At 32.7% G+C, this 57,671-nt stretch carries 51 protein-coding genes and 6 tRNA genes (1 of these 57 only partly in view); 39 read left to right on the top strand and 18 right to left on the bottom strand.

From position 1 onward, the window contains the following. Positions 1-111 precede the first annotated feature (111 nt). The 27 genes from ACN0WI_RS12805 (at position 112) to ACN0WI_RS12935 (ending at position 27,543) form a co-directional block, all read left to right on the top strand. Positions 112-1,089 (top strand): PLP-dependent cysteine synthase family protein, encoded by a 978-nt coding sequence (locus ACN0WI_RS12805; protein WP_417887341.1) that lies wholly within the window; start codon positions 112-114, stop codon positions 1,087-1,089. Positions 1,090-1,190: 101 nt separating this feature from the next. Continuing rightward, positions 1,191-3,290, top strand: coding sequence for an amino acid carrier protein (locus ACN0WI_RS12810; protein ID WP_417887342.1), 2,100 nt, complete (start codon positions 1,191-1,193; stop codon positions 3,288-3,290). A gap of 362 nt (positions 3,291-3,652) precedes the next feature. Then, positions 3,653-4,369, top strand: a complete 717-nt coding sequence (locus ACN0WI_RS12815) for an SGNH/GDSL hydrolase family protein (RefSeq protein WP_417887343.1) — start codon at positions 3,653-3,655, stop codon at positions 4,367-4,369. 37 nt (positions 4,370-4,406) lie between these two features. Beyond that, entirely contained in the window at positions 4,407-5,690 is a 1,284-nt protein-coding gene (locus tag ACN0WI_RS12820) for a DUF2851 family protein (RefSeq protein WP_417887344.1), read from the top strand. A 13-nt stretch (positions 5,691-5,703) separates the two neighbouring features. Next, positions 5,704-5,934: a PspC domain-containing protein gene (locus ACN0WI_RS12825; RefSeq protein WP_417887345.1), complete on the top strand. Its 231-nt coding sequence runs from the start codon at positions 5,704-5,706 to the stop codon at positions 5,932-5,934. 166 nt (positions 5,935-6,100) lie between these two features. Next, positions 6,101-8,185, top strand: coding sequence for an amino acid carrier protein (locus ACN0WI_RS12830; RefSeq protein WP_417887346.1), 2,085 nt, complete (start codon positions 6,101-6,103; stop codon positions 8,183-8,185). A gap of 10 nt (positions 8,186-8,195) precedes the next feature. Further along, a complete protein-coding gene (locus ACN0WI_RS12835) occupies positions 8,196-9,044 on the top strand; it encodes a ComEA family DNA-binding protein (protein WP_417887347.1) in 849 nt (282 codons plus the stop codon). A 123-nt stretch (positions 9,045-9,167) separates the two neighbouring features. Next, a complete protein-coding gene (locus tag ACN0WI_RS12840; RefSeq protein WP_417887349.1) occupies positions 9,168-10,334 on the top strand; it encodes an acyl-CoA dehydrogenase family protein in 1,167 nt (388 codons plus the stop codon). 107 nt (positions 10,335-10,441) lie between these two features. Beyond that, on the top strand, positions 10,442-10,636 hold the full coding sequence (gene rpsU, locus ACN0WI_RS12845) for a 30S ribosomal protein S21 (protein ID WP_417887350.1): 195 nt from the start codon (positions 10,442-10,444) through the stop codon (positions 10,634-10,636). Positions 10,637-10,755: 119 nt separating this feature from the next. After that, positions 10,756-11,649 (top strand): tyrosine-type recombinase/integrase, encoded by an 894-nt coding sequence (locus ACN0WI_RS12850; RefSeq protein ID WP_417887351.1) that lies wholly within the window; start codon positions 10,756-10,758, stop codon positions 11,647-11,649. A 34-nt stretch (positions 11,650-11,683) separates the two neighbouring features. Then, positions 11,684-11,986: a ribosome hibernation-promoting factor, HPF/YfiA family gene (gene hpf / locus ACN0WI_RS12855; protein ID WP_417887352.1), complete on the top strand. Its 303-nt coding sequence runs from the start codon at positions 11,684-11,686 to the stop codon at positions 11,984-11,986. A gap of 92 nt (positions 11,987-12,078) precedes the next feature. Beyond that, positions 12,079-12,152 (top strand) — tRNA-Thr (locus ACN0WI_RS12860). Between the two features lie 185 nt (positions 12,153-12,337). Further along, a tRNA-Tyr gene (locus ACN0WI_RS12865) sits at positions 12,338-12,419 on the top strand. A gap of 27 nt (positions 12,420-12,446) precedes the next feature. Beyond that, positions 12,447-12,519: transfer RNA gene (locus tag ACN0WI_RS12870), tRNA-Gly, on the top strand. Between the two features lie 83 nt (positions 12,520-12,602). After that, positions 12,603-12,674 (top strand) — tRNA-Thr (locus ACN0WI_RS12875). A gap of 56 nt (positions 12,675-12,730) precedes the next feature. Continuing rightward, complete coding sequence (gene tuf, locus ACN0WI_RS12880) at positions 12,731-13,918, top strand: elongation factor Tu (protein ID WP_417887353.1); 1,188 nt, start codon at positions 12,731-12,733, stop codon at positions 13,916-13,918. Positions 13,919-13,972: 54 nt separating this feature from the next. After that, positions 13,973-14,045: transfer RNA gene (locus tag ACN0WI_RS12885), tRNA-Trp, on the top strand. 16 nt (positions 14,046-14,061) lie between these two features. Next, the gene (gene secE / locus ACN0WI_RS12890) at positions 14,062-14,259 is read left to right on the top strand and encodes a preprotein translocase subunit SecE (RefSeq protein WP_417887354.1); all 198 of its coding nucleotides are present in this window, start codon (positions 14,062-14,064) and stop codon (positions 14,257-14,259) included. A 7-nt stretch (positions 14,260-14,266) separates the two neighbouring features. Further along, positions 14,267-14,818, top strand: coding sequence for a transcription termination/antitermination protein NusG (gene nusG, locus ACN0WI_RS12895; protein ID WP_417887355.1), 552 nt, complete (start codon positions 14,267-14,269; stop codon positions 14,816-14,818). A 71-nt stretch (positions 14,819-14,889) separates the two neighbouring features. Next, complete coding sequence (gene rplK / locus ACN0WI_RS12900) at positions 14,890-15,327, top strand: 50S ribosomal protein L11 (RefSeq protein ID WP_417887356.1); 438 nt, start codon at positions 14,890-14,892, stop codon at positions 15,325-15,327. Between the two features lie 20 nt (positions 15,328-15,347). Further along, entirely contained in the window at positions 15,348-16,046 is a 699-nt protein-coding gene (rplA, locus tag ACN0WI_RS12905; protein ID WP_417887358.1) for a 50S ribosomal protein L1, read from the top strand. Between the two features lie 9 nt (positions 16,047-16,055). Further along, complete coding sequence (gene rplJ, locus ACN0WI_RS12910) at positions 16,056-16,577, top strand: 50S ribosomal protein L10 (RefSeq protein WP_417887359.1); 522 nt, start codon at positions 16,056-16,058, stop codon at positions 16,575-16,577. Between the two features lie 51 nt (positions 16,578-16,628). After that, positions 16,629-17,006, top strand: coding sequence for a 50S ribosomal protein L7/L12 (gene rplL, locus ACN0WI_RS12915; protein WP_417887360.1), 378 nt, complete (start codon positions 16,629-16,631; stop codon positions 17,004-17,006). A 128-nt stretch (positions 17,007-17,134) separates the two neighbouring features. Next, positions 17,135-20,947: a DNA-directed RNA polymerase subunit beta gene (gene rpoB, locus ACN0WI_RS12920; RefSeq protein WP_417887362.1), complete on the top strand. Its 3,813-nt coding sequence runs from the start codon at positions 17,135-17,137 to the stop codon at positions 20,945-20,947. Between the two features lie 79 nt (positions 20,948-21,026). Continuing rightward, the gene (gene rpoC, locus ACN0WI_RS12925) at positions 21,027-25,328 is read left to right on the top strand and encodes a DNA-directed RNA polymerase subunit beta' (RefSeq protein WP_417887363.1); all 4,302 of its coding nucleotides are present in this window, start codon (positions 21,027-21,029) and stop codon (positions 25,326-25,328) included. A gap of 97 nt (positions 25,329-25,425) precedes the next feature. Then, complete coding sequence (locus tag ACN0WI_RS12930) at positions 25,426-25,740, top strand: DUF3467 domain-containing protein (protein WP_417887364.1); 315 nt, start codon at positions 25,426-25,428, stop codon at positions 25,738-25,740. A 231-nt stretch (positions 25,741-25,971) separates the two neighbouring features. Continuing rightward, on the top strand, positions 25,972-27,543 hold the full coding sequence (locus ACN0WI_RS12935; RefSeq protein ID WP_417887365.1) for an HD domain-containing protein: 1,572 nt from the start codon (positions 25,972-25,974) through the stop codon (positions 27,541-27,543). 14 nt (positions 27,544-27,557) lie between these two features. Here the strand turns inward: ACN0WI_RS12935 and ACN0WI_RS12940 are convergent, their stop codons facing one another. Together ACN0WI_RS12940 and ACN0WI_RS12945 are read right to left on the bottom strand one after the other, a co-directional pair. After that, a complete protein-coding gene (locus tag ACN0WI_RS12940) occupies positions 27,558-28,925 on the bottom strand; it encodes an alanine/glycine:cation symporter family protein (RefSeq protein WP_417887366.1) in 1,368 nt (455 codons plus the stop codon). Positions 28,926-29,125: 200 nt separating this feature from the next. Beyond that, positions 29,126-30,715, bottom strand: coding sequence for a peptide chain release factor 3 (locus ACN0WI_RS12945; protein ID WP_417887367.1), 1,590 nt, complete (start codon positions 30,713-30,715; stop codon positions 29,126-29,128). Positions 30,716-30,875: 160 nt separating this feature from the next. Between ACN0WI_RS12945 and idi the strand changes: the two genes are divergently transcribed. From idi to ACN0WI_RS12970, 5 genes are all read left to right on the top strand, one after another. Further along, positions 30,876-31,394: an isopentenyl-diphosphate Delta-isomerase gene (gene idi, locus ACN0WI_RS12950; RefSeq protein ID WP_417887443.1), complete on the top strand. Its 519-nt coding sequence runs from the start codon at positions 30,876-30,878 to the stop codon at positions 31,392-31,394. Further along, positions 31,391-31,801: a 6-pyruvoyl trahydropterin synthase family protein gene (locus ACN0WI_RS12955; protein WP_417887368.1), complete on the top strand. Its 411-nt coding sequence runs from the start codon at positions 31,391-31,393 to the stop codon at positions 31,799-31,801. Before idi ends, ACN0WI_RS12955 begins: the two co-directional genes overlap by 4 nt. 90 nt (positions 31,802-31,891) lie before the next feature. Then, positions 31,892-32,158, top strand: coding sequence for a hypothetical protein (locus ACN0WI_RS12960; protein WP_417887370.1), 267 nt, complete (start codon positions 31,892-31,894; stop codon positions 32,156-32,158). Positions 32,159-32,169: 11 nt separating this feature from the next. After that, positions 32,170-32,243, top strand: a tRNA-Thr gene (locus ACN0WI_RS12965). A 71-nt stretch (positions 32,244-32,314) separates the two neighbouring features. Then, a complete protein-coding gene (locus tag ACN0WI_RS12970) occupies positions 32,315-33,256 on the top strand; it encodes a hypothetical protein (protein ID WP_417887371.1) in 942 nt (313 codons plus the stop codon). A gap of 109 nt (positions 33,257-33,365) precedes the next feature. Here the strand turns inward: ACN0WI_RS12970 and mqo are convergent, their stop codons facing one another. The 6 genes from mqo to ACN0WI_RS13000 form a co-directional block, all read right to left on the bottom strand. Continuing rightward, entirely contained in the window at positions 33,366-34,874 is a 1,509-nt protein-coding gene (mqo, locus tag ACN0WI_RS12975) for a malate dehydrogenase (quinone) (RefSeq protein WP_417887372.1), read from the bottom strand. A 161-nt stretch (positions 34,875-35,035) separates the two neighbouring features. Beyond that, complete coding sequence (locus tag ACN0WI_RS12980; protein WP_417887373.1) at positions 35,036-35,770, bottom strand: DUF4369 domain-containing protein; 735 nt, start codon at positions 35,768-35,770, stop codon at positions 35,036-35,038. A gap of 53 nt (positions 35,771-35,823) precedes the next feature. Then, positions 35,824-37,089, bottom strand: a complete 1,266-nt coding sequence (locus ACN0WI_RS12985; protein WP_417887374.1) for a DUF819 domain-containing protein — start codon at positions 37,087-37,089, stop codon at positions 35,824-35,826. A gap of 186 nt (positions 37,090-37,275) precedes the next feature. Then, entirely contained in the window at positions 37,276-38,091 is an 816-nt protein-coding gene (locus ACN0WI_RS12990; RefSeq protein WP_417887375.1) for an HAD family hydrolase, read from the bottom strand. Next, entirely contained in the window at positions 38,091-38,261 is a 171-nt protein-coding gene (locus ACN0WI_RS12995; protein ID WP_417887377.1) for an Arc family DNA binding domain-containing protein, read from the bottom strand. Before ACN0WI_RS12995 ends, ACN0WI_RS12990 begins: the two co-directional genes overlap by 1 nt. A gap of 401 nt (positions 38,262-38,662) precedes the next feature. Next, positions 38,663-39,523 carry an SPFH domain-containing protein gene (locus ACN0WI_RS13000; protein ID WP_417887378.1) on the bottom strand — a complete coding sequence of 287 codons (861 nt, stop codon included), beginning with the start codon at positions 39,521-39,523 and terminating at the stop codon, positions 38,663-38,665. Positions 39,524-39,649: 126 nt separating this feature from the next. Here ACN0WI_RS13000 and ACN0WI_RS13005 point away from each other — a divergent pair, with 126 nt between their 5' ends. Beyond that, positions 39,650-40,432 carry a S1/P1 nuclease gene (locus ACN0WI_RS13005; RefSeq protein WP_417887379.1) on the top strand — a complete coding sequence of 261 codons (783 nt, stop codon included), beginning with the start codon at positions 39,650-39,652 and terminating at the stop codon, positions 40,430-40,432. Here the strand turns inward: ACN0WI_RS13005 and ACN0WI_RS13010 are convergent. Next, positions 40,429-41,007: an alpha-ketoglutarate-dependent dioxygenase AlkB family protein gene (locus tag ACN0WI_RS13010; protein WP_417887380.1), complete on the bottom strand. Its 579-nt coding sequence runs from the start codon at positions 41,005-41,007 to the stop codon at positions 40,429-40,431. The two genes, ACN0WI_RS13005 and ACN0WI_RS13010, sit on opposite strands and share 4 nt — an antisense overlap. Position 41,008: 1 nt before the next feature. Next, the gene (locus ACN0WI_RS13015; RefSeq protein WP_417887382.1) at positions 41,009-41,368 is read right to left on the bottom strand and encodes a hypothetical protein; all 360 of its coding nucleotides are present in this window, start codon (positions 41,366-41,368) and stop codon (positions 41,009-41,011) included. A 114-nt stretch (positions 41,369-41,482) separates the two neighbouring features. Here ACN0WI_RS13015 and ACN0WI_RS13020 point away from each other — a divergent pair, with 114 nt between their 5' ends. Continuing rightward, positions 41,483-43,678 (top strand): response regulator, encoded by a 2,196-nt coding sequence (locus ACN0WI_RS13020; RefSeq protein WP_417887383.1) that lies wholly within the window; start codon positions 41,483-41,485, stop codon positions 43,676-43,678. Between the two features lie 83 nt (positions 43,679-43,761). On the opposite strand, the gene htpG is transcribed toward ACN0WI_RS13020, so the two are convergent. Next, positions 43,762-45,645: a molecular chaperone HtpG gene (gene htpG / locus ACN0WI_RS13025; protein WP_417887384.1), complete on the bottom strand. Its 1,884-nt coding sequence runs from the start codon at positions 45,643-45,645 to the stop codon at positions 43,762-43,764. Positions 45,646-45,868: 223 nt separating this feature from the next. On the opposite strand from htpG, the gene ACN0WI_RS13030 reads away from it, so the two are divergent. From ACN0WI_RS13030 to ACN0WI_RS13040, 3 genes are all read left to right on the top strand, one after another. Then, the gene (locus ACN0WI_RS13030) at positions 45,869-46,540 is read left to right on the top strand and encodes a TetR family transcriptional regulator C-terminal domain-containing protein (RefSeq protein ID WP_417887444.1); all 672 of its coding nucleotides are present in this window, start codon (positions 45,869-45,871) and stop codon (positions 46,538-46,540) included. A gap of 53 nt (positions 46,541-46,593) precedes the next feature. Next, entirely contained in the window at positions 46,594-47,904 is a 1,311-nt protein-coding gene (locus ACN0WI_RS13035; RefSeq protein ID WP_417887386.1) for an ABC1 kinase family protein, read from the top strand. A gap of 166 nt (positions 47,905-48,070) precedes the next feature. Next, entirely contained in the window at positions 48,071-49,078 is a 1,008-nt protein-coding gene (locus ACN0WI_RS13040; protein WP_417887388.1) for a 3-oxoacyl-ACP synthase III family protein, read from the top strand. Between the two features lie 255 nt (positions 49,079-49,333). On the opposite strand, the gene ACN0WI_RS13045 is transcribed toward ACN0WI_RS13040, so the two are convergent. The 3 genes from ACN0WI_RS13045 to ACN0WI_RS13055 form a co-directional block, all read right to left on the bottom strand. Continuing rightward, positions 49,334-49,582, bottom strand: coding sequence for a DUF2007 domain-containing protein (locus tag ACN0WI_RS13045; RefSeq protein WP_417887389.1), 249 nt, complete (start codon positions 49,580-49,582; stop codon positions 49,334-49,336). 506 nt (positions 49,583-50,088) lie between these two features. After that, entirely contained in the window at positions 50,089-50,730 is a 642-nt protein-coding gene (locus ACN0WI_RS13050) for a peroxiredoxin (protein ID WP_417887390.1), read from the bottom strand. A gap of 119 nt (positions 50,731-50,849) precedes the next feature. Beyond that, positions 50,850-51,407 (bottom strand): thioredoxin family protein, encoded by a 558-nt coding sequence (locus ACN0WI_RS13055; protein ID WP_417887391.1) that lies wholly within the window; start codon positions 51,405-51,407, stop codon positions 50,850-50,852. 63 nt (positions 51,408-51,470) lie between these two features. Between ACN0WI_RS13055 and ACN0WI_RS13060 the strand changes: the two genes are divergently transcribed. Next, a complete protein-coding gene (locus ACN0WI_RS13060; protein ID WP_417887392.1) occupies positions 51,471-51,806 on the top strand; it encodes a tRNA-binding protein in 336 nt (111 codons plus the stop codon). A gap of 1 nt (position 51,807) precedes the next feature. Here the strand turns inward: ACN0WI_RS13060 and ACN0WI_RS13065 are convergent, their stop codons facing one another. The 4 genes from ACN0WI_RS13065 to ACN0WI_RS13080 all read right to left on the bottom strand — a co-directional run bounded on the left by ACN0WI_RS13065 (position 51,808) and on the right by ACN0WI_RS13080 (position 56,750). Continuing rightward, positions 51,808-52,515 carry a potassium channel family protein gene (locus ACN0WI_RS13065; protein ID WP_417887393.1) on the bottom strand — a complete coding sequence of 236 codons (708 nt, stop codon included), beginning with the start codon at positions 52,513-52,515 and terminating at the stop codon, positions 51,808-51,810. Between the two features lie 8 nt (positions 52,516-52,523). Continuing rightward, positions 52,524-54,287, bottom strand: coding sequence for a TrkH family potassium uptake protein (locus ACN0WI_RS13070; RefSeq protein ID WP_417887394.1), 1,764 nt, complete (start codon positions 54,285-54,287; stop codon positions 52,524-52,526). 252 nt (positions 54,288-54,539) lie between these two features. Then, entirely contained in the window at positions 54,540-54,917 is a 378-nt protein-coding gene (locus ACN0WI_RS13075; RefSeq protein WP_417887395.1) for a PUR family DNA/RNA-binding protein, read from the bottom strand. Between the two features lie 75 nt (positions 54,918-54,992). Next, the gene (locus tag ACN0WI_RS13080; protein WP_417887396.1) at positions 54,993-56,750 is read right to left on the bottom strand and encodes an ABC transporter ATP-binding protein; all 1,758 of its coding nucleotides are present in this window, start codon (positions 56,748-56,750) and stop codon (positions 54,993-54,995) included. A 364-nt stretch (positions 56,751-57,114) separates the two neighbouring features. On the opposite strand from ACN0WI_RS13080, the gene ACN0WI_RS13085 reads away from it, so the two are divergent. Then, positions 57,115-57,671, top strand: partial view of a transcription antitermination protein NusB gene (locus tag ACN0WI_RS13085; protein ID WP_417887397.1) — the 5' portion only. 388 nt of this gene lie beyond the right edge of the window; 557 of the gene's 945 nt are visible here — the first part of the coding sequence; its start codon is at positions 57,115-57,117; the stop codon falls past the right edge of the window.

Here is a 57,671-nt window from a genome sequence, read left to right on the forward strand (position 1 = left end):
AAAAACTGGAAAAAAAAATACAAATCTTTCTAAAAAATCGACTTTAGTTTTAATTTTTTTTAAACACTTTCTTGTCGTTGAATTCATAACTTACCCTGTCAAAAAAATATTATGAAATACGTAGAGAACATATTGGGTACCATAGGGAACACTCCTTTGGTGAAAATGAATGTATTAACAAGTGAAATTGAAGCATTAGTATTAGCCAAATATGAAACATTTAATCCCGGCAATTCAGTAAAAGATAGAATGGCTCTTAAAATGGTGGAGGAGGCAGAAGAAAAAGGATTAATAAATAAGGGTGGAACAATAATAGAAGGGACTAGTGGAAACACCGGAATGGGATTAGCTTTAGCAGCTATTGTAAAGGGCTATAAGATGGTTTGTGTATTGTCTGATAAGCAAAGCAAGGAGAAAATGGATATTTTGAAAGCGGTAGGTTGCGAGGTAGTAGTTTGCCCAACAAATGTTGCAGCTGACGATCCGCAAAGTTATTATTCTGTAGCTCGTAAAATGGCAGAAGAAACACCCAATTCATGGTATGTAAATCAGTACGATAATTTAGCCAATTCTAAGGCTCATTACGAAAGTACAGGGCCAGAAATTTGGGAACAAACAGATGGTAAAGTCACACATTTTGTAGCAGGAGTTGGTACCGGTGGAACAATTTCTGGAGTTGGCCGATTTTTAAAAGAGCAAAATCCAAACATAAAAATTTGGGGAATCGATACCTATGGATCAGTTTTTAAAAAATATCATGAAACTAGAGAATTTGATGAAAATGAAATTTATCCGTATACAACAGAAGGTATAGGGGAAGATATTTTACCTAAAAATGTAGATTTTGATGTAATCGATGGATTTACGAAGGTAACCGATAAAGATGCAGCTGTATACACTAGAAGGTTAGCTAAAGAAGAAGGTTTCTTTTTAGGCAACTCTGCTGGTGCAGCGGTTAAAGGTTTATTACAACTAAAAAGTAACTTTTCTAAAGAGGATGTTGTGGTGGTGCTTTTTCATGATCATGGAAGCCGCTACGTTGGGAAAATTTATAATGATGAATGGATGAAAGCCCATGACTTTATGTGAAAAATAGAGATTGTTAACTACTTTTTTTGTTTTATCGACATCTTTTTAGTAGCCTATGGCTATAATAATATTAAAAGACTATTAATTTAATACCATAATTTATGATAAAAAAATACATCGTCTTTTTTGTATTCTTACAAATCTGTATTCCTTCAATAATAATTGCTCAGAACGATTCTTCCCATATGGAAGTTAGTGTAGCAACTAGTAATCCAACCCAAGAAATTAATGATGCAGAAGCTACGGTAAAGGTAAAAGGAGGGACACCACCTTATAAATACAAGTGGAGCCAGAAACAAACACCTTTAGATGCAAGTAGTGCAAATGGACTTATTGAAGGTCTAGAGCAGCAGGTGATTGTAAGTGATGCTAAAGGAAATGAAGTAAAAAAATCTTTCAAAATTAAAGCAAAATCGATTACTGAGGTAGTAAATAGTCGTGTGCAACCAGCTGTAGATTTTTTAGAAGGTATTTTATTTTGGGATCCATTCGAACCATTAGGGGTTTACGATCCTGTAGTGTATACAGAGGAAAGACCAGTTCTTATTCCTGATTTTGATGCAAAAACCGATCAAAAATATACGCTTAAAAACTGGTTGGTTCCAGAAGGCAAAGAGATCAAAAAAGATGAAAAAATAGCAGTTGTTCAGAAAGGGTCAGAAAAGAATATTCCTGTTTATGCCCCTGCACAAGGAACTTTAAAACATGTTGTAGCTAAAGGAGGAGTAATTTTTGATCCAGAAGATAAAACTGATGTAATTGAACAAAATGCTCATCAGTTAGCCAATATTATTTACAACAGCCCGCAGCCTGTTTTGCATCCTAATGGCGACGTTAAAAAAAATAGTATTCCTTTTATTGTAATTTGGCTTATTCTAGGAAGCATCTTTTTTACTATACGCCTTGGTTTTATTAACGTTAGGGGATTTACCCATTCCATAGATCTAGCTAAAGGAAAGTATGATAATCCTGATGCTCCCGGTAGAATTACTCACTTTCAAGCTATGGCAACAGCAGTTTCGGCTACTGTAGGTTTAGGGAATATTGCAGGTGTAGCAGTAGCAATTTCTTTAGGAGGGGCAGGAGCTACATTTTGGATGTTCATAGCCGGATTTTTTGCGATGTCTTTAAAATTTGTTGAATGTACCTTAGGTGTTAAATATAGACATATTAATAAAGAAGGACGAATTTTTGGAGGCCCAATGAATTATTTGCGATATGGTCTTGAAAAAAGAAATATGAAAGGACTTGGTAAAACCCTGGCAATTTTATTTGCAGTATTAGGTGTTGGTGCTTCTTTTGGCGGGGGGAATATGATTCAATCCAATCAAGCTTTTAAAATTGTATCCGATCAAATTCCATTTTTAGAAGGAAATGGATTTTGGTTTGGAATTGGGTTTGCTGTTTTAGTTGGTGTAGTTATTATCGGAGGAATAAAAAGTATTGCTAAGGTAACCGGAAAAGTAGTTCCGTTTATGGCAATAGTTTATATTTTAGGATGTTTTGTAGTAATAGGAACTAATATTGAAAACATAGGAAATGCATTTCATGCAATTTTCGATGGAGCATTTTCTGCTAGTGCAATGAAAGGTGGTTTTATAGGCGTACTTATTGTAGGTTTACAAAGAGCTGCGTTTTCTAGTGAAGCAGGAGTTGGTTCAGCTGCTATTGCACACAGTGCTTCCAAAACTAAAAACCCTATAGCAGATGGGTATACCTCTTTAGTTGAACCATTTATAGATACTATGGTTGTTTGTACAATGACAGCTTTAGTATTAATTTTTACAGGAATGCATGAAGTAGATGGAATGGGAGGAGTAGAGTTAACTGCCGATGCTTTTGGTAGCGTAATTTCTTGGTTTCCGGCCGTATTAGCATTTGCTGTTTTTCTCTTTGCTTTTTCAACTATGGTTTCTTGGTCTTATTACGGAATGCGATCTTGGACGTATCTATTTGGAAGAAGTAAAAAATCAGAATTAATTTATAAAATTATGTTTTTACTTTTTGTAGTTGTAGGGGCATCTGTAAGTTTAGGAGCCGTTCTTAGTTTTTCGGATATGATGATTTTAGCGATGTCTTTTCCTAATATTATTGGTCTTTATGTTATGTCTTCAGAAGTTCGTGCAGATTTAAAAGACTATTTGAAGCGCCTTAGAAATGGTGAGATTTTTATTAATCCTAAATATGAAAATGCCGATTAATTTTTATTCAGTAGCCAACTAAAAATAGTACAATATTCAATATATTTTCTATATAATAAAAGACATAGTTAATTGAAGATCGATACTGTATTAATCAGTAAGTAATATTATATAAAAAGGGGTTCTAAATTTGGAATCCCTTTTATATTTTAAAAATAATTTAAAACATCAATTTATAATAAAATGGGAGGTTGCATTGAAAATGAAGTAACTCTAGCTTTATCACTGTGTAGTATTATATTTTAAGAATCCCTTATCTCATAAGAGCTATAAAATCATTTATTTTTGAATATTAATAATTATTAAAACGATAAAAATCCTTTAGTAATTTGTTTATAGAAAGCATTCTAAAAGTTAAGCTTATGAAATTATTTTATTCTTTTTTATTACTTATAGCTTTTGCCGTAATTAGTATAAGTTGTGGTTCAGGAAGAACAGTAAGTCAATCTAATAAGGAAATGGATACAAATGCAGAATTCAGCTATTTAGCCCTAGGAGATTCATACACAATAGGAGAAAGTGTAACCTATTCACAAAGTTGGCCTGTACAACTTACAGAAAACTTACGAGCTGATGGTTACCGAATGGCAGCTCCAAAAATCATAGCAAATACGGGCTGGACAACAGCAGATTTAATTGCAGCTGTAAATTCGGAAATAAATGTTCAACGAGATTTTGACATTGTTTCTATATTAATAGGCGTTAATAATCAATATCAGAATAAGCCCTTGTCAGAGTTTGAAGAAGAGCTGCATGAAATTTTTAGAAAAGCGATTAATCATTGCAAGACCATGGAAAAAGGTGTCTTTGTTTTAAGTATTCCAGATTATAGAGTAACACCGTTTGGTATGGCACATAGTGATAAAATGGGACGAGATATTGATGCTTTTAATGATGTTATACGCCAAGTTGCTTCTGAATTTAATGTTGATTTCTATAATATTACACCTATTAGCAGAAAGGCAAAAAACAATTCAGATTTAATAGCAGTAGATGATTTGCATCCAAGTGAGCTAATGTATAAATATTGGGTAGATGCAATAGTAGATAATGTTCGTAATAAGTTGCCTAATAAGTAATTAGTTGTGAATTCCGAAATCTTCAGTATATTTAACTATGAAAGAAGATTTCTTACAGTATGTATGGCAATTTCAGCATTTTGAGAAAATGAATCTTAAAACTACTCATGCTGAAACTCTTTCAGTTTTATCTTCAGGATTAAAAAATGTAGATGAAGGTCCGGACTTTTTCAATGCTCGTATAGTTATTGATGATCAACAATGGGCTGGAAATGTGGAGATTCATTTAAAAAGTTCAGATTGGTATGCTCATAATCATCATACCGATATTAATTACGACAATGTTATATTACATGTAGTTTATGAACATGATGCAGAAATTTTCAGAAAAAATGAAGAGGTAATTCCTACTTTGGAGCTCCATAATCGAATCCCATCTAAAGTACTTGAAAAGTATAATTTTTTATTTCAGAAAAATCAAAAATGGATTAATTGTCAGGAGTATTTTTCCAATTTCGATGAATTCTTAATTCAAAGCTGGTTAACCCGTTTGTATATAGATAGGTTAGAAGAGAAATCGAAGCTAATACAAGAGCTTTTGCAACGCTCTAATAATAATTGGAATGCGGTTTTGTTTTATATGTTAGCAAAGAGTTTCGGACTTAATAAAAACGGACAATCCTTTACCAGTATTGTAGAGAGCATCGGTTTTGAAAAAATTCAGAAACTGAAAAACAGTACTTTTCAATTAGAAGCACTTTTATTAGGTCAGGCAGGTTTTCTAGATGATATAGAAAATACAGATTCTTATTATTTAGCACTAAAAAATGAATTTGATTATCTACTGAAAAAATATAAAATACTACATAAAGCGGCTATAAAACCCGTGTTTTTTAGATTACGCCCAAATAACTTCCCGACTATTCGTTTAGTGCAATTAGCTTGTTTATACACTCAAAATAATGCTCTTTTTAATAATTTCATGAACTCTTCATCAGTAAAAGAATTAAAGAAACTGTTTGTGATTAAATTACCTTCTTTTTGGGAAACTCATAATACGTTTAAGAGTGTACATAATAAGAGGACAAAACAATTATCTTCAAATTTTATAAATCTAGTGTTGATAAATGCGGTTATTCCTTTACAGTATGTATATCAAAAACAAAAAGTTATAGGCTACAATGAAGACTTTTTGAGATTAGCACAATCTATACCTATCGAAAATAATAGTGTAGTAAAACAATATCAAAAATTAAAGCCTAGTGTTTTTAAGAATGCGTTACATTCTCAAGGATTATTAAATTTAAAAATAAATTTTTGTGATAAAAACCGCTGTTTTAGCTGTAATTTAGGATTTAGCTTTATTAAAGGGAAATATTAGCTATATTTGGGGTGTGAAAAAGGAAATATACAAATTAAGGTACTTTTTGGAACGACATGGTTTTTATGTGTCTTCTCGTTTAGCAGATAAAATCGGAATGCGAGCAAAGAGTATTCGTTTATTTTTTATTTATGTCACCTTTTTTACATTCGGAATTGGATTCGGAATATATCTAACACTAGCATTTTGGTTAAAGTTAAAAGACTTGGTGTATACCAAAAGAACTTCTGTGTTCGATTTGTAAAAAATTACAAGAATACCCCTTTGAAATAGGGGGTGAGTTATAAAATTAATGTTTTTATTAACATTATGTTTGCATTTTAACGCCTTAAAGTTTGATATAGGCTAAAAAATTAGCATCTTGCTTCGCGTTAAAAATAAATCTAAATTTTAATTGATACAGTTAATTTATGAGAAAGTACTTACTTTCATTTTTAATGCTTATTCCTATAGCATTACTCCAAGCACAAGAATTGGAATTAAAAACAAAAGTTGGAAATCCTTCAAACCTAATTAATGATGGTTTCATTGATGTAAGTGTTAAAGGCGGGACACCACCTTATACATATCAGTGGTCTAACCAAGGTACATCTTTAAAATCTTCTAGAGCTGAAAACTTGACAGAGGGTGTTCCTTACACAGTTAAAGTTTTAGATAGTAAAGGAAATACAGCTACAGCTGAAGCTAAAGTTAAGGCCAAAGCAATTACAGAAAAATTTAATGGGATTTTTACTCCTTTAGTACAAGGTTTAACCAATGTTCTTTTTTGGGATCCATTTGCAGCAATTGGGATTTATGATCCTATTGTGTATTCTGATGTGAAAAAAATAGATACTCCAGGATGGTCAGCTGATGCTGAAGAAAAGTTTGTTCTAAAAAAATGGTTAGTAAAAGAAGGTGCTCATGTTGATAAAGGAGAGGAAATAGCTATTGTTTCTTCAACAAAACAAGAAGATAGACCTGTTTACGCGGATGCCTCAGGTAAATTAGATTATTTAGTTAAAGAAGGAGGAACTATTTATGATTATCAAAACACTGAAGATTTAATTGAAACAGGTGCTCACTTTTTAGCTCAGATAGAATATGATGAACCAGTTATTTTAACTCATCCTAATGGAGATCCACAAACTCATCCAATTCCATTTATTGTAATTTGGTTAGTATTTGGAGCAACATTTTTTACTATAAAAATGGGCTTTATTAATATAAGAGGATTTAAGCATGCTTTTGAGTTAGCAAAAGGGAAATATGATGATCCAAGTGCTCCAGGTACAATTACTCACTTCCAAGCCTTAGCTACTGCAGTTTCTGCTACAGTAGGGTTAGGAAATATTGCCGGGGTTGCGGTTGCCGTATCTTTAGGTGGTGCAGGTGCTACCTTCTGGATGATTATTGCTGGATTGTTGGGAATGTCTTCTAAGTTTGTAGAATGTACATTAGGTGTTAAGTATAGACATATAAATTCTGAAGGCCGTGTTTTTGGTGGTCCTATGAATTATTTACGTTATGGTTTAGAGAAACGAAACATGAAGAGTTTAGGTCGTTTCTTAGCAGGATTTTTTGCCGTTTTAGGAGTGGGAGCTTCTTTTGGAGGAGGTAATATGTTCCAAGCTAATCAATCCTTCGAGATTTTATCAGGTCAGTTTCCTTTACTTCAAGGAAATGGATTTTGGTTTGGTATAATACTAGCCGTACTTGTGGGGGTAGTAATTATTGGCGGTATTAATAGTATTGCTAAAGTAACAGGAAAGATTGTTCCGGTAATGGCTGCAGTATATATTATTGGTGCTTTTATAGTTATCGGAATTAATATTGAAAATATAGGTCCTGCTTTTTCAGCAATTTGGGATGGAGCATTTAGTCCTTCTGCTTTAAAAGGTGGGGTAATTGGAGTTTTAATTGTTGGTTTCCAACGTGCAGCTTTCTCTAATGAAGCTGGTGTAGGTTCAGCAGCAATCGCACATAGTGTGGTAAAAACTAACAATCCACCTTCTGAAGGTTTTGTTGCTTTATTAGAGCCATTTATCGATACGGTTGTGGTATGTACTTTAACTGCATTGGTTCTTATTTTTACCGGCATGCATGAAGTAGAAGGAGTGGGAGGAACTCAATTAACTTCAGATGCATTTGCTAGTGTTATAGATTGGTTCCCTTATGTGCTTTCAGTAGCTGTTTTCTTATTTGCTTTTTCAACAATGATTTCTTGGTCTTATTACGGAATGAGAGCTTGGACGTTCCTTTTCGGAAAAAGTAAAAAAACAGAATTAGTGTATAAAGTTTTCTTTTTAGTATTTGTAGTTATTGGTGCCTCAATTAGTTTAGGCGCTGTATTAGATTTTTCTGATATGATGATTTTATCAATGTCTTTTCCTAATATTATAGGTCTTTATATTATGAGTGGAGAAGTTAGAAACGATCTTCGTGAATACCTTAGATTATTAAAATCTGGACAATTATTTACTAAAGACGGGAAGCCAAAGGTGACTATGCAATAAGATATAAATAATGAAATTTTTAAAATCCCATTTCGTTTTCAATAACAGTGAACGGAATGGGATTTTTGTTTTAATAGTACTCATTATTATAATTCAAATTCTTTATTTTTTCTACCCATTTCAAAATACAGAGACCTATTCTAATACTTCTAACCCGGAAGTTGAAAAATTCCAGAAGGATTTAGATAGTATTCATTTACTTCAACAACAAAAAAAGGATACTATATTTCCTTTTAATCCTAATTTTTTAACCGATTACAAAGCGTATCGTTTAGGCTTGTCTTTGACTGAAATAGATCGTTTAAAAGTATTCCGCGATAAGGGAAAATGGATAAATTCAGCTGAAGATTTTCAGCAAGTAACTCAAATATCAGATTCTTTACTTCAACTATTAATTCCTTATTTTAAGTTTCCAGATTGGGTGCGAAAAGTGGTTCCTAAAAAAGTCAATTCAAAATCGAAAAAATTAGATATTAATACCGCGACAATTCAAGATTTAAAAAAAGTTAAAGGTATAGGAGATAAGCTTTCAGCTCGAATTATACGCTATCGAAACAAACTAGGTGGTTTTAGAGGTGCAATTCAGTTTAAAGAGATTTACGGATTAAATTCAGAAACAAGAAAGCGTTTAATTACTAAATTTGATGTTTTTAAAACTGATTTTCAAAAACAAAATTTAAATACGATTAGTCTAATTGATTTAGCCGAAATTCCATATTTTGATTATGAATTAGCAAAATCGGTAATTACTTTTAGAAAATTGCACGAAGGCATAAAATCCTTTGAAGAATTATCGAAAATCGATTCTTTTCCTGCTTCAAAAATAGAAGCGATTCAGCTTTATTTATATATTGAATAATTTTTAGAAAATAAAAATGACATCGTAATTTTAGTTGTTTTTGTGATGCTATTTCTAAAAAATGAATTTAATTTAGCGGTATTTTTCAATTAAGAGCCATACGCTTATAATATATAATACTTAATGAGCAACATGTATTTTACAGAAGAGCACAATCTTTTTAGAGCAAGTTTTAAAGAATTTCTACAAAAAGAGGTAGTACCACATATCGATAAATGGGAAGAAACCGGTAAAATAGAACGTTTTATCTGGAAGAAATTTGGAGAAATGGGGTATTTCGGGATTATGCAATCTGAAAATTATGGAGGATTAAATCTCGACTTTTTTTACACTGTAATTTTTTTAGAAGAGTTACAAAAAATAAATTCTGGTGGATTTGCTGCTGCTATATGGGCTCATGCTTATTTGGCGATGACGCATGTTAAAGCAGAGGCAGACGAAAATTTAAAAAAGAAATATTTAGAGCCAAGTATAGCAGGGGAGAAGATAGGATGTTTATGTGTTTCGGAACCTGTAGGCGGCTCTGACGTTGCCAATATGCAAACTACAGCTGTTAAAGAAGGCGATTATTATATATTAAACGGTTCAAAAACATTTATCACAAATGGTGTATATGCCGATTATATGGTAGTTGTAGCTAAAACTTCGCCAGGGCTTAAAAATAAAGGTATGAGTGTTTTTATTGTAGATGCTAATCAGGAAGGAATTAATGCTACTAAATTAAATAAGTTGGGATGGAGAGCATCTGATACTGCTGAAATAGCTTTTGATAATGTAAAAGTACCTACTGAAAATTTAATAGGAGAGGAAGATAAAGGCTTTTACTATGTTATGCAACATTTTGCTATGGAACGCTTGATAATGGGGATTAATGCTCATGCTCGTGCTGAATTTGCCTTAGATTATGCTATTAATTACATGAATGAGCGAGAAGCTTTCGGGAAGAAAATAAAGCAGTTCCAAGCACTTCGCCATAAAGTAGCCGATTTGGCTAGTGAAGTGACAATGGTAAAAGAATTTAATTACACTATTTCAAAACGTTTAAATGATGGCGAATATGTAGTTAAAGAAGCGAGCATGTCTAAATTATTAAGCACTAAAATTGCAGATAGTGTAATCTACGATTGTTTGCAGCTTTTAGGAGGCTATGGGTACATGGAAGATTACCCATTAGCTAGAATGTATAGAGATAGTCGTTTAGGTCCGATAGGAGGAGGTACTTCTGAAATATTAAGAGAGATTATAGCAAAAATGGTTTTAGATAAAAAAGAATATAAGCCAGCTACATAAATTACTAATAAATATAATTTTATTAAATAAAAGTAGAATTTAGTATTGCTGTAAAGAATAAAATATATATTTTTGCAGCCTAATTTTTAAAGAAAGGAGGTTACGCTATGTTAATTATACCAGTTAAAGACGGAGAGAATATAGATAGAGCGCTTAAGCGTTTCAAACGAAAGTTTGATAAAACAGGAGTTATGAAAAGGCTAAGAGGCGGTCAGCATTTTACAAAGCCGTCTGTTGAACGTAGAGCGCAAGTCCAAAAAGCGCAATATATTCAGCATTTAAGAGATCAGGAAGATATCTAAATCTTTCAATCCTTTCTTTAATAGAATATAGAGGAAGTTCAAAAGTTTTAATAGCTTTTGTAAAACATATAACTGTTGGCTAGCTAAGTTTACTAACTTTGTGAGTCAACAGTTTTTTTATGCTTATTACTCAATTTATAGATTATCTACGCTTAGAGAAAAATTATTCTACGCATACTACTAAAGCGTATACCGATGATATTCTTTCATTTCAAAACTACCTTCTTGAAGAGTTTGAAACAGATTCACTTACTGAGGTTTCTTATTCAGAAATACGACAATGGATTGTGTTTTTATCGGATAACAAGTATTCAAACCGAACTATAAATAGAAAAATAGCTTCTCTAAAGGCATTTTATAAGTTTTTAGAAAAGGTGGAGAGTGTAGAACATTCACCGCTACTCAAGCATCGCTCTTTAAAAATTCCAAAAAAAATTCAAGTTCCTTTTTCAGAAAAAGAAATGTTGCTTGTTTTTGAAGAATTAACAGGAACAACTTTTAAAGAAATACGTGATCGCTTAGTGATTGAATTATTTTATGCTACAGGAATACGGCGGTCAGAATTAATAAATCTAAAGTTAGATTCGGTAGATTTTAGTTCTGGTACTTTAAAGGTATTAGGTAAAAGAAATAAAGAACGAATTATTCCAATAATTACTCAAGTAGTACAAACATTAAAAGATTACCTAAAAGTTCGGGATACTGTGATTATTGATTCTGAAGCAGCTGGATATTTAATTTTAACGAATAAAGGAGCAAAACTCAATGAAAGTTTTGTTTATAGGTTAATAAATCGTTATTTTAGTAAAGCGTCTGTTAAATTAAAAAAGAGTCCACATATATTAAGGCACTCATTTGCAACGCATTTATTAAATCGAGGTGCAGATTTAAACGCTGTAAAAGAATTATTAGGACATACAAGTTTGGCCGCCACACAAGTTTATACCCATACTAATATGGCTGCTTTAAAAAATGTTTATAATAAATTGCATCCTCGAGGTAATAAAAAATGATTATGAGCCCTTTATTTAATTAAATTTTAGTCTTATGAAAGTAAATGTGCAGTCTGTAAATTTTAAAGCTGATCAACAACTTGTTGATTTTATTCAGAAGAAATTAGATAAATTAGAGAACTTTTATAGTAAGGTAGTTTACGCAGATGTTTATTTAAAAGTCCAAAAAACTAGTGAGAAAGAAAATAAAATTACAGAAATTTTATTGAGTATTCCAGGTGATGATTTAATAGTGAAAAAGACTTGTAAGAAGTTCGAAGAGTGTGTGGATGAGTCTGTTAAGTCTTTGCAGAGACAATTGATAAAAAAGAAAGAAAAACAGAAAGTTGTTTCTTGATGAAAAAAAGTTGGAGAAATATTTTGTGAAAGGAATATTTTGTATACATTTGCAGTCCGTTAGAAATAGCGGGCTTTTTTATTGAAAGTGTTGCCGATGTAGCTCAGCTGGCTAGAGCAGCTGATTTGTAATCAGCAGGTCGTGGGTTCGAGTCCCTCCATCGGCTCTTTGAAATATTGAATCCGGAAGCTTTTAATTTGATTTAAAATTAAATTAAAAAAAATTCAAAAAAGCTTTGGATGGTGTTATAAAAATGCTTTAATTTGCATCCGGAAAAAATACCATCATAAGGCTAGCCTTCGGGTTTTAGTTCTATGAAATAATGGTGTTGTAATTCTGAAAAATTAAAAAGGGGAGATACTCAAGCGGCCAACGAGGACAGACTGTAAATCTGTTGGTTTTACCTTCGCAGGTTCGAATCCTGCTCTCCCCACAGATTAGAATAAAAATTTAATTATAAGCGGGAGTAGCTCAGTTGGTAGAGCGTCAGCCTTCCAAGCTGAATGTCGCCGGTTCGAACCCGGTCTCCCGCTCTTTTAAATTACTTTAAATTTAGAATATCCGTAAGCTTAATTTGGCTTATGGTTTTTTATGTTTATGGTGGTTTCGTTTAACGGCCGACGTAGCTCAGGGGTAGAGCGTTTCCTTGGTAAGGAAGAGGTCACGAGTTCAAATCTCGTCGTTGGCTCTTGTTTGTGTAAAATTGAACACTAATATATAACTAAGATTAAATAAGTATTAATTATGGCAAAGGAAACTTATGATCGTTCCAAACCGCACCTTAATATTGGTACTATTGGGCACGTAGATCACGGAAAAACTACTTTAACTGCAGCGATAACAAAAGTATTGGCAGATGCTGGGTATTCAGAAGCTAGTGCTTTTGATCAAATTGATAACGCACCTGAAGAAAAAGAGAGAGGTATTACAATTAACTCTTCTCACGTAGAATATGCTACAGCAAACCGTCACTACGCTCACGTTGACTGTCCTGGTCACGCCGATTATGTGAAAAATATGGTAACTGGAGCAGCTCAGATGGATGGCGCTATTTTAGTTGTTGCTGCGACTGATGGTCCTATGCCGCAAACACGTGAGCATATACTTCTTGGTCGTCAGGTTGGTATTCCTAGAATTGTAGTTTTCTTGAATAAAGTTGACTTGGTAGATGATGAGGAGTTATTGGAATTAGTAGAAATGGAAGTTAGAGATTTGCTTTCTTTTTACGAGTATGATGGTGATAATGGTCCTGTGATTTCAGGTTCTGCATTAGGAGCTCTTGAAGGAGATGATAAATGGACTAAGTCTGTTTTAGATCTTATGGAAGCTGTAGATAGCTGGATCGAATTGCCTCAACGTGATGTTGAAAAAGATTTCCTTTTACCTGTGGAAGATGTATTTTCTATTACTGGTCGTGGTACAGTAGCAACTGGTCGTATTGAAACTGGTGTTGCTAATACTGGAGATCCTGTAGAGATTATTGGTATGGGAGCTGGTAAATTGAACTCTACTATTACTGGAGTAGAAATGTTCCGTAAAATATTAGATAGAGGTGAAGCTGGTGATAATGTAGGTCTTCTTTTAAGAGGTATTGAGAAAACTCAGATTTCTAGAGGTATGGTAATTACTAAGCCTGGGTCTGTAACTCCTCATGCTAAATTTAAGGCGGAGGTTTATATCCTTAAAAAAGAAGAAGGTGGACGTCATACTCCATTCCATAACAACTATCGTCCTCAATTTTACGTACGTACAACTGACGTGACTGGTACTATCAGTCTTCCTGATGGAATCGAAATGGTAATGCCAGGTGATAACCTTACAATTACTGTAGATTTGATTCAAGCAATCGCAATGAATGTTGGTTTACGTTTCGCTATCCGTGAAGGTGGTAGAACTGTAGGTGCTGGACAGGTTACTGAAATTTTAGACTAATTATAGTTTATAAATAAATTAAAAGTGTCCTGATTAAAAAGGACACTTTTTCATACGGGTTTAGCTCAGTTGGTAGAGCACTGGTCTCCAAAACCAGGTGTCGGGAGTTCGAGCCTCTCAACCCGTGCTAATACTATTGAAAAATGGCAGGAATTGTTAATTACATATCAGAATCTTATAACGAATTAAGAAACCATGTTACCTGGACAAGTTGGCCTGAAGCTCAGAGGTTGACAATTATAGTAGCAGTCTTCTCAATTTTATTTTCTTTAGCTATATGGGGTGTGGATAGTTTATTTCATTCCGTTATTGAAAGATATTTTGAATGGGTAAAATCTTAATTAGGTAATGGCAGAAGGTAAAGATAAAAAATGGTATGTTGTTCGTGCCGTTAGTGGTCAAGAGAATAAAGTCAAAGAATATATAGAGCGTGAAATTTCTCATTTAGGGATGGAAGATTGGATAGCTCAGGTGTTAGTGCCTACTGAAAAAGTTGTTCAAATTCGGAATGGGAAAAAAATAAATAAAGAGCGTGTTTTCTTTCCTGGGTATATCATGATTCAAGCTAATATTGGAGGTGAAGTACCACACATCATAAAAGGAATTAATGGAGTTATAGGATTTTTAGGGGAAACAAAAGGAGGAGATCCTGTTCCTTTAAGGCAATCTGAAGTAAATAGAATGTTAGGGAAAGTTGATGAATTATCTGTTAAAACAGAGAATGTAGCTATTCCTTTTACAGTTGGTGAAACTATAAAAGTGATCGATGGTCCTTTTAACGGTTTTAATGGAACTGTAGAAAAAGTAAACGAAGAAAAGCGTAAACTTGAAGTTATGGTGAAAATTTTCGGTCGTAAAACACCGTTGGAATTGAGCTATATGCAAGTTGAAAAAGTATAATTGTTACTAATTTTTTTGATGGTTTTTTTAAAGCTTCCACTCTAATAAAACTGTCCCTAAAAATTTAAAAAATGGCAAAAGAAGTAAGTAAAGTTGTAAAACTACAAGTTCGCGGAGGTGCTGCTAACCCTTCACCACCAGTTGGACCTGCTTTGGGTGCTGCCGGAGTGAATATCATGGAATTTTGTAAACAATTCAATGGTAGAACTCAAGACAAACAAGGAAAAGTATTGCCTGTAGCAATTACGGTGTATTCAGACAAATCTTTTGATTTTGTTATTAAAACACCACCAGCAGCAGTACAGTTAATGGAAGCAGCAAAAACCAAAAAAGGATCAGGCGAGCCTAACCGAAAAAAAGTTGCGAGTGTATCTTGGGATGATGTAAAAGCTATAGCTGAAGATAAAATGCAAGATTTGAATGCTTTTACAGTTGAATCTGCTATGAAAATGGTTGCAGGTACAGCACGTTCAATGGGAATTACCGTAAAAGGTGATGCACCGTTTTAATCCAAAAAGATTTAGAGAAAATGGCAAAATTGACTAAAAAGCAAAAAGAAGCTCAGTCGAAATTAGAGAAAGGTAAACTTTATTCTGTAGCAGAAGCTTCAGCGTTAGTGAAAGAAATATCTAAAGAAAACTTTGATGCTTCTGTGGATTTGGCGGTTCGTTTGAATGTAGATCCTCGTAAGGCTAACCAAATGGTTAGAGGGGTAGTAACATTACCTCACGGAACTGGTAAAGATGTAAAAGTATTAGCTTTGGTTACTCCAGATAAGGAAGAAGAAGCTAAGAATGCAGGAGCAGATTATGTTGGGCTAGATGAATACCTTGAAAAAATAAAAGGAGGCTGGACAGACGTAGATGTGATTATTACTATGCCTAGTGTTATGGGAAAACTTGGACCTTTAGGACGTGTTCTTGGGCCAAGAGGTTTAATGCCTAACCCAAAGACTGGTACAGTAACTATGGATATCGCTAAAGCTGTTGCAGATGTAAAAGCTGGTAAAATCGATTTTAAAGTTGATAAAACTGGTATTGTACATGCAGGAATTGCAAAAGTATCTTTTGATGCTGATAAAATTGCTGGAAATGCAAAAGAATTATTAACTACGCTTGTAAAGCTAAAACCTCAGGCAGCTAAAGGAGTGTATATTTCAAGTATATATTTGGCTAGCACAATGGGTCCTGGTATAGCTATAGATACAAAAAGGTTTACTGAGCAATAATAAGGTATTATGACAAGAGAAGAAAAATCAAAAGTAATAAAAGATTTAACTGCCCAGTTAGCTGAAACTTCAATTATCTATTTAGCAGATATCTCAGGTTTAGATGCTGGAACAACTTCTAATTTACGTAGAGCTTGTTTTAAAGCAAATGTAAAGCTGGCTGTAGTTAAAAATACATTGCTTGCTAAAGCTATGGAAGCTACTGATAAAGATTTCGGTGAACTTCCGTCTACTTTAAAAGGCAATACCTCAATAATGATTGCTGAAACTGGTAATGCTCCAGCTAAAGTAATCAAGGAATTCAGAAAGAAAAATGATAAACCACTTCTAAAAGGTGCTTTCGTAGATGAAGCTATCTATGTTGGAGATGATTATTTAGAAACACTTTCTAATATCAAATCTAAAGAGGAAGTTATTGGAGATATCATTGGATTACTTCAATCACCTGCTAAAAACGTTGTTTCTGCACTTAAATCTAGTGGTGGTAAACTTGCAGGTATTTTAAAAACACTTTCTGAAAAAGAAGATTAATACGCACTTTTTAATAATAAATTTTACAAAACTTTTTTAAAACGATAGAAAATGGCAGATTTAAAAGAATTCGCAGAACAGTTAGTTAACTTAACGGTTAAAGAAGTAAATGAGTTAGCTGATATATTAAAAGAAGAATACGGTATCGAGCCTGCTGCTGCTGCTGTAGCTGTAGCTGGTGGAGCTGCTGCTGGTGGTGAAGATGCTGAAGAAGAGCAAACAGAATTTGATGTAATTCTTAAAGCTCCAGGAGGTTCTAAACTTGCTGTAGTTAAATTAGTGAAAGAATTAACAGGACTAGGTCTTAAAGATGCTAAAGAATTAGTAGATGGAGCTCCTAAAGCTGTTAAAGAAGGAATAGCTAAAGACGAAGCAGAAGCTTTAAAAACTCAATTAGAAGAAGCTGGAGCTGAGGTTGAGCTTAAATAAGCTTGACAAAGCAATATTATTTAGGTTTAGACCTTAGGATACAATCCTAAAGGTCTAAACCCTTTTGCGTATATATAGCTAATGCTATTTCGCGACCATTTTTTATTTTAATTATAATCCGTCCATTGATGTTAGCAAAGCAAACTGAAAGGTTGAGTTTCTCTTCTGTAAAGAATATGCCTGATTATCCAGATTTTTTGGATATTCAGATAAAGTCTTTTCAGGATTTCTTTCAATTAGAAACAAAATCAGAAGAGCGTGGAAATGAAGGACTTTACAATACCTTCCTTGAGAATTTCCCAATTACGGATACCCGTAATCAATTTGTATTAGAGTTTTTAGATTATTTTGTAGATCCGCCAAGATACTCTATCCAAGAGTGTATTGAAAGAGGGCTTACCTATAGTGTTCCTCTTAAGGCTAGGTTGAAATTGTATTGTACCGATCCAGAGCACGAAGATTTTGAAACTATAGTTCAAGATGTTTATCTTGGAACTATACCTTACATGACCCCAAGTGGTACTTTTGTTATAAACGGAGCAGAGCGTGTTGTTGTATCACAATTACACCGTTCTCCTGGTGTTTTCTTTGGACAATCTTTCCATGCAAATGGAACTAAATTATATTCAGCCAGAGTAATTCCTTTTAAAGGTTCTTGGATTGAATTTGCTACCGATATTAATAGCGTAATGTATGCTTATATCGATAGAAAGAAAAAATTACCCGTAACTACTCTTTTCAGAGCCATCGGTTTTGAAAGAGATAAAGATATCTTAGAAATTTTTGACCTTGCAGAGGAAGTAAAAGTTTCTAAAAGCGGATTGAAAAAAGTTTTAGGTAGAAAACTAGCTGCCCGTGTACTTAATACATGGTATGAAGATTTTGTAGATGAAGATACAGGAGAAGTAGTTTCTATTGAACGTAACGAAATAGTTTTAGATAGAGATACCGAGTTAGATAAAGATCATATTGAAGAGATTTTAGAAACTGGTACTAAAACAATTCTATTACATAAAGAAGATAATTCTACTGGAGATTATGCAATTATTCACAATACATTGCAGAAAGATCCAACGAACTCAGAGAAAGAAGCAGTAGAGCATATCTACCGTCAGCTTCGTAATGCAGAACCGCCAGATGAAGAAACTGCTCGTGGAATTATCGATAAATTATTCTTTTCAGACCAACGTTATAGCTTAGGTGAAGTTGGTCGTTACAGAATGAATAAAAAATTAGGTCTTGATATTGGAATGGATAAGCAAGTGCTTACCAAAGAAGATATTATTACTATTATAAAATATTTAATTGAGTTAATTAACTCAAAAGCTGAAATTGATGATATTGATCACTTATCTAACCGTCGTGTTAGAACTGTAGGGGAGCAATTATCACAACAATTTGGTGTTGGTCTTGCACGTATGGCTCGTACTATCCGTGAGAGAATGAATGTTAGAGATAACGAGGTATTTACTCCTATCGATCTTATTAACGCTAAAACTTTATCTTCCGTTATTAATTCATTCTTTGGTACCAATCAGCTTTCTCAGTTTATGGATCAAACAAATCCATTAGCAGAGATTACACATAAACGTCGTCTTTCAGCATTAGGACCTGGTGGTCTTTCTAGAGAAAGAGCAGGTTTTGAGGTACGTGATGTTCACTATACTCACTACGGAAGATTATGTCCTATTGAAACCCCTGAAGGTCCAAACATTGGTCTTATTTCATCACTTTCAGTTTATGCCAAAGTTAATGGAATGGGCTTTATCGAAACACCTTATAGAACAGTTTCAGAAGGAAAAATCAATGTAAATGAAGAACCTTTCTATTTAAGTGCTGAAGAAGAAGAAGGTAAGAAAATAAGTCAAGCCAATATTCCATTACGAGAAGATGGAACAATGGATTCTGAAAAAGTAATTGCTCGGATGGAAGGTGACTTCCCGGTAGTAGATCCTAAAGAAATCGATTATACAGATGTTGCACCTAACCAAATTTCGTCAATTTCTGCTTCACTTATTCCATTCTTGGAACATGATGATGCGAACCGTGCATTGATGGGGTCTAACATGATGCGTCAAGCAGTTCCTTTATTACGTTCAGATTCTCCAATTGTTGGAACAGGTCTTGAAAGAAGAGTTGCAACAGATTCTCGAGTATTAATTAATGCTGAAGGTGCTGGTGAAGTAGAGTATGTAGATGCTCAAAAAATTACCATAAAATACGATCGTACTGACGAGCAGCGTATGGTAAGTTTTGATACTGATTCTGTAACTTACAACCTTATTAAGTTTAGAAAAACCAACCAAGGTACTTCTATTAACCTAAAACCAATTGTAAGTGTTGGTGATAGAGTTGAAAGAGGTCAAGTGCTTTGTGAAGGTTATGCAACAGAAAAAGGTGAATTAGCTTTAGGGCGAAATATGAAAGTAGCCTTTATGCCTTGGAAAGGGTATAACTTTGAGGATGCGATTGTAATTTCTGAAAAAGTAGTTAGAGATGATATTTTTACATCTGTACACATTGATGAATACTCTTTAGAAGTTAGAGATACTAAATTAGGTAACGAAGAGCTTACTAACGATATTCCAAATGTTTCTGAAGACGCTACTAAAGAGTTGGATGAAAACGGAATGATCCGTGTAGGTGCTGAAGTTAAACCTGGTGATATTTTAATTGGGAAAATTACTCCAAAAGGAGAAAGTGATCCAACTCCAGAAGAAAAATTATTGCGAGCTATTTTTGGTGATAAAGCTGGAGATGTAAAAGATGCTTCATTAAAAGCTTCTCCATCTTTAAGTGGAGTTGTAATTAATAAGAAACTTTTTGCTAGAGCAATAAAAGATAAACGTAAAAGAGCACAAGATAAAGAGCAAGTAGCTGCTTTAGATAAAAAATACGAAGCTAAATTTTCGGTTTTAAAATCTCAGTTAATTGATAAGCTTTTTGCTATTGTAGGTGGGAAAACTGCACAAGGTGTTCAAAATGATTTAGGAGAAGAAGTTTTACCAAAAGGTAAAAAATATACTCTTAAAATGTTAAATTCTGTAGATGATTATACACACTTAACACAAGGCGTATGGACTACAGATGATCACACAAATGCATTGGTTGCCGATCTTTTACACAACTATAAAATTAAAGAGAACGATCTTCAAGGGAACTTAAGAAGAGAGAAATTTACAATTTCCGTAGGAGATGAGCTTCCTTCTGGTATTTTGAAACTTGCTAAGGTTTACATTGCAAAAAAACGTAAATTAAAAGTAGGAGATAAAATGGCAGGGCGTCACGGTAACAAAGGTATTGTTGCTCGTATTGTTCGTCAGGAAGATATGCCGTTCTTAGAGGATGGAACACCGGTAGATATTGTATTGAATCCACTTGGAGTACCTTCTCGTATGAACATCGGTCAGATTTACGAAACTGTATTAGGATGGGCTGGATTGAAACTTGGTAAAAAGTATGCTACTCCAATTTTTGATGGTGCTACTTTAGAGCAAATTAATGAGTTAACCGATGAAGCTGGAATTCCAAGATTTGGACATACTTACCTTTATGATGGTGGTACTGGAGACCGTTTTGACCAAAGAGCTACTGTAGGTGTTATCTACATGCTTAAACTAGGTCACATGATTGATGATAAGATGCATGCTCGTTCAATAGGACCATACTCTCTTATTACTCAGCAGCCTCTAGGTGGTAAAGCTCAGTTTGGTGGTCAGCGTTTTGGTGAGATGGAGGTTTGGGCTCTTGAGGCATATGGTGCTTCAAGTACCTTACGTGAAATCTTAACAGTTAAATCTGATGATGTGATAGGAAGGGCTAAAACTTACGAGAGTATCGTAAAAGGAGAGCCTATGCCAGAACCAGGATTACCTGAATCTTTCAATGTATTAATGCATGAGTTAAAAGGTTTAGGACTGGATTTAAGATTAGAAGAATAAAAAGCTGTTTCTCGGAATGCCTTTAAAAAGGTATTCCGAATTTCAGTATTATCAATATAATTAGATAGCAGCATTTATTATGGCTAGAAATAATGATAAGAATACAGTACAGAGATTTAATAAAATCTCTATCGGTTTAGCTTCTCCAGAGTCTATCTTAGCAGAATCTCGTGGTGAAGTTTTAAAACCGGAAACTATCAATTATCGTACGCATAAACCAGAGCGTGACGGATTGTTCTGTGAGCGTATTTTTGGTCCTGTAAAGGATTATGAATGTGCCTGTGGAAAATATAAAAGAATACGATACAAAGGAATTGTTTGTGATCGTTGTGGTGTAGAAGTTACAGAAAAGAAAGTTCGTAGAGATCGCGTTGGGCATATCAATTTGGTAGTTCCTGTAGCTCATATCTGGTATTTCCGTTCTTTACCTAACAAAATAGGTTATTTATTAGGTTTACCGTCTAAGAAATTAGACATGATTATTTACTACGAACGTTATGTAGTAATACAACCTGGTAACGCTAAGAATGAGAATGGAGAGCATTTAAAGAAAATGGATTTCTTAACTGAAGAAGAATATTTAGATATATTAGATGAGCTTCCTCAAGAAAATCAATATTTAGAAGATAGCGATCCAAATAAATTTATCGCTAAAATGGGAGCAGAGTGTCTAATTGAGATTCTTAAAAGAATCGATTTAGATGAGCTTTCATACGAATTAAGACATAAAGCAAATAACGAAACTTCAAAACAACGTAAAACAGAAGCTTTAAAGCGTTTACAAGTTGTAGAATCACTTCGTGATGCAAACAAAAACCGTGAGAATTTACCGGAATGGATGATTATGAAAGTAATCCCGGTTATTCCACCAGAATTAAGACCTCTTGTGCCTTTAGATGGTGGGCGTTTTGCTACTTCAGATCTTAACGATCTTTACAGAAGGGTAATCATCCGTAACAACCGTTTGAAGCGTTTAATGGAAATTAAGGCTCCGGAAGTAATTTTACGTAATGAAAAACGTATGCTTCAGGAATCTGTAGATTCATTATTAGACAACACAAGAAAATCTTCAGCAGTAAAAACTGATTCTAACCGTCCTCTTAAATCTCTTTCAGATTCATTGAAAGGTAAACAAGGGCGTTTTCGTCAAAACTTACTTGGTAAGCGTGTAGATTATTCAGCGCGTTCAGTAATTGTTGTAGGGCCTGAATTGAAAATGTTCGAGTGTGGTCTTCCAAAAAATATGGCGGCTGAGCTTTACAAACCTTTCGTAATTAGAAAATTAATTGAAAGAGGAATTGTAAAAACAGTAAAATCTGCTAAGAAAATAATAGACAAAAAAGAGCCTGTTGTATGGGATATTTTAGAAAATGTTCTTAAAGGACATCCTGTATTACTTAACCGTGCTCCTACGCTTCACCGTCTAGGTATTCAGGCATTTCAACCTAAACTAATCGAAGGTAAAGCAATACAATTACACCCATTAGCATGTACGGCATTTAATGCTGATTTTGATGGGGATCAAATGGCGGTTCACTTACCGTTAGGTCCAGAAGCTATTTTAGAAGCTCAATTATTAATGTTGGCTTCTCATAATATCTTGAACCCTGCAAATGGTTCTCCTATTACTGTACCTTCTCAGGATATGGTATTGGGTCTGTATTATATGACCAAACTTAAAAAATCTACAGAAGAAGAAAAAGTTGCAGGAGAAGGACTTACATTCTATTCTGCTGAGGAAGTAGTTATTGCTTACAATCAGAAACGAGTAGATTTAAATGCTCCAATAAAGATTAGAGCAAAAGATTATAATGACGAAGGAAAGCTAGTTTATCAAATTATTGATAGTACAGTAGGTAGAGTTTTATTTAATGAAACTGTACCAGAGGTTGCCGGATATATTAATGAAGTATTGACCAAAAAATCGCTTCGTGAAATTATCGGTAAAATTTTAAGAATTACAAGTGTTCCTGAAACATCAGAATTCTTAGATAAAATTAAATCTCTTGGTTATGGATTTGCATTCCGTGGTGGATTATCTTTCAGTTTAGGTGATATTATTATTCCTGCGGAAAAACAAGGAATGATTGATGAAGCCAATGAGCAAGTAGAAGGTATTATCGGTAACTATAATATGGGGCTTATTACAAATAATGAGCGTTATAATCAGGTTATTGATATCTGGACATCAACAAATGCCAGCCTTACCGAATTAGCAATGAAGCGTATTCGTGAAGATAAGCAAGGATTTAACTCGGTATTCATGATGCTTGATTCTGGTGCTCGTGGATCTAAAGAACAGATTCGTCAGTTAACCGGTATGCGTGGTTTGATGGCTAAGCCTAAAAAATCGAACTCTGGTGGAGGTGAAATTATTGAAAATCCAATTCTTTCTAACTTTAAAGAAGGTCTTTCAATTCTTGAATACTTTATCTCGACTCACGGTGCTCGTAAAGGTCTTGCCGATACCGCATTAAAAACTGCTGATGCAGGTTATTTAACGCGTCGTTTGGTAGATGTTTCACAGGATGTAATTGTGAATGAAGAAGATTGTGGAACATTACGTGGAGTAGAAGTAAAAGCATTAAAGAAAAACGAAGAAATTGTAGAGTCTTTAGGTGAAAGAATTTTAGGACGTATTTCTTTAAATGATGTTTACCATCCAACTACAGATGAATTAATTATAGCTGCTGGCGAAGAAATAACAGAAGATATAGTAGAAGTTATTAACGGAGCACCGATTGAAAGTTTAGAAGTACGTTCACCATTAACATGTGAAGCAAAACGTGGTATTTGTGTAAAATGTTATGGTAGAAACTTATCTACTAATAAATTGGTACAACGTGGTGAAGCTGTAGGTGTAGTTGCTGCTCAGTCTATTGGAGAGCCTGGTACACAGCTTACATTACGTACATTCCACGTTGGTGGTATTGCAGGTAACATTTCAGAAGAAAATAAACATTTATCTAAGTTTGATGGTGTTATTGAAATTGAAGATCTTAAAGTTGTTAAAGGAGAAACTCCTAGTGGCGACAAGTCAGATATTGTAATTTCACGTACAGCAGAAGCTAAGATAAAAGATAAAAAGACAGGTGTTGTTTTAAGTACTTACAACATACCTTACGGTTCAGAGATTTTTGTAGAAACTGGAACAGAAATAAAGGAAGGAACTACTATTTGTCAGTGGGATCCATATAACGGTGTAATTATTTCAGAGTTTGCTGGAAAAATTAAATACGAAAATATAGATCAAGGTGTTACTTATCAAGTAGAGATTGATGAACAAACTGGTTTCCAAGAGAAAGTAATTTCTGAATCTCGTAATAAAAAATTGATTCCTACTTTACACATTTTAGGTAAACAGGATGAAGTTATTCGTTCTTATAACCTTCCGGTAGGAGCTCACCTTATGGTAGACAATAACGAGAAAATCGGTATTGGAAAGATTCTTGTAAAAATTCCTCGTAAATCATCTAAAGCGGGTGATATTACCGGTGGTCTTCCAAGAGTAACCGAGCTTTTCGAAGCTCGTAACCCATCAAATCCAGCTGTAGTTTCAGCAATTGATGGTGTTGTATCTTTTGGGAAAATCAAGCGTGGTAACCGAGAAATTATTGTAGAATCTAAGCTAGGAGAAGTTAAAAAGTATTTAGTTAAACTTTCTAATCAGATTCTAGTACAAGAGAACGATTATGTTCGTGCGGGTATGCCATTATCTGATGGTTCTATTACTCCTGAGGATATTTTGAATATTAAAGGACCAAACGCAGTACAACAATATTTGGTAAACGAAGTACAAGAAGTATATCGACTACAGGGTGTGAAAATTAACGATAAGCACTTTGAAGTTGTAGTTCGCCAAATGATGCAAAAAGTACGTATTGTTGATCCAGGTGATACTATTTTCTTAGAAAACCAATTGATTCATAAATCTGATTTTATCGAACAAAACGATAAAATCTTTGGAATGAAAGTAATTGAAGACGCTGGAGATTCTGATAATTTAAAACCAGGTCAAATTATATCTCCTAGAGATTTACGGGATGAAAATTCTGCACTTAGAAGGGAAGATAAAAACTTGGCTACTGCTAAAGATGTTGTTGCAGCAACTGCAACACCAGTTCTTCAGGGAATTACAAGAGCATCGCTTCAAACAAAATCATTTATTTCTGCAGCTTCCTTCCAGGAAACTACAAAAGTATTGAATGAAGCAGCTGTAAGTGGAAAAATAGATAGCTTAGAAGGTCTTAAAGAAAATGTAATCGTAGGACATAGAATCCCTGCAGGTACAGGTCTAAGAGATTATGAAAGTATTATTGTTGGTTCTAAAGAAGAATTTGACGAAATGCTTCAACAAAAGCAAGAAGTTAATTATAACTAATATAGTTAGATTTAGCTAAAAGCAATATATTTAAAATCCCGTCTCGAGCATATCGGCGACGGGATTTTTTTGTATTTTTAAATTTAAATAATTTATAATGAGCGAAGAAAAAAAAGAAAATTCCGGACAAATAAATATAGAATTAGACGAACAAGTAGCTGAAGGAACCTATTCCAACCTGGCAATTATTAATCATTCAGCTTCAGAATTTGTTATTGATTTTGTAAATATTATGCCGGGGAAACCTAAGAGTAAAGTAAAATCTAGAATTATTTTAACGCCGCAGCATGCAAAACGTTTTTTAAGTGCATTGGCAGATAATGTAGAACGTTTTGAAAAAGCACATGGAGAAATTAAAGAACAAGAGAAGGCTCCAATACCTTTAAATTTTGGTCCTACTGGCCAAGCTTAAAAAATAATGCTACAAGTAAACAACTACTTCAAGGTAATTATTCGAAGTGTTATTAGAAAATTATTTTTTATTTTGAGACAAGAATAGAAGCTTTTAATCTCGATAATCGAGTAAAGCGATAATATAAACCCATAGTCTTAGACTATGGGTTTTTTCTTTTAATGCTAATAACCAATATTTGTTTAACTTTAGGAAGCTAACGTAATTATTTCATTATCCTTAAATAAAAATATGTCCAATCAGAAAACACAATCCCAGCCTACTAAAAGAATAGCTGCTATAGATCTTGGAACAAATTCTTTTCATGCAGTACTGGTAGATATTTACCCTGATGGTAGCTTTCGTACCGTAAATAAATTAAAAGAAATGGTAAGCCTTGCTGATAAAGGACTTGAAGATAGATTGAGTAGGCAGGCCATGGATCGTGGCTTGGAGGCTTTAAAAAGGATTAAATTTTTATGCGATAGCCATAATGTAGAGAATATTTTGGCTTATGCCACAAGTGCAATTAGAGAAGCTAAAAACGGAGGTGATTTTATTAAGGAAGCAGGAGATGAAATAGGCATAAGGATTCGAGCTATATCTGGTAAAATGGAAGCTGATATGATTGGTCTTGCTATAAAGCATAATGTAGTTATTGAGGATGAAATGGTGCTAATGATAGATATCGGTGGTGGTAGTGTTGAATTTATTATCGGCAATCGCGATGATTTTGTCTACTATAATAGTTTGAAGCTTGGTGTAGCAAGGATGGCGGCTACCTTCGTAGATTCAGATCCCATTAAAAAGAATAATGTCCATAAGTTAAAAGATCATTATAAAGATAAATTAGCAGAGGTAGTAAAATTAGCCAAAGAACACGGAGTGAAAACAATTATCGGATCTTCGGGAACTATGGAGAATATTGCGGAAATGGTAGCCGGTAGAAATGATATTACAGCTAAAAGAACACTGAACGAACTTAATTTTGAATCAGATTCCTTTCTTGATTTCTACAAGGAATTTATCAAATTAGATGAAAAAGGAAGATTAAAAGAAAAAAAATTGGAAGAAAAGCGGGTTGATATCATCAATCCAGGTATGGTGCTATTAAAATACTTAGTAAATAAGTGCGATATTGAAAACATCAAAATCTCTGAAGGTGCCTTACGGGAGGGAATGATTCTAAATTATATCGAGCAGAAAAAAGAGGAGCTGCATTTGGATCTTGTCGCAAGCTTTGAAGATCCGCGGCGTAGGAGTGTATTCGAATTATTGCGCAAATGTAATTGGATCAAAGCACATTCTCAGCACGTAACTAAATTTGCATTGCAACTTTTCGATGAATTAAGGGAAGATTTGAGCCTAGAAGAAGGTGATAGGGAACTGCTGGAATATGCAAGCTTGATGCATGATATCGGTTATTACATCTCGTATCGAAAGCACCATAAACATGCACTTTATTTAATCAGATTTTCAGATTTGTTAGGCTTTCAGGAAGATGAGATAAATATCATGGCAAATGTAGCGCGATACCATCGAAAATCGGCACCTCATAAACGTCATAAGCCCTATAAAAAACTAAGTAAAAAATTGCGCCGTCGAGTTAAAAAGCTTTCTGCGATACTAAGGGTTGCTGATGGTTTGGATAGGAGCCATTATCAAAATGTTGAGCGACTGGAAATCAACAATACTGCCGATAAAATTAATTTACTTATCAATACACACAGTGATCCTGAATTAGAAATTTGGGGGGTATTGCGTAAGACCGCTCTTCTGGAAAAGCTAACCGGAAAAAAGGTGGATATATTCAAGATGGATTAAAAAAAACTAGCATTTTAACCGTATTTTTTAAAATATATTTTGGCCTGCTTCATCACTCTAGGTGCTAAGATTAATGTAGATATCATGGTAGGTATGGCCATAAGCGCAAAAAATCCATCAATTAAATTCAGTATGATGCTTTGTTCTGTTGTGGCGCCAAGCATAATACTGATAATGTAAAAATAGTTATACCAGTGTTTATGTTTTGCTCCAATTAAAAATGAAAGGCATTTCGTTCCATAGTAAGAATAAGAAAACAGCGAGGATATACTAAAAGCAGCAATACAGATGAGTAGTAAATAAGATCCAACAACAGGGATAGAATCTCCAAAAGCTTTAGCTGTTAAAGCAACACCGCTAGCTTCACTGGTTTGCCAAACACCGGTTACTAAAATGGTAAGCGCAGTTAGCGTACAAACGATTAGTGTATCTATCGCTGGTCCCAACATCGCAACCATTCCTTCTCGAATGGGCTGTGAAGTTTTACTGGCGCCGTGAGCCATTGTAGCTGTCCCAATACCCGCTTCATTAGAAAAAGCACCTCTACGTATACCTAGCAGGATTAAACCGCCTAAAAGTCCGCCAAAAAGCGGATCTCCTTTATAATTATTTGCAGCAAAGGCATCGGTAAAAATTAAAGAAAGATACTGCGGTAGTTGTTCAAAATTAATGACTAGTATAGCTACTACAGATAGAAAGTACAATACCACCATCGCCGGAACCAATTTTGAAACCGTACGGCTTATACGATATAAACCGCCTAAAACAACGATTGAAGTAATTATGGTTAAAACAATACCAATAGAAAAGTTAGATATATTTCCTGTAGCAATACCATTAGGCTCTAGTAAAATTGAATTGATTGCTTTGGTAAGTTGATTTACATTGAAGATTGGTAGCGCTCCAACCAATCCTGCGACGCTAAAAAATATAGCTAAGAATTTCCAATTTCGGCCAAGGCCTTCCATTATAAAGTACATCACACCACCCTGTATTTTTCCTTCAGAATCCTTACCGCGATACATTACCGCCAGAGTATTAGTGAAAAATTTAGTTGCCATTCCTACAATAGCGCTCACCCAAAGCCAAAAAACTGCGCCCGGGCCTCCAACAGCGATTGCAACCGCAACACCGGCAATATTACCCATGCCAACAGTACTACTTAAAGCCGTAGCTAAAGCCTGAAAATGACTAATCTCACCCGGATCATTGGGATCATCGTACTTTCCTTTTAAAAGATCAATAGAATGCCCTAAATATCGAAAAGGAAGAAATTTAGAATAGATCAATAAAAAAATCCCGCCACCAATTAGTAAAATTACCAGTGGTAATCCCCAAACTGCAGAGGCAAAATCAGCGACAAACTTGTCGATACTTTCCATAATTCAACTTTATGCCGAAAATATAGTAAATAAACAGCTATTCTTAGGTTTTTCAACTTAAGTTTCCTAATTACTTCAATTTATTTTAAGTCATTCATAACTTAATGCAGGCTCTCATCATGTAATTAAACAAATGGGTTGCTGAGTTAAGTTTAGGTTTGCTTTTGTAGAGTATGCTAAAGATGACCCTAGTCGCAATTTCAAAATTCCGAAGTAAAATGAAATTTAATTGATGGATATTTTTGCTGTGTCATTTGTAAAGAGAACTGCGAATCAGCTAAAAATACTAACTGGCCTTGTTTGTCTTTTGCTAAGAATTTTGCTTTTACACGTTTAAAGTCTTTAAACTCTTCACTTTTTTCATCTTCGGCTTCTACCCAGGTGGCTTTAAAAACATTTAGGTTTTCATACGTACACTTAGCACCATATTCGTGCTCTAAACGATACTGAATTACTTCAAATTGAAGAGCACCAACGGTTCCAATAATTTTTCGACCATTTAATTCTAATGTAAATAACTGCGCAACACCTTCATCCATTAGCTGATCGACTCCTTTTTCTAATTGCTTAGATTTCATAGGGTCGGCATTATTAATGTATCTAAAATGTTCTGGAGAGAAACTTGGCACACCACGATAATTTAAAACTTCTCCTTCCGTTAATGTATCTCCAATTTTAAAGTTTCCGGTATCGTGTAAACCAACAATATCCCCTGCGTAAGAGGTATCAACTATTTCTTTCTTCTCCGCAAAAAAGGCATTAGGGCTCGAGAATTTTAAGTTTTTATTATGGCGAACGTGTAAATAGTTCTTATTTCGTTCAAACTTTCCAGAAACAATTTTAATAAAGGCTAATCGGTCTCGGTGTTTAGGATCCATATTGGCATGAATCTTAAAAACAAATCCTGTAAATTTATTTTCAGCTGGTTCTACAACGCGAACATCACTTTCTTTTGGACGTGGAGGCGGAGCAATATTAATGAAGCAATCTAATAACTCACGAACTCCGAAGTTATTTAAAGCAGAACCAAAAAAGACAGGTTGTAATCTTCCCTCTAAATATGCTTTTTTATCAAATTCTGGATATACGCCTTGTGCTAGCTCTAGTTCTTCCCTTAACTCGTTCGCTGGATCATTTCCGATAAGATCATCTAATTCTGAAGAATTTAAATCTGAAATTTCAATAGTATCTTCTATATCCTTACGTGGATCTCCAGTAAAAAGGTTTACATTTTTCTCCCAAATATTATAAATCCCTTTAAAATCGTATCCCATTCCTATTGGGTAAGAAAGTGGCGTTACGGTAAGATTTAGCTTTTGTTCTATTTCATCTAATAATTCGAATGCGTCTTTACCTTCGCGATCTAATTTATTAATGAAAACGATCATTGGGATATTTCGCATTCGGCAAACTTCTACCAATTTTTCAGTTTGTTCCTCAACCCCTTTTGCTACGTCGATAACTACAATAACACTGTCAACTGCGGTTAAAGTTCTAAAAGTATCTTCAGCAAAATCTTTATGCCCAGGAGTATCCAAAATATTAATTTTGATGTCTTTGTATTCGAAGGCTAAAACTGAAGTTGCTACCGAAATACCACGTTGGCGCTCTATTTCCATAAAGTCACTAGTAGCTCCTTTCTTTATTTTATTAGATTTTACAGCACCAGCTTCCTGTATAGCTCCTCCAAATAATAATAGTTTTTCTGTAAGTGTTGTTTTCCCGGCATCGGGATGCGATATAATACCAAAAGTTCTTCTACGTCTTAATTCTTTCTGAAAAGTTTTCATTCACCGAAATTTAAGGCGCAAAAATACTATTATTTTACTGAATTTTAAAGGTGTGCTATAGCGATAAATTAAGAATGAATGATTATTATTGATAATAGTCGTAAAATAGCAATTTTTAAGATGAATGCTATTTTGTACATTTGAAGCTCTAAATTGTATGATGGGAACAGATCAGGTAATACTAGTTAACGAAAAAGACGAGCAAATAGGCTTAATGGAAAAAATTGAAGCGCACGAAAAAGGATTATTACATCGTGCATTTTCGGTTTTTGTATTCAATAAAAAGGGAGAGTTAATGCTTCAGCAACGTGCATTAGAAAAATATCATACTCCTGGATTATGGACCAATACCTGTTGTAGCCACCAACGAGAAGGGGAAACTAATATTGAAGCTGGGAAGCGCCGATTAATGGAAGAAATGGGGTTTACTACCGAACTAAAAGATACCATTTCGTTTATTTATAAAGCACCCTTCGATAATGGACTTACTGAGCATGAGTTTGACCATATTTTGATTGGTTACTACGATGAGCAGCCTAAACCGAATCTGGATGAGGTAAATAATTGGAAATGGATGAATTTAGAGGCGGTTAAAAACGATATTCAAGAAAATCCTAAACTTTATACAGAATGGTTTAAAATCATTTTTGATAAGTATTACAAACATATTTCAGAATGAAAGCAACTGTTCACAGAAAAGCACACTTCAATGCTGCTCACCGTCTTTTTATAAAAGAATGGACAGACGAGAAGAATTTTGAAGTATTTGGTAAATGTAGCAACCCCCATTATCATGGGCATAATTACGACCTTACTGTTTCGGTTTGCGGAGATGTAGATCCTAAAACAGGATTTGTAATAAATTTGAAACGATTAAAAGACGTTATCTATGAAGATGTAGAATTGCCGTTTGATCATAAAAATCTAAATATTGAAGTTCCGGAATTTAAAGATCGTAATCCTACAGCAGAAAATATAGCCATTGTAATTTGGAATAAATTACGGGAAAAATTGCGAGATGATTTAGAATTGACAGTAACACTTTACGAAAGCCAACGTAATTTTGTTACATATAGGGGTGAATAAAAAAATGAGTGTGTTATAGAAAAAAAGATAAAAAAATAGTTTTTAATTCGGGAAAATGATTTAAATTTGCACCCGAAAATTATACCAATTATGGCAAGTAAACGACTGTTAAAGCGGGATATGAATAATGTTTTTGGAGACATTATAGAAGCTGCTTATATTCATCAAGAAACTCATCCTGATGAAGATCCTGCAAAGACGGAAGCCATTGTAGATGAAGCTATAGCTGATTTTGATGCTTTAATTGTGCAAATAAATCAAAAAGATGTTGAAAATAAAAAACAACATTTTAAAGCTGTAGAAAAAGAATTTGGAGCTAAAGCAGAAGCACTTGTACAAAAGGTAAATGCTTTATAAACATATTTATTGCCGATGTAGCTCAGCTGGCTAGAGCAGCTGATTTGTAATCAGCAGGTCGTGGGTTCGAGTCCCTCCATCGGCTCAAACAAAAAACTCCTTAGAATTTCTAAGGAGTTTTTTTATGTCTAATTTTTTATATTTAAACCAATTGAAATGAAAAAAAATTACTTTCTCGTATTTTTAATGTTGCCTTTCTTTTTTTTACAGAGTTGCTCTTCAGATGAAAACGAGATAACAGAAACTTCTAACCAAGATATTAAAATACGTAAATGGATATCGGCAACCTATTATAGAAATTATGATGGATCCTTGAAGGTTAGTGATTCTATGGTATCACATTTAAAAAATAATAAAATAATAGAAAGCGTTTATTATAATTATAGAATAAATTATAATAATGAAACTGTTTCAGTAGATACATCAACAATACAATATCAATATGATACAGATGGGAAAATTTTAAAATTCATGAAGGAACAAGACAATAAAGTTCTAGGTAGTTATGAATTTAGCTACGATAATGAAGGCCGATTAAAAAGTTACGTATATTTTTCTGAAGATGATTATGATGACAACTATTATAAATCTGTTTATACTTATGCCAATGATACTATCTACAATAATTCTTTTACTAAAAATGAAATTAATGATGAATATATAGAAGATTCAGAAACGTATAAATATATTCTTTCAAAAGAAGGAGATCTAGTTTATTACGAAGCCAATGGTCCGTATTATTCAGATAATAATACAGTTATTTCAACGTATGATCAGAATTCTAATAAGTTGAGTGCAAATCAGTTTGGATATGTAGAATATGTTTACACCTATACGGAATATTTAAATCCCGAAGCATTTATTTATGATGCTACTTTTGGTAAAGAAGTTTACAATTTATTAGGCGGTGAAACTAATGCTTTTGCGACAAGAGAGACTTCTAAAAATGTTCTACAGAGTGTGAAAAACATTTTTAAAGCTAATGAAGAATATTCAATAGAATCCATTATTGATTCTGATACTAATATTGCTACAAAAATTACTTATAATGATGGTTTCGATAACGAAGTGATTGTTAATGAGTTTATTTTAGAATAATTAAAAGGACTCCTTAATATTCTCTAAGGAGTCTTTTTGTAGTTTTTCGGAGTATTAAATATTTAAGGAGAATAATTTTTTTTATTTTAGTATCTACTATTACTATTCATTAATGTAATACGTCTAGTTCTAATAATTTTGATGTTTTTTGCTGAACTTCTTTAAATTCATTTTTATTTTCTTCAGAAATATCTCGATTCCAAAAAGGAATCATTTCATCTAATTTATTTTGTATTTCAGGTTGTGCTAATTTTTCTGGAAAAGCTAACTTTAATACATCAATCATTATATGTACAGCGGTAGATGCTCCTGGCGAAGCGCCCAATAGAGCAGAAATTTTTCCATCTTTAGAATGTACAACATCAGTACCAAATTCTAAAGTTCCACCTTGTTCTTCATCTTTTTTAATAATCTGAACGCGCTGTCCGGCTACTTTTAATTCCCATTCGTTAGACCGAGCATCTTTAACGAACTTTCTAAGTTCATTCATCCGATCTTCATGATCCATTTTTATTTGCTCTAATAAATATTTTGTAAGCGGAATATTGTGCCAAAACACACCCCACATCGAAGGAATATTATCAAATTTTATGGATTTTGGGAAGTCTAAATATGAGCCTTCTTTTAAAAATTTAGTGCTAAAACCAGCAAAAGGCCCGAATAATAGTTGTTTTTTTCCGTCGATATATCTAGAATCTAAATGAGGGGTAGACATTGGTGGAGCATCGGGTCCTGCTTTACTGTATACTTTAGCATCGTGTTGGTTAATCACTTCTTGATTTTTACAAAAAAGCCACTGCCCACTAACCGGAAAACCGCCATATCCATCTTTTTCCTCTATTTCTACTTTTTGAAGTAGTGGTAAAGCTCCACCACCAGCACCTATAAAAACATGTTCGGCATCGTAATATGTTTTATAATCTGTTTTACGGTAGTTTACTTCTACAAGCCAATCATCATTACGGTATGGATCTACATCAGTAACTTCATGGTTTAATAATATAGGAACCTCAAATTCATTTTCTAAAATATCGAAATAAGCTTCTGTTAAAGCTCCAAAATTTACACCTGTTCCTAATTCCATCCGGGTAGCGGCCATGGGTTCAGTTGGGTTTCTATCTTTCATGATTAGCGGAAACCATTGCTCCATTTTTGAAAAATCATCAGTAAATTGCATGTTTTCAAATTGAAAACTGTTTTTCATGGCTTTGTACCGGTCCTTAAGAAAATCTACATTATTTTTTCCTGTAACCCAGCTATGATGAGGAATAGTATGGATGAATGATTTTGGACTTTTCAGTAATTCATTTTTAATTAAATATGCCCAGAATTGCTTAGAGCGTTCGTATTGCTGAAAAATTTCTTTTGCTTTAGAGATGTCTATATCTCCATTTTTATCTTTTGGAGTATAGTTAAGTTCGCAAAACGCAGAATGTCCCGTTCCCGAATTATTCCAAGCTTCTGTACTCTCTTGGGATACTTTCTTTAAGCGTTCAAAAATTATAATTTTAGCTTTTGGATCTATAATTTTTGTCATTAATGCTAAAGTGGCACTCATTATCCCACCACCAATACATATAAGATCGTATTTTTCGTCTGGATTCGGTTTTGCTATCATATATAAAATTTTTTTCTTCCGAAGTTAACCAAAAGAAAACCGAACCGGTACTAATAATATCTTAAACCTTTATCTGTAAATAGCCTAAAATGTTAGGATTATGGAAAAAATAAAGCCGCATATTTGCGGCTTTTAAATAGTATTTATAAAAGAAGTGATTCTTAGTTTTCGTCTTCTACTTTTTCTGCTAATTCTTTTTCTTCACGTCGCTCTTTTAAAAAAAGTTTTAATTGTTTACCGTATTTCGATTTTTTTACGTCTTTATTTAACGAGTTGTAAATAGTATCTAAATATTTAATATTAGCATCAAAAACTTCAGAAAGTGCTAAATATGGAGCAACTTCTAAATCTTTATGGTTTATAGCAAAATTAACGGTATAAAGATATTTCCGTTTTAAGAGGTTTTCGTATTGTTGATCTAATTCTGCAATTCGTTGTGTATCTTTTGCTTTTTGAGCTTCAAAATTTTCTTTAATGATATCTAGGTTTGTTTCATTAAAGCGTTTTATCATTTTACGATATTCCACTAATTTATCTTGATTAACAGAGCCTGTAATTTTAGCATCGGTTTCAAATTTTTCTAAATTAGTAGTTATTTTTACTTCACCTTCATCAGCAAAAAAATCCAACCGATCATCAAATTTTGAATTATCTATTTTATCTAAATATAAATACATAACCTGTGGACTTTCTATATTGGTTTCTAATAGAAAATTAGAATCTCCGTTTACAGCAATAGAATCAACATTTACTAATGAAGTATCTTCAATTTTTTGCAAATAAAGAGTTCCTTTTTTAAGTCCTTTTATAGTACCGGAAACTTTAAGATTTGTTTCTTTTTTTGAACAAGCAATTATAGTTAAAACGGTAACTAAAAATAGGCTAAATTTTTTCATAAATAATAATTTCGGTTAGGCTTAACAAATATCTTACAAATATCTAAAATTTACTAACTACTAGCAGCCATTTGCATCAAAATAGTACAAAGAATAGCTCCATATGTTCCCACTACATAACCAAAAACAGCTAAAAGAACACCAACAGTTGCCAGTGAAGGATGAAACGCTGCGGCTACAACCGGAGCTGAAGCTGCACCACCAACATTTGCTTGACTTCCTACGGCTAAAAAGAAGTAAGGGGCTTTAATTAATTTAGCTGTTATTAATAAAATTATAACGTGAATACTCATCCAAACTAGACCAATAGCAATAAGTCCAGGATTATCGAAAACAGTTCCCAGATCCATTTTCATTCCTATTGTAGCTACTAAGATATAGATAAAAACACTACCTATTTTACTGGCTCCGGCACCTTCATATTTTTTAAATTTTGTAAAAGATAGCAAAATTCCGATAGCCGTTGCAATTGTAATCATCCAAAAAAATTCTGAAGAAAATGAAGCTAAAGAGCTTTTTTTGTCCTGAAAAACATCGAAAGTTTTTACTAAAAAACTAGAGATCTGATCTGCACCAAAATGTGCAATACCAACTGCACCAAAAGCTAATGCTAAAATAATCATTAAATCCGGTAAAGTCGGAATTCGTTTTACACTTTCAGAATAAGCAGATACTCTATCTTTTAATTCAGTAATAGCTGAGTTATCGGCTTGCAGCCAATTATCGATTCGTTCGCTTTTACCGACTCCTAATAACACTACAGCCATCCATAAGTTAGCTACAACAATATCAACTAAAACCATTCCTCCATATTTCTCAGGGTTATATTTATATATTTCCAGCATAGCTGCTTGGTTGGCACCACCACCAATCCAACTACCGGCAAGTGTAGATAAACCACGCCAAGTAGCATCGAATCCTATTCCGCCTACAGTTTCTGGAGAAACAGCAGAAATTAAAAGTATAGCGATTGGTCCACCAATTACAATACCAATTGTGGCGGCAAAAAACATGATAAGTGCTTTTGGCCCTAAGTTAAAAATAGCTTTTAAGTCGATACTCAACGTCATTAAAACTAACGAAGCAGGTAATAAATAACGACTTGCTATAAAATAGAGATTAGAAACTGAAGATTCTATAAGTCCGACGGAGTTTAGAATTGCAGGAATTAAATAACACATTAAAACTCCAGGAACAATTTTATAAAATTTTGCCCAAAAGCCAGTTTTAATTGATGAGGTATAAAAAACAAAACCAAGCGATAGCATTAGCAATCCTAAAACAACCGCGTCGTTAGTAAAAATAGGTGTATCTTCCATATAATTGGCTTTTGGAGGTTAAAATACAAATTAAATTTTCCCCACTAATTTTTGTTTTACTTCTAATAATTTTGATTTGTATCATTTTGTTCATTATACGAAGTTTCATACAGGATAAAAAACAAAACCCTGAGTTATAATCAGGGTTTTGATAGTTTAGTATTAATTTTTGCTATACTGATACTCTTATAGAGAAAATAATTTCTGAAGACTTTGCGCAACGCCGTCTTCTTTTCCATGTCCGGTAACTTGAGTAGCAACATCTTTTACTTCTTGCCTTGCATTAGATACTGCAATTCCCATTCCTACACCACCTACCATTTCTACATCATTATAATTATCGCCAAACGCAATGGTATCTTCGGTGGTTAGTTTATAATGATTTTCTAATAAATGTTGGATCGCAGAGAATTTTGAGATTTTTTTATCAGCAATTTCAAGATAATTTTTATTAGAACGGTAAAAGTTTAATTCTTCGGAAAAGTTATTCTTTAGAAAGTCGCTTAGTTGGTCGATTTTTTCTTCGTCTCCCATCGCCATAATTTTATGTGGTGCTTTACTTTCAGAAGTCCATTTCTCGATCACCTCAGCGTTAGGTTTTACCTGTGGACTAATCTTGGTATTGTTTTCTTCACGTTCTGCCCAAAAATCAAATTCAGGTACATACCATTCATCATGATAGTACAAACTCAAGTGGAGATCTAGCTTATTTTTTGAATTAAAATTATGTATCTTTTTTAAAGTATCAAGAGGAATTTCGACAGAGTTTATTGGTTTATCATTCACTAAAATAAGTCCACCGTTATACGCGATAATTGGCAATTCTCTAATATCAAGTTGTTCTTGAAGATGATGCATTGCCTGAGGCATTCTTGCAGAAATAAGTACAATAGGAAGTTGTTTTTTTACTTCTTTAATTATTTTTATAGTGAATGGTGAAAGCTCTCTTTCTTTGTTTAGGAGGGTGCCATCGATGTCTGAAAAGACAATTTTGTATTCCATTAGTTTTCTTTGTTTTTATTTTTAGGATGTCTGTTTGCTTTTTGTAAACATTTGTTAAGCATCCACTCAATCTGCCCATTGGTGCTTCTAAACTCATCGGAAGCCCATTTTTCAACAGCTTTTAGCATGTCTTCATCTACTCGTAGTGCAAATGCTTTTTTCTTAGCCATATTTTATAATTCCTGAATGAATTTTGTAAGCTCCAGTACTAATTCCGGATGCAATTCTAATTCTTCATCTTCGTTTTTCTTTGTTTCAGCTTCAGACTTTAAAATATGAATTCATATTTTTCAAAAGTAATAATTCAGCCTCATTTTCCACAGCTTTTTAGGTTTTAGCATCATTAATATTTACCTGAAGATCTTTAGTATCATTTACAATTAAAATCGGAATATCCATTTTTTTAATTTCTCCTTTATGATCGTATTTATACTTATATTTTATAAATTGTTATTCTTAATTTCTCAAACAAATTTGGTTACTTCTGCATTTTATCTTCAAATTAAGCGAGAAAAAAATTGAAACTAAAAATCGATATTATGGATAGTGATCTTTTCAAAATTTTAAATTATTAATGATTTAATGTTCCTGCATTAACCACAGGAGAAGCATCTTTATCTCCACATAAAATAACCATTAAGTTGCTTACCATAGCAGCACGTCGCTCTTCATCTAAATGCACAATCTCTTTTTTGCCTAATTCATCTAAAGCCATTTCAACCATACTTACAGCTCCTTCCACAATTTTATGTCTGGCAGCAACAATAGCTGTTGCTTGTTGCCTTTTAAGCATTGCGCTGGCAATTTCGTTAGCGTAGGCTAAATAACCTATACGGGCTTCTAGAACTTCGATTCCGGCAATCTCTAGACGTTCTTCTAATTCCTTTTCAAGTGCGTCACTGACTTCGTTCATACTACTTCTTAACGTAATATCTTCATCTAAACCTTCATCAGCAAAATTATCGTAAGGATACATGCTGGCTAATTTTCTAACGGCAGCATCGGTTTGAACCACAACAAAGTTTTCGAAATTATCAACATCAAAAGAAGCCTTGTAAGTATCTCGAACACGCCAAACTAAAATGGTGCTAATCATTACTGGATTTCCCAGTTTGTCGTTCACTTTTAATCGTTCACTATCAAAATTTCTGGCACGTAACGAAATTTTCTTTTTGGTATACAAAGGATTAGTCCAAAATAAGCCGTTTTTTTTAACCGTTCCGCGATAATCACCAAATAGTAAAAGTACTCGTGATTCATTTGGATTTACCAAAATAAAGCCTGGTAATATAATTAATGCGGCTAAAATTCCTAAAATAAGAAAAGCGTTTTTAAAAATGATAAGGCCAAAGATGCCGCCAAAAAATAAGAGTATAAAAATGAATAGCATAAAATAGCCATTCGACGGAGATGAAGATTTTTCTTGAGTCATTTTTTTTTATATTTTATGTGATATCAAATTAATATTATTAATATATTGATATAAAATGAATTATCAATAATCTTTAACATTTAAATTACTTAAGCTTGATTATATTTGCTTCAAAATTGAAATAAAATGAAAAGATTACTTATTGTATTTGTTACTTTTTTATTAGCTAATAGTGGTTTTGCTAACGATTTAGATTGGGGTAAAACAGGTCACCGAACTACAGGGGAAATTGCGCAAGACTATTTAAATAAGCGTACACAGAAAGCTATAAATAAATTATTAGATGGGCATTCTTTAGCTTTTGTTGCTAATTATGGTGATGATATAAAAAGTGATCGTAATTATCACAGATACAGTGCTTGGCATTATGTGAATATCGATCCGGAAGCAACTGAATACAACCCAGAAACTGCTAGTGAAAAAGGAGATTTAGTAACAGGAATTACAAAATGTATTGAAGTTTTAAAAGATAAAAAAGCTAGTAAAGTAGATAAGCAATTCTATTTAAAAATGTTGGTTCATTTAATGGGAGATCTTCATCAGCCTTTTCATGTAGGCCATGCAGACGATTTGGGAGGAAATAAAGTAACTGTAGAATGGTTCGGAAAAAAAACCAATATACATAGTGTTTGGGATAGCAAAATGATAGATTCTTACCAAATGAGTTATACTGAACTTGCTGAAAACAAAGATAAATTAACTAAAAGTGAGATTAAAGAAATAAAAAAGGGTGATTTATTAGATTGGGTTTATGAAAGTAGGGGTTTAGCAGAAATACTTTATAAAGATGTTGCAGCAAATAATGACCTTAGTTATAAATATATGTACCAATGGTTTCCTACAGTAAGACAACAATTGCAAAAAGGAGGAATTCGGTTAGCTAAAGTTTTAAACGAAATTTATAATTAATTTATAATTTTTCTAAATGTTAAATTGATTCTTGGAGAAATTTTCTTTTTAGTTTTTGGGAGCTGATGTTTCCAGAAATGTTGTGTTTCTCCTTTCATTATTAATAAACTACCGTGAGCTAAAACAATTTTTTGTTTTAGCTCTTTTTTTGTTTTGTGCTGAAGATGGAAAACTCGCTCGCCACCTAAACTTATAGAAGCAATTATTGGGTTTTTACCTAATTCTTTTTCATCATCACTATGCCATCCCATACTATCTTGCCCCGTTCGATATAAATTAGCTAAACAAATATTGAATTTAGTATGAGTAATTGCTTCAATTTTTGTTTTTAATTCACTAAGCTTTTCCGGAAAAGGATGAGGTTCCATTTTAATATTAGAATACGAATAAGACTTTTCACCAAAAAGATATGTGAGTCTTGGTTGCATCATTTCTTTTCCGAAAATTTTAATAGGTTCTTGAATCCAATTAGTTTCAGAATAAAGTTTTTGAAAAAGTAAGTCGGCACATTTACTATTCAAAAAATGAGGGTCGTAAATTAATTGGGACTGTGGAAGATTAAAATATTCGTTCATACTAAAACCTTAAATAATACCATGCCCACCAAATTAATAATAATTGTAGGGGAATCCTTAAAATTAGAAGCCATTTAGGTAAGCCAGCTCCAGCTTCGGGAGAGGAAAGCATATAAAAATGTACCGTAAAAAAAAGTATAAGCATTGTTATAATACCATAAATTGCATAATTTTTAGTTGCTGTAAAGCATACACCAATCCCTAATAAAATTTCTGCAATTCCACTTAAGTATACCATACTAAAGTGTGCAGGTATGTATGGTGGAATTATTTTTGCATACATATTAGGTTTTATAAAGTGATTGATTCCTGCAATAAAATACAGAATGCCCATTAAATATAAATGCCAAGGAAAATTCATAATTCAATTTTAATATTAAAATTACTTTTTTAACAAATTTAAAACATAAAAAACAATTGTGTAATTGTTTAAAATAGAGTATTTTTCGCTTTGCGATTTTAAGTTGCTACCGTTTTGATTAGACAATTTTTACTATTTCTATCTTTCCTGTGTCCATTATTTGCCGGTTTTTGTCAAGATCAGGTTATCTCTGTAGATAGCCTTGAAAAGATTAGGCTTACCTGCGAGAATGATTTTGATAATTATGAGTATGCCGATGGTATAAAAGAAGCAATGATATTGTTATCATTAGCTGAAAGCGCAAACAATTCATTATATACGTATCATGCACATAACAATTTAGGTATAGCCTTTGAAGAGTTACGTGATTCAGCTAGAGCTCATAGACATTATAAAAAAGCATTGGAAAATGCAACTAAAATAAAAAACGATACATTAATTTTATGGGCTTATAATAATTTAGGAAATATATATTCACAGTCTGAAAGTGATTATGTTACAGGGATTGATTATTATTTGAAAGCGATAAAATTAGCAAACGAATTAAATATCCCTTATGAGGTTATAACGCCTACCGTTAATATTGCTTGGACATATTTAGATTTAGAACAACCTGAAAAAGCTAAGGTTTATTTAGATAAGGGGAAAAAATATCTCAAAATGAATAGAGATAAAACTATTGTTCCCCAGTTAGATATGCTTTATGGTGAATATTATTCCCAAAAAAATGAGATAGATTCCTCTATCTATTACTTTGAAAAATCTACAGCGCTTATTGATAAGGATAGCATGTACTTTGAGGGAACCATTGCATATAAAGAATATGCAAATGTTTTTTTTAAAACTAATGATTATAAAAGAGCATATATTGCCTTAAAAAAATACAACCAATACAGAGATAAGGTTTTTGAAAAAGAAAAGAATAAAGAAATAGAAGCCGCAAAAGCAAAATTTGATATTAATAAGTTTGAAAAGAATTTAGCTTTAGCAAATCAAGAGAAAAAGTATCAAGAAAAAATAATTTCAAAATCACGTGAAAAATTAATCTTTATTTGTGTTGCTGTTTTTGTTTTGATAATTGTTCTAGTATTCCTAAATCAAATAAACCGTTCTCGTTTAAAATTAATAAAAGAATTAAAATTACGCAATACTCAATTAAGTGCCGCTAAAGAAAAAGCAGAACATTTATCAAATTTGAAAACAGAATTTTTTTCAACTGTAAGTCACGAACTGCGTACGCCACTTTATGGAGTAATAGGATTAACTTCTTTATTATTAAAAGATGAAAGTTTAAAAGGACATCGGAAAGATTTAAATTCATTAAAATTTTCAGCTGATTATTTACTTGCTCTTATAAATGATGTTTTGGAATTGAATAAAATGGGATCTAAATTAGTTGAGTTAGAAAATGTATCTTTCCATTTAAGAGAGCTATTAGAAGGAATTATAAAAGCACTTGAGTTTACAAGAATCCAAAATAGTAATAAAATTTTTCTAGATATAGAAGAAGATATACCTGAAGCTATAATAGGTGATTCTGTTAGACTTTCTCAAATTTTAGTAAACCTAATTGGTAATGCATTAAAATTTACAAGTGATGGTAATATATGGATTCGGGTTAAATTAGATAAGGTAGAAAATCCTTATTATACAATATGTTTTGAGGTAGAAGATGACGGAGTTGGTATCCCTAAAAATAAGCAAAAGAAAATTTTCGAAGAGTTTTCTCAATTAAAATCTTCTAATACTAGTTATCAAGGTACAGGTTTAGGCTTATCTATAGTAAAAAAGATGTTAGAATTGTTTGATTCTGAAATCCATTTAGAAAGCGATGAAGGGAAAGGGGCTAAATTCTTCTTTTCTATTAAATTTAAAAGGGGAATAGTTATTAAGTCTAATAATGAAGAAGTAGACTACTCGTCTTCAATTTATAAGAAAAAAAATAAATCAAATATAAGAATATTAATAGTTGATGATAATCGAATAAATCAAGTTGTAACGCGTCGAATTTTAGAACAAAATGGCTATACATGCCAAATTGCTCAGAATGGAGAACAAGCTATACAAATAACTAAAGAGAAAGCTTTCGATTTAATATTAATGGATTTAAATATGCCAGGAATTTCAGGCTTTGATGCTAGTAGAGAAATCAGAAAGTTTAATTCTAAAATTCCAATAGTAGCTTTAACAGCAGTAGAAGTAAGCGAAGTTAAAGAAGATGTTGAAGAAGCAGGAATGAACGATATTGTAGTCAAACCATACGATATCGAACAGTTTTATAAAATAATTTCAAAAAATTTAATTCTGTAAAGATATATCCTATTTCTAAAATATAAAAAGAGCCACTTAATTTTAAATGGCTCTTTTTAATTATAAATAAATTTGATTTTTGGTTACTTAACCATATCGAAACTACGTTTTATAAATGCAGTTAGCTCTTCTCCTTTTAATAGATTTTGGGAAAGCCTTGCAAGGTCTAAAGATTGTTTGATTAAACGCTCTTGAGTTTCTGCTTCAGCACCTAAAATTTCAGAAACTAATGGATGGTTGGTATTTACCACAAGATTATACATCTCTGGCATATTACCCATACCAAACATTCCACCGCCACCGGTTTGTTGCATTTCTTTCATTCTACGCATAAATTCAGGTTGTGTAATCATTAATGGAGCAGCATCACTATCCATAGCTTCCATTTGTACGGTGTACTTTTCTTTTGGAACTACTTTTTCAAAATCTCCTTTTAATTTTTCCTTTTCATCATCAGATAATTTAGAAATTTTTTCTTCATCTTTCTTAATTAAATTATCTACATGGTCAGAATCTACTCTAGTGAAAGTTATTTTTTCTTCAGAAGATTCTAATTTTTGTAATAGGTGAGGAACAATAGGAGAATCTAATAATATTACTTTGTATCCTTTATCTTTTGCTGCTTGGATATAACTGTGTTGCTCATCTTGGTTAGAAGCGTAAAGCACTACTAAGTTACCATCTTTGTCAGTTTGGTTATCTTTAATCGCTTCTTTTAATTCATCAAACGTGTAATAATCGTTTTCTGTAGTTGGGAAAAGCGCAAACTTTTTAGCTTTATCAAAAAACTTGTCTTCAGTAAGCATTCCATATTCAATAACCACTTTAATATCATTCCATTTTTCTTGGAAATCTTCTCGATTATTATTGAAAAGTGATTTTAATTTATCTGCAACTTTTCTAGTGATATAGCTTGAAATTTTCTTAACAGCACCATCTGCTTGCAAGTAAGAACGAGAAACGTTTAATGGAATATCTGGAGAATCGATTACCCCACGCAACATGGTTAAAAATTCAGGAACAATACCTTCAACATTATCAGTTACAAAAACTTGATTTTGATAGAGCTGAATTTTATCACGTTGCATGTTCATATCCTGAGTCATCTTAGGGAAATAAAGAATTCCGGTAAGATTAAAAGGATAGTCTACATTTAAATGAATGTGAAATAAAGGCTCTTCGAATTGCATTGGGTACAATTCTCGGTAAAACTCTTTATAATCTTTATCTTCTAAATCGGTTGGCTGTTTTGTCCAAGCCGGATTTGGGTTATTGATGATGTTATCAACAGTTTTAGTTTCCGGTTTAGCATCTTCAGCAGCATCTTCTGGTAAAGGAAGTGTTTCTTCTTTAGTACCAAATTTAATTGGGATTGGCATAAACTTGTTATACTTTACCAATAATTCTTGGATTCTGTTTTCTTCTAAAAACTCTTCATCTTCTTCATTTATATGAAGTATAATTTCAGTTCCTCTTACAGATTTGTCAGAATCTTCAAGTGTAAATTCTGTAGTCCCATCACAGGTCCAATGAGCTGCAGGTTCATCTTTATAAGATTTAGTAATAATCTCAACTTTATGAGCTACCATAAATGCAGAATAGAAACCTAGACCAAAATGCCCAATAATTCCGCTGTCTTTAGCAGAATCTTTATATTTTTCTAAAAACTCTTCAGCTCCAGAAAAAGCAACTTCATTAATATATTTTTCAACCTCTTCTTTGGTCATCCCAATACCTTGGTCGATTATATGGATTTTTTTATTGTCTTTATCCACTTTAATCTCGATGGTCGGATTTCCGTAATCCACATCGGTTTCACCAATATTAGTAAGGTGTTTTAATTTTAATGTAGCATCAGTTGCGTTAGATATCAACTCTCTCAAGAAAATCTCGTGGTCGCTGTAAAGAAATTTTTTAATCAGCGGGAAAATGTTATCTACAGAAACATTAATTTTTCCAGTTGCCATATATTTTTAGTTTTTATTATCAAATTCAGTATAGACTAACCAAAAAAAGTACCATTACAGTTTTGCTGTCAAGTTGGCATAAGCTTTGTGTCTATATATGTAAAATAATCAGTTAAGAATTTGATTATCAAAATAGATAAAGTTATTATTTAACAAACTTTTTGTTTAACTAATTAAATTTATGGTTAGACAATTATTATATTTGAGAAGAGAAAAAGGAATTATGGCGACTACAACTAAAACAGCAACAAAAAAGAAATTAGACTCCGATAAGCTTATAAGTCTTTATATGGATTATGTCTTAGAAAATGAACATACTCCTAAAACAGTTTATAAATTCAGCAAAGACGTGTCTATAAAGGAAGAAGAATTTTATAATTTCTTCGGAAGTTTTGAAGGACTTGAAAAAGGAATTTGGGAGCGATTTTATTTAAACACAGTAAATGTAATCGAGCAGAGTCCGGAATACCCGAGTTTTACAAATCGTGAAAAGATGCTTACTTTTTATTACACACTTTTCGAGGTGTTAACAGCTAATAGGAGTTATGTTTTATTTACGCTTAAAAAGGATCCTAAACCAATTAAAAACCTGGTGCAATTAAAGGGACTGCGCAAAAATGTAAAATCGTTTGCAAAAGGATTAATTGGAGATGGAAATAAAGATAAAATGCTGAAATTTTTACAGCAGCCAGAAGAAGTTTTTTCTGAAGCAGCATGGGTACAGTTAATGTTTCTTTTAAAATTTTGGATGGACGATAATTCTGCACAATTTGAAAGTACAGATGTAGCTATTGAAAAATCAGTAAATACAGTATTCGATATTTTTGATAATACCCCACTAGAGCGAGTAGTTGATTTCGGGAAATTCTTATATAAAGAGCGAATGGCTAAATAAGCTATCCAAAAAAATGCTATGATAAAGGCCGAAAGGCAACAAAAGAAAAAGAGATGAAATCAATAGATAAAATTCCTACTGGTAAAATTGGGCGTACCAGTAAATTAGTACAGACCGGAGCTAAAATAGGGAGTAATTATTTAAAATATTACGGAAAGAAAGCTTTTAATAAAGAACTTACTCGAGATGATTTAGATAGAGACAATGCTAGTGATATTTACGATGGTTTAAAAAGTTTAAAAGGGAGTGCACTTAAAGTGGCGCAAATGCTCTCTATGGAAAAAAGTTTGTTGCCTAGTGCTTATGTAGAGAAATTTAGTTTGGCTCAATTTAGTGTACCACCATTATCTGCACCTTTAGTTCGGAAAACATTTAAAAAATATAACGGAAACTATCCCGAAGAATTATTTGATGAATTTACCTCGCAATCTGTTAATGCTGCTAGTATAGGCCAAGTACACCGTGCAGTTAAAGATGGAAAAAAACTAGCTGTTAAAATTCAATATCCTGGTGTTGCCGATAGTATAAGTTCAGATTTAGCAATGGTAAAACCAATTGCTACTCGAATGTTTAATCTTCAAGGAAAAGATTCAGAAAAATATTTTAAGGAAGTAGAAGGAAAACTTCTTGAGGAAACAGACTATGTTTTAGAAGTAAAACAGAGTAAAGAAATTTCAGAAGCATGTAATCATATTCCAAATTTGAAATTTCCGAAATATTATGAAGATTTATCTAGCGAGCGAATAATTACAATGGATTGGATGGAAGGCCAGCATCTTAGTGATTTTGCCAAAGAAAACACCAACCAAGAAAAAGCAAACAAAGTAGGGCAGGCTCTTTGGGACTTTTATATGTTTCAAATGCACGGGCTTAAAGAAGTGCATGCCGATCCGCATCCGGGAAATTTTTTAATTGATAAAGAAGGGAATCTGATTGCTATCGATTTTGGATGTATTAAAAAAGTTCCAGACGATTTCTATATTCCTTATTTTGAATTGGCTAAAAAAGAAAACATTAATAATCCTGAGTTTTTCAATGAAAAATTATTTGAACTTGAAATTCTTAGAGAAGATGACACTGATAATGAAATAAAATATTTTTCAGAATTATTTCATCAAATGCTAAATCTTTTTACAAGTCCATTTCACTCGGAAGTTTTTGACTTTGCTAACCCTGAATTTTGGGATTCTATTACAAAACTAAGTGAGAAGTATAGTAAAGATGAAGAGCTAAGAAAGATGAATGGAAATCGTGGAAGTAAGCATTTTCTGTATATCAATAGAACCTTCTTTGGCTTATATAATTTACTTCACGATTTAGAAGCTAAAGTTAAGATTAATAACTTTAGACGTTATTTAAAGTAGTAAAGGTTAATTATCGGTGATTTATAAAGCGTAAATTCAAATTACAGAATTTACGCTTTATTTTTTTACCATTAAAATAGCCTATCTTTCTTATATTGTACTTTTATTAAAATACAGAATTCGTATTATTACGAGAATAATTTTATAAACGTTTAAAAAAATAGGTATGTATCAGTCTAAAATTGCCGGATTAGGAAAATTTGTACCGGAGAATGTTGTGACGAACGATGATTTGTCTAAAATTATGGATACAAACGATGCCTGGATTCAGGAAAGAACCGGTATTAAAGAAAGACGACACATAAAAAAAGGCGATGGCAATACAACCGCTAGTATGGGCGCCGAAGCTGCAAAAATAGCTTTAGAAAGAGCCAAAATCGATAAAAATGATATCGATTTAATTGTTTTTGCAACACTAAGCCCGGATTATTATTTTCCAGGTTGTGGAGTGCAGGTACAAGAATTGTTAGACATTGATACCTGTCCTGCTATAGATGTGCGTAACCAATGTAGCGGATTTATTTATGGATTATCGGTAGCCGATCAATTTATTAAAACAGGCATGTATAAGAAAGTGTTGGTTATCGGTAGCGAAAACCATAGTGGCGGTTTAGATTTTACAACTCGAGGTAGATCGGTATCCGTTATTTTTGGTGACGGAGCTGGAGCAGCAGTTTTAACTAGAAGCAATCATGTAGGGCAAGGTATTTTATCTACGCATTTACATTCTGAAGGAAAACATGCACTAGAATTAAGTTTGAAGGGACCAAGTACAAACCATTGGGTCCCGGAAATTATTGCTGAAAATCCCCAAGAAGATATTCCGTATTATCCGTATATGAATGGACAATTTGTGTTTAAAAATGCAGTGGTTCGTTTTTCCGAAGTAATTATGGAAGGTTTAAAAGCTAACGGACTTGAGGTTAGTGATATTGATATGTTGATTCCGCATCAAGCAAATCTTCGAATTTCTCAGTTTATTCAACAGAAATTTAAGTTAAAAGATGATCAGGTTTATAATAATATTCAGAAATATGGTAATACAACTGCGGCCTCTATTCCTATTGCACTAACAGAAGCGTGGGAGGAAGGAAAAATTAAAGAAGGTGATACCGTTGTACTAGCTGCTTTTGGTAGCGGATTTACTTGGGCAAGTGCCGTGATAGAATGGTAATTATAACCACTTATAAAATTAAAAAAGAGCGATTTAATCGCTCTTTTTTATGTAGATAATGCTTTTAAATTTTTAAAAAACTTATAGATGAAATAGACTCCTACTGCAGTTAAACCAAGTTCAACTATAAAGGGCCAAGATTCTTGATCCCCAATTTTAATTTTTTGCATACATCTAAAGCTTCCATAAGCTAAAAATAGGATCCCGAAAATTAGATATAAGTAATTATTCTTTTTTGAAAGTTTTACGAGCTTTCTATTCTTCATTTTTATAATCTTCAGGAAAGGTAACTTTTGCTATTTTTAACGCTTCATCTAAATGGCTTTTTATAGCAAAAAGTTGTACCTGTCCAGGTACCCCGCCACCAAAACCAGCTCTTAATCCAGATTCTAGATCGTTTCGTACCCGATTAGAAATGCCCGCATTGTTAAATAATTCTTGCAAATATTGCACATTAACATCGGATCCGGTATATACTCTTTCGTAAGTTTCTTCAGTACTCATAACTATTTATTTAGACAAACTAAATTACAACCTTTAGTATAAGTAAGCTTCAATTTTAAACAGAGTTTAACGTTATTCTTTATAAAGCGAAATTATCTAGGAATCTTAAACGGTAATTAATACATAGCTTTTATGAAAAATCTTATCTTTTTCGAAAATATCGATATTAAAACAATTATTTATAATTTCCTTTTTTTCAGAGTTTTTTAGAGCTTCTTTAATTTTTATCTTTCTAAATAACGTATTTATTTTTTTTTAATGATTCTTTATTTTCATCTTTTACAAGTTTTAATTGGTTGATCTTCAAGTTTTGTTTGGGGTATTTTAATCATCATGATTCAAATTTCGGGAATAATTATAATATTGGATAACTTTTATTATTACAATTAAATTGTATCAATATTCAATGATTTATAACATTTTTACATATTAATAACTTACAATAAAAAAGGCTACTTGGAAAAGTAGCCTTAATTGTGGTTAAAAGTTGGTTATTTATAAACTGATTATTTACTATCAGGATGTGGAGTCATTCTTAAATATGGTTTTACTTCTCTGAAGCCTTTAGGAAATAGTTTTTTAGCATCTTCGTTAGAAACCGATGGACTAATTACCACGTCATCTCCTTTTTTCCAATTAGCCGGAGTGGCTACTTTTTGATATGCTGTTAATTGTAATGAATCGATTACTCGTAAAAGTTCATCAAAATTTCTACCAGTACTTGCCGGATAGGTAATCATTAATTTGATAGTTTTATCAGGACCAATTATGTAAACAGAACGTACAGTAAGTGTATTATCTGCATTCGGATGAATCATTCCATATAATTCTGAAACCTTTTTATCTTCATCAGCAATTATTGGATAATCTACTTTTGTATTCTGGGTTTCATTAATATCGTCTATCCAACCTTTATGAGAAGCAACTCCATCAACACTAAGTGCTAATACTTTTGTGTTACGTTTTTTAAACTCATCTTTATATTTAGCTACCGTTCCTAGCTCGGTAGTACAAACTGGCGTATAATCGGAAGGGTGAGAAAATAAAATCCCCCAACCATCACCAAGATAATCATAAAGATTTATAGTTCCTTTTGTGGTTTCAGCATCAAAATTCGGGGCTTTATCACCTAATTTTAAATCGCTCATTTCTTCTTAATTTTAGTTTAGCCCAAAATTAATGAATTCTATATTTTAACCCTAGTAAAAAGATAGGATTAAAAGGTTTTTAAGAGAAGTTTAACCTTTTACGTATTAATTTCCAATATTTATTTCTTCCATTTGATATTACAACCTATGCTAGGTTTTTGAACACCAGTTATTTGTTTACCTTTTAATAACGCTTCTAAGGCATTGCGTAAATCCTTTCCGGTAACCGGTTTACCATTTTCTGGTCTAGAATCATCTAATTGACCTCGGTACACCAATTCTGAATCAGAATTGAATAGAAAAAAATCTGGTGTGCAAGCAGCATCATAAGCTTTTGCTACTGTTTGGTCTTCATCATATAAATAAGGAAAAGTGAAATGTTGTTCTTGGGCATTTTCTTTCATCAATTCAGGCCTATCATCAGGGTAATTTTCGGCATCATTACTAGAAATAGCTAAAACACCAATTCCTTTAGCCTGATATTCTTTACCTAATTTAGAAATTTCGGCGTTAATATGTTTTACGAATGGGCAGTGGTTACAAATAAACATTATTAAGGTACCATTAGGACCTTTTAAATCTTCTAAATTAAATGTTCTATCGGTTACAGTATCGTGAAGTTCAAAATTTGGAGCTTTAGTTCCTAAAGCTAACATATTTGATGGTGTACGTGCCATTTTTTATGTAAATTTAAGTTATTAATTCAGAATATTTAAATTTCATAAGAAATACAAATTAAAATGGAAATATCTTGGCGAGATTTTGAAAAAGTAGAAATGCGCGTAGGGACAATTATTGAAGTAACTGATTTTCCTGAAGCTCGGAAACCTGCTTATAAATTGAAAATTGATTTTGGTAAAGAGATTGGATTCCGAAAAACTTCGGCTCAAATAACAAAAAGGTATACTGCAAAATCTTTAGTGGGGAAACAAATTATTGCAGTTATTAATTTTCCGGATAAGCAAATTGCCAATTTTATGAGTGAATGCTTGGTTTTAGGAGTAGTTGGAGATCATAATGATATTACTTTAATACAACCAGGCATGGAAGTAGAAAATGGACAAAAAATAGGCTAGCCTATTTTTTGTTCCGTTCGTTTTCTTGGTCTTGTAGTAATTTGTGGATATCTTTTTTATTTCCATAAATCACCATAATATCGTCTTTGTAAAGCTTGGTATCTGCAGATGCAACTCCTTTAATATTTGTTATTTTTTTCATGCATCCAATTTCATTTTTAACTTCAGTAATTTTCATAGTGGTTAAAATGATAAGGTCGTAATCTTCTCGGAAGCGTATTTCTTGAAGTGTTTTTTCATGGTATTCTTCAGGTACTTCAACTTCAATAATCATGTATTCTTCATTTAATTCAAATGAATCTACAACCCCACGCATATTTAATTTTTTAGCCCATCGTTCTGCAGTTTCTTGTTCAGGGTGAATTATTTCATCTACTTGCATAGCTTCTAATACCATTTCTTGAAGACCTTGTACAGCACGGCTAATTAGGCGCTTTACATTCATCTTCTTCATTAAAGCAGTAGCCAATACATTATTTCCTTGATCTTCTCCAATGGCTACAACTACAACATCGGTATCACGTAATGGAAGGTTAGAAACAGCAGCAGAATCTGTAGCATCTAATTTTATGGCATGAGTAATTTTATCTTTAATAGCTTCTACTTTAGCCATTTGATTGTCTACCCCAATTACTTCATTATTCAGTTCGGTTAATTTTATAGCTAATGAAGAGCCGAAGTTCCCTAAACCTAAAATAATATACTTCATGGTTATTTCTAGTTAATTAATACTTCCTCTTTAGGAAATTTATAATTTAAATGTTTTACATCATCGATAAATGCAGCCATCAATGTAATTACACTAACACGGCCTGCAAACATTGTAGCTACCAAAACAAATTTTGATGCTGAAGAAAAATCGCCTGTTATTCCCAAACTTAAACCTACGGTACTGTAAGCAGATATGCATTCAAAAGCAACATCTAAAAGGTGCATTTCGTTATCAAAATAAGATATAAATAAAATGGCTAAACCTATAAACAGAATAGACAAAGTCATAATCGAAAATGCACGTCGTAGCGAGTTATTAGCGATTTGTCGGTTATAAACCTCAACACGATCCTTCCCTTTGGCTAAACTTAAAAAATTAAATGTAGCAATTGCTAATGTACTAGTTTTAATACCACCACCTGTAGATGCAGGAGATGCCCCTACCCACATTAAGAACATAATAACCATTATTGTTGAAAAGTTTAATGCAGACATATCTATGGTGTTAAAACCAGCGGTTCTTGGAGTAGCAGATCCAAAGAAGGAGGTGGCTAGTTTACCCAAAAAACTATAACCAGACAATGTATTGTTCCATTCGAAAAATAAAAATAATACCGTACCACCAATTAATAAAATAGCAGTGGTAGCCAATACAATTCTAGAATTTAAATTTAGCACCCAAGGCATGTTTAAGTGACGGTCCGGGCGAATAATTTTATATGTTTGCTTTTTGATAAAATATTTACAGTATTTATAAATATTCTGCATTATAGGGAAGCCTAACCCTCCAACAATAAATAGCACTGCTAAAATAATGTGCAGTGGGAAATTCATTCGGAAACCGGGTTCATAAAGGCTATGTTCTAAAGTAGAAAAACCGGCATTACAAAAGCTGGAAATTGTATGGAAAAATGAGAAAAATATACGGTCTCCTACGGTATCAAAATATGTTGGATCCAATGAGAAATAAATGAAAACTGCGCCTAGAAATTCAAAAACAAATGTGATAAAAAGTATACGTTTTAAAGCAGAAAATACTTCTCCTAATGTTTCAGAATCAGTTACGCTTTTCATCATTAATTGGTTTTCGTAGGATGCGCTTCCGCGGAAAAAATAACTGAAATAACTTGCGAAAGTCATTATTCCAAGCCCTCCAAGTTGTATTAGGATTAAAATAATACATTGTCCAAATAGAGTAAAATAACTACCTGTATCTACAACAATAAGTCCGGTTACACAAACCGCACTAGTTGAGGTGAAAAGTGCATCTATAAAAGAAATTCCTTCATGGGTTGCTTTAGGAAGCATTAGTCCTGCAGCCCCTAATAAAATAAGCCCCATAAAGCTTACAATAAAAAGTTGTGCCGGATTTATAATTTCCCGATTAATAGTAAATTCGAACCGTGAAGATTCTCGCACAAAAAACACAATAATAGCAAGATAGATCCATCCCATTTTATTGAAAAACTCAAAAAATGTGAAGCTTTCTCTGATGCTATCTATTTGGGAGAAAGCTAATAAACCAAATAAAATGAAAATAATAGAATCGAAAATTCGAACTTTATTTTCAAAACGTTCGTTCGTTAGAAAATAACGTAATATTATTGAGGGAATCCCTGCAATTAGGGTGAAGAAATACAAACTGTGTAATTCACTTTCTGCATTTTTACTGTGGGTGAAGCCTAAATCGTAAATAATAGCAATTACTGCTAAAAGGCTTGTCCAAAAAGCAAAACGTCTTAGGTACTTTAGGATTGTAAATTTACTCATAGATCATAAAAAAGGAGGGGAATAGCCCTGTTCCTAAAATCGAAATACTATCTCAAATTTTGCGCAAGATAAATAGAATTACAATCAACTAGAATAAAGATTACTTAAAATAATAAAAAAAGGATTTAAAGTAAGTTTTTATACTATTCAAAAATCAGGAAAGTAGTGGTTATAAAATTGAACATTAATTTATTAAAATAAAAAACCGACTTTTTGAAAAGTCGGTTTTTTTATATAATAGAGTAAATTTTTCTAGATATCTTCAAAGCTTACATCCGTGAATTTTTCTGGGGCGCTGCTACTTTCTAAAGCAGTATTTCCATCATAAGAAGGTTTATAGTCTGCTTGGTGACGCTCACTAATAACTTCTTCTCCTTTTTCATTAATTATAAAGTCCGTCATTTCTTTCAAGATTTCATTAAAACCATCAAAATCTTCTTTGTATAGATAAATTTTGTGTTTTTTGTAATAAAAAGATCCGTCTTCGTTAGTAAATTTTTTACTTTCTGTAATGGTTAGGTAGTAATCATCAGCACGAGTAGCTCTAACATCAAAAAAATACGTCCTTCTTCCTGCTCTTAGCACTTTAGAGAATATTTCTTCTTTCTCCATCAATCCCTTTTCGCTCATAAATAAAATTCTTTAAATGGTTTAGTAATGTTGTGCTCAAAAATCCAAAAAAAATTAACATTTTACAAGAAATTTTCACATTTCTTTCTCGTTTAGTTGTTTTGCATATAGCTCTTTATAGTAGCCTTCTTTTTCAATAAGTTCGTTGTGGGTTCCATGTTCTATGATGCTTCCTTCTTCTAATATTACTATTTTATCGGCATTTTTTGCAGAAGAGATTCTGTGGCTAACTAAAATGGATGTTTTATTTTTAGAAATTTTGTATAAATTGTTTAAAATTGCTTCTTCAGTTTCTGTATCTACTGCAGATAAACAGTCGTCAAATAATAAGATTTGCGGATCTTGAATTATTGCTCTTGCTATAGATACTCGTTGTTTTTGTCCTCCGGATAATGTAATACCTCGTTCTCCGAGAACAGTTTCATATCCTTTACTAAAATTTTTAATATTTTTATGGACAGATGCTGTTTTAGCGGCATCGATTACTTGTTTGTCGGTAGCATTTGTAGTCCCGAATTTGATATTGTTTTTAATAGAATCGCTAAATAAGAAAGCATCTTGTGGTACGTAACCTATGCTTTTTCGTAAATTATTTAGGTTAATGTCTTTAATGTTTTTTCCATCAATTTCAATGGAGCCTTCTTGAATGTCGTATAATCTACCAATAAGATCGAGAACAGTAGATTTACCAGAACCTGTTTTACCTATAATGGCTAAAGTTTCTCCTCGTTTAACTTCAAAACTAACATTTTTAAGAGCGGTAATATTAGTATCGTCATACGTAAATGTAACATTCTTGAAACTTATATCGCCTTGTATTTCATCTGGTGTTTCTTTATTATTTTTAATTTCAGGCTCAGTATCTAAAAATTCATTAATACGCTCTTGGGAGGCTTCAGCTTGTTTTACTAAAGATGTTACCCAACCAATAGAAGCTACCGGCCAAGTTAGCATGTTTACATATAGAAGAAATTCTACAATAACTCCTAAATTATCAATTTTTCCTGTGATATATTGGCGACCACCAATGTAAATTACCAAGATATTACTGATTCCTATTAATAATACCATTAACGGAATAAAAAAGGCTTGAACTTTTACTAGATCAATATTTTTATCTCGGCTAGAGTTCGATAATTCTGTAAAATTATCCTTAGTTTGTTTTTCCAAACCATACGATTTTAACACTGCAATTCCGCTAAAACTCTCCTGAGTAAATGTGTTAAGTTTAGAAAGATATTGTTGTACTATTTTACTTCTTTTTTGAATAACTACACTTAACTTATAAATAGCAATCGATAAAATGGGGAGCGGGATAACAGTATATAGCGTAAGTAATGGCGCAGCTTTTATCATATAAATTAGCACTACAATAGTAGAAGTAAGTGTGGTTACTGTATACATAATTGCCGGGCCTAAGTACATTCGTACTTTCGTAACATCTTCACTTATCCGGTTCATTAAATCTCCGGTTCTATTGCTTTTGTAAAAATTCAGGGATAATTCTTGATAATGTTTATAAATTACATTTTTCAAGTCAAATTCTATATGTCGAGATACCACAATAAAAGTTTGCCGCATTAAAAATGTGAAAAAAGCAGAAAGTAATGTGGCTCCAACAATAATTAAAATGTTTTCTAATAAAATTGCTTTTAAATTTTCAATATTGGTTATTTCTCCGTTTATATATTTTTCAATCGAATCGGTAGAATTCCCAATAAGTGGAATATAATATAGCGCGAAAATTCGAGCAGCAATGGTAATAATTAGCCCTAAAATTAGTTTCCATTTATACTTTAAGAAGAATTTATTGAGGGTTCTTAGGTGTTTCATAAAAGTGTAATCGCTTCAATTTTCTGTTTAGTCGAATTGATAATTTTAGCTTATCAAAATAAATCAACTTTATACAGTTTTAAACCTTTTTTTACTGAAAGATTTTTCCGTTAGCAAAGATACAGTATTAAAATAAACCAAAGTTGTAGATGTGTTTTGAGTTTATAAATTAGGTAAAATGCAGCTGTTTTTTGGCTGTAAAATCCTACTTAAAGATCTATTTAGGAAGTTTAACTCTTAAAATTTCAAATCTGCAACTGAAAATAATTCAGTTTGATGCAGCTAAAAATAAAATTATGGTATTTTTGCATCGCGAGAGAATATTTCTGTCGTCTTTAAATTTTTTAAAAGTTCTTTTACACGTATGCTAACAAGAAGACATGTTCGGGTTAAAGTGATGCAATCGCTTTATGCATTTCACAAAAGCGAAAACAATAACCTTAAAAACGAAGAAAAATTTCTTCTTAAAAGTATGGAAGAGATGTACGATCTTTTTCTATTACAATTAAACTTGTTTGTTGAGATTAAAAATTATGCTAAAACATATTTAGAGAGATCTCAACAAAAGCATCTCGCTACTGAGACCGATATAAATCCTAACAAAAAATTTATTAATAACGCAGTTTTCCAGATTTTGGAAGAGAATATTCAGTTGCAAAATTCTGTTGAGGATAGAAAATTGATGCATTGGAGCCACGATGATGAATATGTCCGAATTCTTTGGGAAGCTATTAAAGAAAGTGAGATTTATTCGGAATACATGGAAACGGAAACATCTAGTTTTCGAGAAGATAAAGATTTTGTTGTAGCTATTTTTAAAAAAATAATAGCACCTAATGAAAAAGTGTATGAATATTTTGAAGATAAAAAACTTACGTGGTTAGACGATTTACCATTGGTAAATACAGCCGTAGTTAAAAT

It is taken from the genome of Zunongwangia sp. (assembly GCF_048269745.1).
In the GTDB taxonomy this organism is placed as follows: Bacteria; Bacteroidota; Bacteroidia; order Flavobacteriales; family Flavobacteriaceae; genus Zunongwangia.

Bases quoted from the DNA above. Each gene is read 5' to 3' on its own strand.
- ACN0WI_RS12805 (WP_417887341.1), top strand. From the start codon at position 112: ATGAAATACGTAGAGAACATATTGGGTACCATAGGGAACACTCCTTTG.
- ACN0WI_RS12810 (WP_417887342.1), top strand. From the start codon at position 1,191: ATGATAAAAAAATACATCGTCTTTTTTGTATTCTTACAAATCTGTATT.
- ACN0WI_RS12815 (WP_417887343.1), top strand. From the start codon at position 3,653: ATGAAATTATTTTATTCTTTTTTATTACTTATAGCTTTTGCCGTAATT.
- ACN0WI_RS12820 (WP_417887344.1), top strand. From the start codon at position 4,407: ATGAAAGAAGATTTCTTACAGTATGTATGGCAATTTCAGCATTTTGAG.
- ACN0WI_RS12830 (WP_417887346.1), top strand. From the start codon at position 6,101: ATGAGAAAGTACTTACTTTCATTTTTAATGCTTATTCCTATAGCATTA.
- ACN0WI_RS12835 (WP_417887347.1), top strand. From the start codon at position 8,196: ATGAAATTTTTAAAATCCCATTTCGTTTTCAATAACAGTGAACGGAAT.
- ACN0WI_RS12840 (WP_417887349.1), top strand. From the start codon at position 9,168: ATGAGCAACATGTATTTTACAGAAGAGCACAATCTTTTTAGAGCAAGT.
- rpsU (WP_417887350.1), top strand. From the start codon at position 10,442: ATGTTAATTATACCAGTTAAAGACGGAGAGAATATAGATAGAGCGCTT.
- ACN0WI_RS12850 (WP_417887351.1), top strand. From the start codon at position 10,756: ATGCTTATTACTCAATTTATAGATTATCTACGCTTAGAGAAAAATTAT.
- hpf (WP_417887352.1), top strand. From the start codon at position 11,684: ATGAAAGTAAATGTGCAGTCTGTAAATTTTAAAGCTGATCAACAACTT.
- tuf (WP_417887353.1), top strand. From the start codon at position 12,731: ATGGCAAAGGAAACTTATGATCGTTCCAAACCGCACCTTAATATTGGT.
- secE (WP_417887354.1), top strand. From the start codon at position 14,062: ATGGCAGGAATTGTTAATTACATATCAGAATCTTATAACGAATTAAGA.
- nusG (WP_417887355.1), top strand. From the start codon at position 14,267: ATGGCAGAAGGTAAAGATAAAAAATGGTATGTTGTTCGTGCCGTTAGT.
- rplK (WP_417887356.1), top strand. From the start codon at position 14,890: ATGGCAAAAGAAGTAAGTAAAGTTGTAAAACTACAAGTTCGCGGAGGT.
- rplA (WP_417887358.1), top strand. From the start codon at position 15,348: ATGGCAAAATTGACTAAAAAGCAAAAAGAAGCTCAGTCGAAATTAGAG.
- rplJ (WP_417887359.1), top strand. From the start codon at position 16,056: ATGACAAGAGAAGAAAAATCAAAAGTAATAAAAGATTTAACTGCCCAG.
- rplL (WP_417887360.1), top strand. From the start codon at position 16,629: ATGGCAGATTTAAAAGAATTCGCAGAACAGTTAGTTAACTTAACGGTT.
- rpoB (WP_417887362.1), top strand. From the start codon at position 17,135: ATGTTAGCAAAGCAAACTGAAAGGTTGAGTTTCTCTTCTGTAAAGAAT.
- rpoC (WP_417887363.1), top strand. From the start codon at position 21,027: ATGGCTAGAAATAATGATAAGAATACAGTACAGAGATTTAATAAAATC.
- ACN0WI_RS12930 (WP_417887364.1), top strand. From the start codon at position 25,426: ATGAGCGAAGAAAAAAAAGAAAATTCCGGACAAATAAATATAGAATTA.
- ACN0WI_RS12935 (WP_417887365.1), top strand. From the start codon at position 25,972: ATGTCCAATCAGAAAACACAATCCCAGCCTACTAAAAGAATAGCTGCT.
- ACN0WI_RS12940 (WP_417887366.1), bottom strand. From the start codon at position 28,925: ATGGAAAGTATCGACAAGTTTGTCGCTGATTTTGCCTCTGCAGTTTGG.
- ACN0WI_RS12945 (WP_417887367.1), bottom strand. From the start codon at position 30,715: ATGAAAACTTTTCAGAAAGAATTAAGACGTAGAAGAACTTTTGGTATT.
- idi (WP_417887443.1), top strand. From the start codon at position 30,876: ATGGGAACAGATCAGGTAATACTAGTTAACGAAAAAGACGAGCAAATA.
- ACN0WI_RS12955 (WP_417887368.1), top strand. From the start codon at position 31,391: ATGAAAGCAACTGTTCACAGAAAAGCACACTTCAATGCTGCTCACCGT.
- ACN0WI_RS12960 (WP_417887370.1), top strand. From the start codon at position 31,892: ATGGCAAGTAAACGACTGTTAAAGCGGGATATGAATAATGTTTTTGGA.
- ACN0WI_RS12970 (WP_417887371.1), top strand. From the start codon at position 32,315: ATGAAAAAAAATTACTTTCTCGTATTTTTAATGTTGCCTTTCTTTTTT.
- mqo (WP_417887372.1), bottom strand. From the start codon at position 34,874: ATGATAGCAAAACCGAATCCAGACGAAAAATACGATCTTATATGTATT.
- ACN0WI_RS12980 (WP_417887373.1), bottom strand. From the start codon at position 35,770: ATGAAAAAATTTAGCCTATTTTTAGTTACCGTTTTAACTATAATTGCT.
- ACN0WI_RS12985 (WP_417887374.1), bottom strand. From the start codon at position 37,089: ATGGAAGATACACCTATTTTTACTAACGACGCGGTTGTTTTAGGATTG.
- ACN0WI_RS12990 (WP_417887375.1), bottom strand. From the start codon at position 38,091: ATGGAATACAAAATTGTCTTTTCAGACATCGATGGCACCCTCCTAAAC.
- ACN0WI_RS12995 (WP_417887377.1), bottom strand. From the start codon at position 38,261: ATGGCTAAGAAAAAAGCATTTGCACTACGAGTAGATGAAGACATGCTA.
- ACN0WI_RS13000 (WP_417887378.1), bottom strand. From the start codon at position 39,523: ATGACTCAAGAAAAATCTTCATCTCCGTCGAATGGCTATTTTATGCTA.
- ACN0WI_RS13005 (WP_417887379.1), top strand. From the start codon at position 39,650: ATGAAAAGATTACTTATTGTATTTGTTACTTTTTTATTAGCTAATAGT.
- ACN0WI_RS13010 (WP_417887380.1), bottom strand. From the start codon at position 41,007: ATGAACGAATATTTTAATCTTCCACAGTCCCAATTAATTTACGACCCT.
- ACN0WI_RS13015 (WP_417887382.1), bottom strand. From the start codon at position 41,368: ATGAATTTTCCTTGGCATTTATATTTAATGGGCATTCTGTATTTTATT.
- htpG (WP_417887384.1), bottom strand. From the start codon at position 45,645: ATGGCAACTGGAAAAATTAATGTTTCTGTAGATAACATTTTCCCGCTG.
- ACN0WI_RS13030 (WP_417887444.1), top strand. From the start codon at position 45,869: ATGGCGACTACAACTAAAACAGCAACAAAAAAGAAATTAGACTCCGAT.
- ACN0WI_RS13035 (WP_417887386.1), top strand. From the start codon at position 46,594: ATGAAATCAATAGATAAAATTCCTACTGGTAAAATTGGGCGTACCAGT.
- ACN0WI_RS13040 (WP_417887388.1), top strand. From the start codon at position 48,071: ATGTATCAGTCTAAAATTGCCGGATTAGGAAAATTTGTACCGGAGAAT.
- ACN0WI_RS13045 (WP_417887389.1), bottom strand. From the start codon at position 49,582: ATGAGTACTGAAGAAACTTACGAAAGAGTATATACCGGATCCGATGTT.
- ACN0WI_RS13050 (WP_417887390.1), bottom strand. From the start codon at position 50,730: ATGAGCGATTTAAAATTAGGTGATAAAGCCCCGAATTTTGATGCTGAA.
- ACN0WI_RS13055 (WP_417887391.1), bottom strand. From the start codon at position 51,407: ATGGCACGTACACCATCAAATATGTTAGCTTTAGGAACTAAAGCTCCA.
- ACN0WI_RS13060 (WP_417887392.1), top strand. From the start codon at position 51,471: ATGGAAATATCTTGGCGAGATTTTGAAAAAGTAGAAATGCGCGTAGGG.
- ACN0WI_RS13065 (WP_417887393.1), bottom strand. From the start codon at position 52,515: ATGAAGTATATTATTTTAGGTTTAGGGAACTTCGGCTCTTCATTAGCT.
- ACN0WI_RS13070 (WP_417887394.1), bottom strand. From the start codon at position 54,287: ATGAGTAAATTTACAATCCTAAAGTACCTAAGACGTTTTGCTTTTTGG.
- ACN0WI_RS13075 (WP_417887395.1), bottom strand. From the start codon at position 54,917: ATGAGCGAAAAGGGATTGATGGAGAAAGAAGAAATATTCTCTAAAGTG.
- ACN0WI_RS13080 (WP_417887396.1), bottom strand. From the start codon at position 56,750: ATGAAACACCTAAGAACCCTCAATAAATTCTTCTTAAAGTATAAATGG.